This is a genomic window from Elioraea rosea, from assembly GCF_007644105.1.
In the GTDB taxonomy this organism is placed as follows: Bacteria; Pseudomonadota; Alphaproteobacteria; order Acetobacterales; family Acetobacteraceae; genus Elioraea_A; species Elioraea_A rosea.
Genome location: NZ_VFAC01000035.1, coordinates 1 through 42,289, shown reverse-complemented (window position 1 = coordinate 42,289; position 42,289 = coordinate 1). Strand labels below are relative to the sequence as shown.

Sequence of the window (42,289 nt, the reverse complement as noted above, 5' to 3'; positions counted from 1 at the left end):
CGCGGCCCCGCAGGGCCAGGTGGCCGGCCCGCAGGAGCCCGGCGCGCCCCGGCTTCCGCCCATCCCGCGCGGCGCTCCCCCGCCCGCGGCCTCGATCGGCGTCGTCGGCCTGCCGGAGGTGTTCGAGGCCTCGGTCGCCGCGCGCGGCGTACGTCAGACGATCCAGGAGCGCCTGGCGAGGTTGAACGACGAGGCGCAGCGCGAGCAGGGCGCCTGGCGGGAGGCGCAGCAGCAGCTCGCCAACCAGCGTGCGACGCTCACACCCGAACAGCTGCGCGACCGCGAGCGCGAGCTGCAGGAGCGCATCGCCAATGGCCAGCGCGTCCTTCGCGAGCGCAACGCGCAGATCCAGCAGGCGGGCCAGCGCGCCCTGGCAGAGGTCGAGCGCACGGCGCTCTACGTGATCGGCCAGGTGGCTGAGTCGCGGAGCCTCAATCTCGTTCTCAACCGCGGCGCGCTGATCCTCGCCGTGGACGAGCTCGACATCACCGCGGCCGTCGTCGAGCAGCTCAACCGCGCGCTTCCCTCCGTGCAGGTCGAGGCGGAGCCTGGCGCGGCGCCGACACCGGCGGCGCAGCAGCAGCGCCCCGCGGCACCTGCGGCCCAGCAACGGCCGCCGGCGCAGCAACAGCAGCAGCGCCAGCAGCAGCAGCAGCGGAACTGAACGGGAGTCTTTGGCTGGAGCGTCCCGGATGCTCGGCGATCGACGCTTCTTCGCAGGCCGCGGCCCGCTGCCGCTCGCCGACGTCGCGCGCGCGGCCGGCGCCGCGTTGCCCGAGGGGGTGGATGGTACGAGGCTGATCCGCCGTCCGGCGCCGCTCGATGCCGCAGGGCCGGACGAGGTAAGCTTTCTCGAGAACGCCCGCTACGCGCCAGCGCTTGCCACAAGCCGCGCCGGGGTCTGCCTCGTCCGCGCGGCGGATGCGGCGAAGGTGCCGCCCGGCATGGTGGTGCTTGCCTGCGAGCAGCCCTATCTCGGCTGGGCGCGCGTGCTGACGCTCTTCTTTCCATCGGCCGAGCTTGGCCAGGGAAGCATCTCGCCGCGAGCGGTCGTGGATCCCTCCGCCCTGCTCGGCCCTGGCGTCACCGTGCGCGCGGGCGCCGTGATCGGCCCCCGGGCGGCGATCGGCGCGGGAAGCGTGATCGGCGAGAACGCGGCGATCGGCGAGGCGGTCGTGATCGGCCGTGGCTGCGTCATCGGCGCGCTCGCCTCCGTCTCGCACGCCATCCTCGGCGACCGTGTCGAGATCGGACCGGGCGCGCGGATCGGCCATGCGGGGTTCGGTTTCGCCCCCGGACCGGCCGGGTTCGAGACCGTGCCGCAGCTCGGTCGGGTGCTGATCGGGGACGGCGCCGACATCGGCGCGAACACGACGATCGACCGGGGCAGCGGCCAGGACACCATCGTCGGAGCAGGCTGCCGGATCGACAATCTGGTGCAGATCGGGCACAACGTGCGGCTCGGGCGTCGTTGCGTCATCGTTGCGCAGGCCGGCATCTCCGGGTCGACCATCCTTGGCGACGGGGTGATGCTGGGCGGCCAGGCCGGGCTCGTCGGCCATATCACCGTCGGTGCGGGGGCGCGGATCGGCGCCCAGGGCGGCGTGATGGCGGATGTGCCGGCGGGGGCGGACTATATGGGCAGCCCCGCGCAGCCGGCCCGGAAGGCGATGCGTGCCATTGCCGTGCTCAACCGGCTCGCCGAGACCGGGGGGCGCGGCGGCATGGCGTCCGGCAAGGACAAGGGCGGCCCCTGAGCGGGCCAGGACGTGACGGAGCGCGACGGACGATGGACGCGACGGGGACGAAGGAGGAAGCGCGGTCGGAGGCGGGACGGCGCATCGAGGCGCTCGACATCCAGCGCATCATGCATGCGATCCCGCACCGGTACCCCTTCCTGCTGATCGACCGTGTCGAGGACGTGGTGCACGACACCTCTGCGGTCGGGGTGAAGAACGTCTCGATCAACGAGAACTTCTTCCAGGGACATTTTCCGTCCCACCCGGTCATGCCGGGCGTGCTGATCATCGAGAGCATGGCGCAGACCGCGGCCGTGCTCGTCGTCGAGACGCTCGGACCGGATGCGGCGGGCAAGGTCGTCTACTTCATGATGATCGAGGGCGCGAAATTCCGCCGCCCCGTCGTGCCGGGAGACCAGATGCGCATCCACGTGCGCAAGGAGCGCAACCGCGGCAATGTGTGGAAGTTCTCGGCCGAAGCGAAAGTGGACGGCGTGGTCGTTGCCGAGGCGACCTACGCCGCCATGATCATGGACAAGTGAGCATGCCAGAGATCCACCCCTCGGCGATCGTCGACCCCGCTGCGCGCCTCGGCGACGGCGTCCGCATCGGCCCGTACTGCACGGTGGGGCCCGACGTGACCCTCGGAGACGGCACGACGCTGATCAGCCACGTCGTGATCGACGGCCATACGCGGCTTGGCGAGGGGGTGACGGTCTATCCCTTCGCGACGATCGGCCTGCCGCCGCAGCACCTCGCCTATCGCGGCGAGCCGACGCGAACCGAGGTCGGCGCGCGCACCATGATCCGCGAGCATGTGACGATCCATCGCGGCACACCGGTGGGCACAGGCGTGACCACCGTGGGCGCCGACTGCCTGCTGATGTGCGTCACCCACATCGCGCATGACTGCGCGATCGGCGACCGCGTGATCTTTGCCAACAACGCCGTGCTCGGCGGGCATGTGGTGATCGGCGAGGCGGCCGTGATTGGTGGTGCTGCGGCGATCCACCAATGGGTGCGCATCGGCCGCGCGGCGATGGTCGGCGGCGCCTCCGGCGTGGAGGGGGACGTGATCCCCTTCGGTTCGGTCCTCGGCAACCGCGCGCGCCTCGCGGGGCTGAACGTGATCGGGCTCAAGCGGCGCGGCTTCGACAGGGCGCAGATCCACCGCCTGCGCGCCGCCTTCCGCCTGCTGTTCCGTGACGAGACCGGAACGCTCGAGACACGCATGGCCGAGGCGCGCCAGCGTTTCGCCGGCGACGCGCTCGTCGAGGAGGTGCTCGGCTTCATGGCGGCGGAATCGCACCGCCCGCTCTGCCGCGCCGTGGCGCCAGACGATCTCGACCTCGGCGCCGAGGACCCCGTCGAGAGCGCTGCCTGAGGCAGCAGGCGATGCCCGGCACGCTCGGCATCGTTGCCGGAAGCGGGCCGCTGCCCGCGCGCCTTGCCGCGACGGCGCAGGCCGCGGGGCGCCGCGTGTTCATCCTCGGCCTCGAAGGCCATGCCGAACCGGCAACCATCGCGCCCTTTCCGCATGCGATCCACCGGATCGGCGCGGGCGGGCAGATCCTGGCTTCGCTGCGCGAGGCCGGCGTCGAGGACCTCGTCCTGATCGGCCCCGTCCGCCGCCCCTCGCTCCTGACGCTGATGCCGGACGCCGAGGGCGCGAAGATCCTCGGCCGCATCGGCCGTGCCGCCTTCGCTGGCGATGACGGACTGCTTGCCGCCGTGATCCGCGTATTCGAGGAGGAGGGTTTCCGCGTTCGCGGCGCGCACGAGCTGATGGAGGAGCTTGCCGCGCCGGAGGGCGTGCTCGGCAGGCATGTGCCCGACAGCAGCGCGGAGGCGGACATCGTGCGCGGCGTGGCGGTCGCGCGCGCGCTCGGCGCGGTCGATGTCGGCCAGGCCGTCGTCGTGCAGCAGGGCATCGTGCTCGGTGTCGAGGCGGTCGAAGGAACCGATGCGCTGCTCGCCCGCTGCGCGGGGCTTCGGCGCGACGGCCCGCCAGGCGTGCTGGTGAAGCTCGCCAAGCCGGGGCAGGAGGCACGGGCTGACCTGCCGACGATCGGGCCGCGAACGGTGGAGGGTGCTGCCGCGGCAGGCCTCGGCGGGATTGCGCTCGAGGCGGGGCTGACGCTGATGCCCGAGCGCGAGGCGACGGTCGCGGCGGCCGACAGGCTCGGCCTCTTCCTCGTCGCGCGCCGCTTCGGCTGAACCGGAAGGGGATCGTTCCGATGATGTATGCAACGGTCAGGCTCGACGGATCGGTCGTCGTCGCACGCGTCGATCGCGACGCGGGGCTTGCCTGGCCGCTTGCGCTCGACCCCGGCGAAGCCGCCCTCGGTGTCGCGGCCCTTGCGCGCCGTGCCGCGGAAGGGCAGGCCGCGCCAGCCGAGCGCGATGCCGTACCGCTTGCCTCGCTCGCGCTTCTCGCGCCCGTGCCCCGGCCCGCGCGCAACATCTTCTGCGTCGGCAAGAACTACCACGAGCATGCAGAGGAGTTCGCGCGGTCGGGCTTCGACAGCTCCGCCGCCGCGGGCGCGGTTCCGAAGGCGCCGATCATCTTCTCGAAGGTGCCGGAGAGCGTAATCGGCCCGGGCGAGACCATCCGGATCAACGCCTCCGTCTCCATGGCTGTGGACTACGAGGCGGAACTTGCCGTGATCATCGGCCGCGGCGGCAGGGGGATCAGCCGGGACCGCGCGCTCGATCACGTCTGGGGCTACACGATCGTCAACGACGTCACAGCGCGCGACCTGCAGGGCCGCCACAGCCAGTGGCTGATCGGCAAGAGCCAGGACACGTTCTGCCCGATGGGCCCCTTTGCGGTGACGGCCGACTCGCTCGACCTCGCCGACACCGCGATCACCTGCGAGGTGAACGGAGAGCCGCGGCAGGCGAGCAACACGAAGCTGCTGATCTTCGACGTGCCGACGCTGATCGCCACGCTTTCCGCCGGCATCACCCTGATGCCGGGAGACGTGATCGCGACCGGAACGCCGGCCGGCGTGGGCATCGGTTTCGACCCGCCGCGCTACCTGAAGCCGGGCGATGTCGTGCGCGTCACCGTCGGCGGCATCGGCACGCTCGAGAACCCGGTCGGCGCCGCTTGACTGCGCCTCGCAACGGAACTGTCACGACGCGGCCTGTTCTGCGGCACGCGGGCCCGCGCTAGCCTCGCTGCATGTCCGACCTCGGGGAAGTCGATCTCGCCATCGTCGGTGCCGGCATCGTGGGGCTTGCCCACGCGCTTGCCGCCGCGCGGGCGGGACTGCGCGTGGCGGTGCTCGAGCGCGAGGCGCGGGCCAATGGCGCGTCGGTACGCAATTTCGGGTTCGTCACGGTCACGGGCCAAGGGGCGGGGGATACCTGGCGGCGCGCGCGGCGCGCGCGCGACATCTGGGCCGAGGTCGCACCGCGCGCGGGAATTGCCGTGCTGCATCGCGGGCTCATCCTCGCCTGCCGTCGAGCCGAGGCCATGGCGGTTGCGGAAGAGTTCGCCGCCGGACCGATGGGGGCGGGTTGCCGCCTTCTCACGCCCACTGAGCTGGGGAGCTTCGGCGTGTTCGCCGACGGTCTCGCGGGCGGGCTCCACTCGCCGCATGAGCTCCGCGTCGAGCCGCGGGAGGCGCTGCCGAAGCTCGCATCCTGGCTGGAGGCCGAGCATGGCGTGCGGTTCCTGTGGCGGACGCATGTGCGCGCGGTCGACCCGCCCGCGGTGGAGACGAGCGCGGGAAGGCTCCGCGCTTGCCGCGTGGTGGTTGCACCCTGCAACGATTTCCTGTCGCTGTTTCCCGAGACGATCGCCGCCTTCCGGCCGGTTCGCTGCAAGCTGCACATGCTTCGCCTGCCGGATCCGGGCTGGCGGCTGCCGGCCACGGTGATGAGCGATCTCGGCCTGGTGCGCTATCTCGGCTACGCCGATGCGCCGTCGCTTCCCGCCCTTCGCGCGCGCCTCGAGGCGGAGCAGCGTGCGCAGCTCGAGGACGGCATCCACCTCATCGTCGTGCAGTCGGCTGACGGTTCGCTCGTCGTCGGCGACAGCCACCATTACGGCGACACGCCCGACCCGTTCATGCCTGAGGCAGTCGATGCGCGCATCCTCGCGGAAGCGCAGGCGGTTCTCCGCCTCCCGCGGGAGATGCACCCCATCGAGCGCTGGATCGGCGAGTACCCGTCGGCCGACGTGCCGGCCTTCATCGCCGCACCGATGCCGGAGGTTCGCGTCGTGATGGTCACCTCCGGTACGGGCATGAGCACCGCCTTCGCGATCGCCGAGGAAACCCTCGCCGGCCTCGCCGTCCGGACCGCCACGGAGTAGCACCGATGCCAGCCCCGCTCTATGCCGGCCCGATCAAAGCCGTGGTGCTCGACTGGGCCGGCACGGTGGTCGATCACGGCTCGCGCGCGCCGATGGGCGCCTTCGTGCGTGCCTTCGGCGCGTTCGGCGTCACGATCGACATCGTGGCCGCGCGCGCCCCGATGGGCCTGCCGAAATGGGACCACATCTGGGCCGTCGGCACGACGCCGCGCGTGGCGGAGGCCTGGCGCGCACGGCACGGCCGCGACTTCGACAAGAACGATGCCGACGAGATCTTCGCCGTGTTCGAGCCGATGAACACGGCCTCTGTGCGCGACCATGCCGACATGATCCCCGGCGCCGTCGAGGCGATTGCCGCGCTGCGTGCCAGGGGGCTGCGCATCGGCTCGACCACGGGATACACCCGCCCGATCATGGATGTGCTCGCGCCGATCGCCGCGGCGGCCGGCTACGCGCCCGACAACATCGTGTGCGCTGGCGACCTCGCGGCGGGGCGGCCCACGCCGCTGATGATGTATCGGTGCTTCGCCGATCTCGGCGTGTGGCCGGCCGCCGCGGTGGTGAAGGTCGACGATACCGAGCCCGGGATCGCGGAAGGCATCGCCGCGGGGTGCTGGACGGTGGGCGTGTCTCTCTCAGGCAACGGAGCCGGGCTGTCAGCCGAGGAGCTGGCGGCGCTCCCGGCCTCCGAACGCGACGCGCTGCGCGAGCGTGCCGCCGCGCCGCTGCGCGCGGCAGGCGCGCACCTTGTCATCGACAGCATCGCCACCCTGCCCGACGCAGTCGCCACGCTTTCGGCCCGCGCCGAGCGGGGCGAGGCGCCGTGACGACGTAATGGAACTGAAACCGTGTCGTCACGCGCCTGACACGGCTCCCGGAGGAAACTGATGCTGGCCGGTGGCACCGCCGCGCCACGCCATCATTCCGTCTCCGGGGGAACACCGCATGCTTCGCCGCCCGCTCCTTGCCGCGCTCGCAGCGCCGCTTCTTGCCACCCTGCCGATCGCCGTCGCCGACGCGCAGCAGCGCACGCGGCTGACGGTCTACACGGCACTCGAGAACGAGCAGCTTCCCGAGTTCAAGCGCGCGGCAGAGGCGGCGCTGCCTGGGATCGAGATCGTCTGGGTGCGCGACAGCACGGGCATCGTGACGACGCGGCTGCTTGCCGAGAAGGAGAACCCGCGCGCCGACGTGATCTGGGGTCTGTCCGTGTTCAGCCTGCAGCGGCTGGAGCAGGAGAACATGCTGCTGCCCTACACGCCCTCGGGCGCCGAGGCCCTGCGGCCGCAGTTCCGCTCCTCCGCCTCGCCGACGACCTGGATCGGGATGGACGCGTTCGTCTCCGCCGTCTGCTTCAACACGGCCGTCGCGCGCCAGCGCAACCTGCCGACGCCGTCGACCTGGGCCGACCTGCTCGACCCCGCCTATCGCGGGCTGATCGCGATGCCGAACCCGGCCTCGTCCGGAACGGGGCTTCTGACGATCGCGGGCTGGCTCGGAACGATGGGCGAGGAGCAGGCCTGGGCCTTCATGACGAAGCTGCACGAGAACGTGGCCGTCTACACGCACAGCGGCAGCGCGCCCTGCAACAACGCCGCGCGCGGCGAGTACGCCATCGGCCTGTCCTTCGACATGCGGGCGGTGACGCTGAAGAACCAGGGCGCGCCGATCGAGATCATCGTGCCGAGCGATGGCGTCGGCTTCGACCTCGAGGGTGCGGCGATCGTGCGCGGAACGCGAAACGAGGCCGCCGGCAGGCGCTTGATGGACTACGCCGCGAGCGAGGCGGCCATGGCGCTCTACGGCCGCTACTACGCGCTGCTCGGCCACCCCGGCGTGACGCCTTCGGTGCAGGGCTATCCGGCTGCGTTCGCAGAGCGTCTGGCAAAGGTCGATTTCGGCGAGGTCGCGACCAACCGTGACCGCATCCTCGCCGAATGGTCGCGCCGGTTCGACGCGAAGTCCGCACCGCGGAACTGAGGCGTGCCGGATATCGCGGCCGCGCCGCGGAGCGACAGCGCGGCGCGCCAGGTGGAGGCCCCGCCTACGGCCGGGGCCTATCTCGTCGCCGAACGGCTGACCAAGCGCTTCGGCAGCTTCACCGCGCTTGACGACGTCTCGCTCGCGATCGCACGCGGCGAGTTCGTCTGCTTCCTCGGGCCTTCCGGCTGCGGCAAGACCACGCTCCTGCGCGCCATCGCCGGGCTCGATCCGCAGGACGAGGGGCGCATCGTCCAGGACGGGCGCGACGTCTCCGCCCTGTCGCCGAGCCGTCGGGATTTCGGCATCGTCTTCCAGTCCTACGCGCTGTTTCCGAACATGACCGTGCTCGCCAACGTGGGCTACGGGCTGTCGGCGCAGGGCAGGAGGAGATCGGAGGTCGAGACCCGGGCGCGCGCGCTGCTCGACCTCGTCGGCCTCGCAGACCAGTGGTGGAAGTATCCCGCGCAGCTCTCCGGCGGGCAGCAGCAGCGCGTGGCGCTTGCCCGCGCGATTGCTATGAACCCGGGCCTGTTGCTGCTCGACGAGCCGCTCTCGGCGCTCGATGCGCTCGTGCGCGTCCATCTCCGCGCGGAGATCAAGTCGCTGCAGCGCCGCCTCGGCATCACCACCATCATGGTCACGCATGACCAGGAGGAGGCGCTCTCGGTCGCTGACCGGATCGTGGTGATGAACCGCGGGCGGATCGAGCAGGTCGGCACGCCGGACGAGGTCTACCGCACGCCGGCGAGCTTCTTCGTCGCAGGCTTCGTCGGCCACATGAACGCGCTTCCGGGAACGGTGACGGATGCCGGAACCGTCGCTGTCGGCCGCGCGCTGATCGCAGCCGATGCGGCGCGCGACTTTCCCACCGGCGCGGCCGTGCAGGTCTGCATCCGCCCGGAGGACATCCTCGTGCATCCCGGTGCGCAGAACGGCACCTGGCTCGCGACGGCGGTGCGGGGCATCGAGTATCTCGGCTCGATCGCACGGGTCTCGCTCGAGGCGCATGGCCTTCCGCTGGTCGCTGAAATGTCGGATGCCGCGCTGCGCAGCCTCGGCCTCGTGCCCGGCGTCTCGATCACGGTCTCGATCGCGCCGTCCCGCGTGCTGCTGTTCCCGCGCGCCGATGCGACCAAGGCATGACCGCGGCCGCGCGTGCGGCGCAGCGGGTCCGCCCCGTCCGTTCGACGGACGACGTTGTCCTCATCGCGGTCGTCGCGCTCGGTGGGCTCTTCCTCGCCGTCGCCCTTGCCGCGCCGCTCGGGGCGCTTCTCGCCAAGAGCTTCCAGGACGAGGCCGGGCGGTTCGTCGGGCTCGCCAACTACATCCGCTACGTCGAGACCCCCGCGCTTCTCGGCTCGCTCTGGAACAGCCTCTGGGTCGCGGCGCTGACGACAGCGATCGTGCTGCCTCTTGCCTTCGGCTACGCCTACGCGCTGACGCGCAGCGCGATGCCGGGAAAGGCGTTTTTCCGCGCCATCGCGCTTCTGCCCATCCTCGCACCGTCGCTGCTGCCTGCGCTCGCGCTGATCTATCTCTTCGGCAACCAGGGCATGCTGAAGCCGCTCCTGATGGGCGGCACGATCTACGGGCCGGCAGGCATCATCGTGTCGGAGGTGTTCTACTGCTTCCCGCCCGCGGTGCTGATCCTCGCCACCGCGCTTTCCGGCGCCGATGCGCGGCTCTACGAGGCGGCGGAGGCACTGCGCGCCTCGCGCATCCGGGTGATGCGCACGGTCACGCTTCCGGCGGCGCGCTACGGCATGGTCTCTGCAGGGTTCGTGGTGTTCACGCTGGTGATCACCGATTTCGGCATCCCCAAGGTGATCGGCGGCTCGTTCAACGTGCTCGCGACGGATGTGTACAAGCAGGTGGTTGGGCAGCAGAACTTCCAGATGGGTGCGGTGGTCGGCATGGTGCTGCTTGCCCCCGCCGTACTCGCCTATCTCGCCGATGGCTGGGCCCGCAGGCGGCAGACCTCCTCGGTCTCGGCCCGCGCCGTACCCTACGTGGCCAAGCGCAGGCCCAAGCGCGACGGGCCGCTCCTCCTCCACTGCGCCGTGATCGCAGCCCTCATGCTCGGCTTGATCGGCGTCGCCGCCTGGGGAAGCCTGATCACGTTCTGGCCGTGGAACCTCTCGCTGACGCTCGCCAACTACGAGTTCGGCCGGTTCGACAGCGCCGGCTGGGGAAGCTGGTGGAACAGCGTCACCCTCGCTGCCTGGACGGCCGCGATCGGCGCGCCGCTCGTCTTCGTCTTCGCCTACGGGATGGAGAAGGCGAAGACAGTACCGGCGCTTGCCGGCATCGTGCGCTTCGCCGCAACCGTGCCGCTCGCCGTGCCCGGCCTCGTGCTCGGCATCGCCTACATCTTCTACTTCAACGCCCCGGCCAACCCGGCGGGCTTCCTCTACGGCACGACGGGCATCCTCGTGCTGAACTCGATCGTGCATTTCTACACGGTCGGCCATCTCGCCTCCGTCACCGCGCTGAAGCAACTCGACCCGGAGTTCGAGAGCGTCGCGGCGAGCCTCAAGGTGCCGGTGTGGCGAAGCTTCCTCGCCGTGACTGTGCCGATCTCGCTTCCCGTTATCCTCGACGTCGCGATCTATCTCTTCGTCAACGCGATGACGACCGTCTCGGCGGTGGTGTTCCTCTATGCGCCCGACACCAAGCCTGCCTCCGTCGCGCTCGTGCAGATGGACGAGGCGGGCCAGGCGAGCGCTGCCGCGGCGATGGCGATCACCATCCTCGCCACCTCCGCCGCCGTGAAGGCCCTGCATGTCTGGACGGACGGGGTGATTGCGCGGCGCACCCAGGCGTGGAGAAGCAGGTAGGGATCAGCCTCGGTAGAACGCGCTGAGGGCGGGATCGAGCCCGACCGGCGCGCGCGGCGCCTGGCGGGGCAGGGACGGGGAGAGCCGCACCAGCGCCTCGGCAAGCGACACCGCCGCCGCCGTGCCGTCGATCAGCGGCACGGGGGTTTCCGGGGCGAGGAGGCGCGCGACGCCAGCGAGCGGCCCCCCGGCGACGATGACCACCTCCGCGCCGTCCTCGCCGATGGCCTCCGCGACGAGCTGGCGGACCAGTGGCACCGCCTCCTCCGCGACCCGCCCGGGGTCGCCAGAGAAGGAGGGTCCCATGCGGAACCCGGAGCAGCGGCCGCGCAGGCCATGCAGGTCGAGGCACATCTCGAACATCGGCTGCAGGTCGCGCGTGAAGCTCACCACCCCGAAGCGCTTGCCGAGCATGCAGGCGGCGTGGAATGCGGCCTCGGAGATGCCGAGGACGGGGACGCCCGCGAGCATCTTCGCGGCATCGAGCCCGGGGTCGCCGAAGCAGGCGATGATCGCGGCATCGTAATGGCCCGCCCGCGCACCGAGAGCCGCAAGCGTCGCGGTGCCAGCCACCTGCCAGTCTGCCCGCGTGACGATGAGCGGCAGGCCGAACGGGGCGGTCATCGCCTCGACCACCGTCCCGGGCGCGGCGGCGGCGCGCGCCTCTGCCTCGATGCGGGCGGTGACCGCGTCGGTCGTGTTGCTGTTGACGAGGAGCAGGCGCATGCGGGCCCTCAGAACTGGCCGCGCTGCAGCCGGAACACGTCCGGGTTCAGCGGGTCGGCGACATAGGCGAGGCGGAGGCCGAAGGGCCGCGGGCCTGTGCCCGAGGCGGGCGGGCCGGGGAGGATCTGCAGCTGCGCCATCCGCCCCTTCTCATCGAGCCCGCGGAAGACCAGCGTCGAGCCGTCCGCCAGCGCCACGCCGCCCGCCACCGTTCCCGGCCGCCAGGCGAGCGCTGCGAAATGTGCCCGAAGCGCCTCTGCCGCGTTCACCAGCGCCTCGGGCCGCGCCGAGGCATCGGCAGGCGGGCCCCAGAGGATCGTCACCTGGATCAGCCGCTTCGAGCGGTGCCCGAGGATGTAGGACACGCGGGCCGTGCCGGCATCGGGGATCAGGTCGGGCACGTTAAGCGTGAGCACCTGGGTGCGCTCGACCGGTGTCTGTTCGCTCGCGATCCGTTCCGCGGCCTGTGCGAAGTCGCGCCGGATCGCGGCGCGCGTCTCGGCCTCCGTCATGCCGAAGCGTGCGGAGCGGAAGCCTTCGATCGCCGCTGCATTCTCCGGCGCAGGCGCATCCGGGGCCTGGGCGGGCGCGGGGGCTTGCGCTGGCGCGGGTGCAGCGGGCGCCTGGCTGCGCTGCTGTGCGGCGAGCGGCATGGCGAGACAGAGAAGTGGTATGATGAGGATCACGCGTCGCATGGCCCAACGATGCCGCATGCGTGGGCAGGTTGCTACTCCGAAGCGTGACGCGCCCGTGTCGCTCGCGTATCCTCGCGCGGGAGGAGTTGCGCGTGGCGGTCCCGACGATCCTGTCAGAGAAGCGCACGATGCGTTCGGCGAACGGGCCTTATCCGCCCGATTCGCTGATCCCCGAACGCGTGTCGGGCACCGAGATGCTGTGTGGCCTCTCCACCTACGAGGTCGACTTCATTACCGACGAGACCGCCATGGCGCCGGCGGACATGCTGGGCAAGACCGTCGGCCTGTCGCTCGGGCCGGAGGACGGCACGGCCGCATCGGTGCATGGGCATGTCGTGGCGCTCCGGCTCGGTGATTTTCTTGGCGGGCAGTACGGCGCAAGCTACCGGCGCGTCTCGTGCCGGCTCGTACCGTGGTTCTGGTTCCTCGGCCACACGCAGGATTGCCGCGTATTCCAGAACAAGACCGTCCAGGAAATCCTCGAGACGCTGTTCGGCGATGCCGGCTTCAGCGATTTCACCTTCGCCCTGCAGGGCTCGCTCGATCCGCGCGAGTACGTCATCCAGTACAACGAGACGGACTATGCCTTCGCCTGCCGGCTGATGGCGGAGGAGGGGCTCGTGTGGTGGGTCGAGATGGCGCTCGACAAGCACACGCTCATCATCACCAACCACAATGACGGGCTGAAATCGCCGCAGGGCGGGGAGGCGCTGAAGCTGGTGCCGCGGGACCTCGCGAAGGTGCGCGAGGCCTACGAGAGCTGGCAGGTCGAGCATCGCTGGAAGCCCGGCAAGGTGGCGACCGCCGACAGCGAGTTCCGCGCCATCTCGACCGACCTGACGAACGAGAAATCCTCCGTCCTCGGCCTCGATCTCGCCGACAAGTTCGAGGTGTTCGTCTGGCCCGGCCGCTACCGGACGACCGCGCGCGGTGACAGCCCCGCCGCGCGGACCGATGGCGAGCCGGTCGCGCAGCGCATGATCGAGGAGGTCGAGGCCGATTCGCTCCGCGCCCAGTTCGATACCGAGTCGCACCGCCCGATGCTCGGCATCCAGGTCGACCGGCGCGAGACGACCGACGATGGTGAGGCGCCGAAACTCTTCTTCATCGAACGGCTTGAACGGCTGATGACGGATGAGAGCCACCTGAACGCGCGCGCGACGCCGGTGTGCCGCACGCAGGTGACGGTGATCTCTCCCGACACGCCCTACCGCAAGGCGGCCGCGGTGCCGCCGCGCACCGTGCCGAACCTGCTCGTCGGCACCGTCGTCGGCCCGGCCGGTGAGGAGATCCATGTCGACGAATACGGCCGCGTGAAGGTGCAGTTCCACTGGGACAGGCTCGGCCAGGGAGACGAGAACGCCTCGTGCTGGATGCGGCTTTCGCAGGCCTGGGCGGGGCAGGGCTTCGGCATCATGCACTACCCGCGCATCGGAACGGAGGTGATCGTCGGCTTCCTCGATGACGACATCGACCAGCCCGTCGTGCTCGGCACGCTGCACAACAACGAGACTCAGGTGCCGATCCCGCTTCCCGACGAGAAGACCAAGACGGGCATCATGACCCGCTCCTCCCCAGGCGGAGGGGCGTCCGACTTCAACGCGCTCGTGTTCGACGACAAGGCGGGAAGCGAGAAGATCTTCTTCCAGGCGCAGAAGGACTACGAGCGGCTGGTCAAGAACAACGAGAAGGTCACCGTGAAGGTGGACCGCGAGCTGACGGTCGACGGCAAGCAGAAGCACATCACCAAGGGGGACTACGACTTCACAGTCAAGCAGGGCAACCACAAGGTCGAGATCAGCCAGGGGAATTTCGACACCAAGGTCGGCATGGGCAACATGTCGCTGAAGGTGTCGATGGGGAACCTGACGACCAAGGTGGATCTCGGCAAGATCGACACCGAGGCGATGCAGGCTATCGAGTTCAAGGTGGGCTCGAGCTCGGTGAAGATCGACCAGATGGGCGTGACCATCAAGGGCATGATGGTGAAGATCGAAGGCACCGTGATGCTCGAGGCCAAGGGCCTGATGACCAAGATCAACGGTGACGCGATGATGATGCTGAAGGGCGGCATCATCATGATCAATTGAGCCGCCCATGAACGCGCCCCGCCCCCCCGTGAAGCTCGCCTCCGCCGTTCTCGAGACGGTTCTCGAGCGCGCCGATCTCGCGCCGGAGGCAGCGGCCACAGCAGCGGGAGCGCCCGATGCGGCGGCCGCGCTGCTGCGCATCGTCCAGGCAGGCATGATGGCCGATGCCGCACGGTTCATGGCGCATGCGCTGCCGAAGCGAGAGGCGGTGTGGTGGGCCTGCATGTGCGCGCGCGCCACGGCGCCCGAGGCGCCGCCCGCCGATGCCGCGGCCCTCGTCGCGGCAGAGGCGTGGGTGCGCAAGCCGGAAGAGGAGCTCCGGCGGGAGGCGATGGCCAGGGCCGAGGCGGCGGGGTTCCGCAGCCCGGAGGCCTGGGCCGCCGTCGGCGCGTTCTGGTCAGGCGGGAGCATGGCGCCTGCCGGCCAGCCGGTCGTGCCGCCGGCGGAGCATCTCACGGGCGTCGCCGTCGCCGGGGCCGTCTCGCTTGCCGCCGTGCGCCGCGAGCCAGAGAAGGCGGAGGCGACGCTGCAGCGCTTCATCCAGAGCGGGCTCGACATCGCCGCAGGCGGGTCGGGTCGGATCGCCTGACAGGCAGGGGAGAGGAACGATGTTCCCCGCGGCGCGACTGACCGATATGCATGTCTGCCCCATGTTCACCGGGCCGGTGCCGCATGTCGGCGGGCCGATCGTCGGGCCCGGCGCGCTGACGGTTCTGATCATGAACCTGCCCGCGGCGCGGGTGACCGACATGTGCGTCTGCGTCGGCCCCCCGGATGTGATCGTGAAGGGCTCGGCGACGGTGATGATCATGAACCTCCCGGCGGCGCGCCTGCTCGACAACTGCGCCCATGGCGGAATGATCGTCGGCCCGGGCGCGCCGACCGTGCTGATCGGCGGGTGAGGAGGGCAGGGTGGAGCTGATCCTCTCCGTCGTCCGCTGCCCCGATGCCGCCGTTCCGGCCACGAGACGGGTGACGGGCGGCGAGATCACCATCGGCCGCGGCGAGACCGCCGACTGGGTGCTGGCCGATCCGAACCGGCATCTCTCCAAGAACCACTGCACGATCGCCTTCCGCTCGGGTCGGTGGACCGTCACCGATCTCTCCACCAACGGAACGTTCCTCGACCGTTCCGCCGAGCCGATCGGCCGCGGCGGCACGGCCCCCTTGCGCGACGGCAGCCGGCTGACGCTGGGCGAGTACGAGATCGAGGTTCGGATCGAGGAGCGTGCCCAGCCTGGCGCCGGGGCCGGCGCCAACCCCTTCGCGGACGATCCGTTCGCGCCTCCCGCGCAGCCTCCCGCGCCGTTCCAGAATGACCCGTTCGGGCGCGACCCCTTCGCCGTCGAGCCGCCCTCGCGCCCCGTCTCGACCGACCCGTTCGGCGGGCTCGGCGGGCCGCAGGGCGGGGGCGGACCGACCCTCCCAGACGACTATGATCCGCTCGCCGACATCCAGGGCGGCGACAGGCTGTCCGACCCCTCCTGGACCACCTCGGGAAGCAGGCCGGACCATACGCCCGCCGCGTCGGATGCCTTCGTTCCGCCTGTCGTCAAGACCGCCATCCCCGATGACTGGGACCTCGACCTTCCCCAGGCGGCACCGGCGCCGTCCGCACAGCCCGAACCCGCGCCGTCTCACCAGGCGCGGGAGGAGGGCTTCGGGAGCCACGAACCGCCGCCGCCTCCGCCCCGGCCAGCGGTGCCAGAGCCTGCGACGCACGCCCCGCAGCCCGCCGCGGCGCCTGCGGCGCAGGGCGGCGAGGAACTGCTCACCGCCTTCCTAAAGGGAGCGGGGCTGCCCGACCTGGTCCGCCGCAGCACCGTTCCGCCCGAGGAACTGATGCGCGGCCTCGGCGCCGCGTTCCGCGCTTTCGTCGAGGGCCTGCGCGAGGTGCTGATCACGCGCGCCTCGATCAAGAGCGAGTTCCGCATCGAGCAGACGATCATCGCCGCGCGCGGCAACAATCCGCTGAAGTTCAGCCCGAGCGTCGAGGATGCGCTCGCCGCGATGCTCGGCGAGAGCCGCGGCGCCTTCATGGATGCCGAGACGGCGGTGCGCGACAGCCTCGACGACATCAAGCACCACGAACTCGCCACCATGCAGGCCATCCAGGCGGGCCTGCGTGCCGTACTCGCGGAGATCGAGCCGGGCAAGCTGCGCGAGGAGGCAGAGGCGCAGGGCGGGCTCAGCCTCGTTCCGGCGCAGCGCCGTGCCCGCGCCTTCGACCTGTTCGAGCAGCGCTTCGCCGCACTCCTGCGCGATGCCGACAGCAGCACGGATGGGACCTTCGCCCGCGCCTTCGCCCGCGCCTACGAGGCCGCGGGCGGGCGCGGGTGACGCAACAGCAAGGGAGGAACGGTATGGGAGGTTCAGGTGCGGCGAGGCTCGCCCGGCGCGGTCTCCTGCTCGGCGGCGCGGCGGGGCTCGTCATGGCCGGCGGGCAGCCGCCGCCGCCCGTCGTCGACCTCGCGATCACCATCGGCCCCGCGGTCAATCCGGGCATCGACGGCAGGCCGCTTCCGGTCGCCGTCCGCATCTACCTCCTCTCGGCCGCAGGCAAGTTCGAGGGGGCGGACGTGTTCGCGCTGATCGAGCGCGAGCAGGCCACGCTCGGCGCCGAGCTGATCGCGAGGGAGGAGCTCACCTTCACGCCCGGCTCGACGCGCCAGGTGACGCGCGAGGCGGACAGCCGCACCCGCTTCCTCGGCGCCGCCGTTCTGTTCCGCGACATCGACCGCGCGCGGTGGAAGGCGATCGCGCCCGTCGCGTCGACCGGAACGACGCGGCTTCGCCTGAACGCCGACAGGCTCGAAGCAACGCTTACGCAGGCGGGCTGAACCGGTATAGTCTCTGCAACCGCAACGCGCGGGTGCTGGACGCAATCGCCACCAAAACGGGATGACCTGACACCGCAATGTTCTGGCAGAACAAGGTCGTCTGGCACGAGGGCATGTTCCTGCGTGCGCAGCACTTCCAGCAGCAGGATCGCTACCTCGAGGCGCTCGTGCGCGGCACCGCGACTGCGCTCGCCCCCTTCGCGTGGGGCTTCACCGCGCTTGCGATCGACCGTGACCTTCTCGGCACCGGCCGCTTCGCGCTCTCCTCCGCGACCGGCCTGCTCGAGGACGGAACGCCCTTCGCCATCCCCGGCGAGGCTGACCATCCGCCGCCGCTCGACCTCGGCGAGACGGTGCGAAACTGCCTCGTCTATCTCGCCGCCCCCGTCCGCCAGGCAGGCGGGCTCGAGATCGCGGCAGACGGCCCCGAGGCGGCGGCGACGCGCTTCGCCCCCGTCGCCTACGAGGCGTTCGACGCGCACTCGACGAGCCCGACGGCGGCCGAGCTGCAGGTCGGGCGGCTCCGGTTCCGCTACATGCTCGAGACGGAGGACCGCGCGGGCTATCTCGGCCTTGCCGTCGCGCGCATCCAGGAAGTGCTGCCCGACCGCCGCGTGGTGCTCGACGAGCGGTGGATTCCGCCCGCGCTCGTCGCTTCCGCCACGCCACCGCTCGTCGGCCTGCTCAACGAGCTCACAGGCATGCTGCGCCAGCGCGCAGAGGCGATCGCCGCGCGTCTCGGCCAGCCGGGCGCGCGCGGCGTCGCCGAGGTGGCTGACTTCATGCTCCTGCAGGCAATCAACAGGGTCGAGCCCGTGCTCGCGCACTGGGCCGGCGCGGGGCTCGTCCACCCCGAGGCGCTCTACCGAACGCTCGCCTCGCTCGCGGGCGAGCTCGCGACCTTCACCGAGGCGCAGCGCCGCCCGCCGCAGTATCCCGCCTATCGACACGAGGACCTGCAGAGGAGCTACGCCCCCGTCGTCGCCGACCTGCGCAAGTCGCTCTCCGCCGTGGTCGAGACCACCGCCGTGTCGATCCCGCTGCAGGAGCGGCGGCATGGCGTGCGCGTCGGCCCGTTGACGGACCGGAACCTTCTCAAGGCGGCACAGTTCGTTCTGTCGGTGCAGGCCGACATGCCTGGCGAGCAGCTCCGGCGCGTCTTCCCCAACACGGTGAAGATCGGCGCCGTCGAGCATATCCGCGAGCTCGTCAACGTCGCGCTGCCTGGCATCGCCATCCGCCCGCTTCCCGTCGCTCCGCGGCAGATCCCGTTCTATGCCGGCGCCACCTATTTCGAGCTCGACCGTGGCTCGCCGCACTGGGCGCAGATGCAGACCTCTGGCGGCTTCGCGATCCATGTGTCGGGCGACTACCCGAACTTGAAGATGGAACTCTGGGCGATCCGAGGCTGAGGGAGGGGCGCGATGGTGCAGGACAATCCCTTCTCCGAGCCCGAGGACAACGACCGCACGGTGATCCGCCCGAGCCCGGGGGGGCGCCGCCCGGCCGCAGCCGAACCGCCAGCGGAGCCGATTCCGCCGGCGTTCGACGCCGCGCCCCAGCCTCCTGCGGGCAGCGCCGACGGGGCCGAGGCGCCGCCGCGCATCGGCGTGAATCCGCTCGCCGCTGCCGCCGCCCCGCTTCTTGACCTCATCGGCCGCCTGCGCAACACCGCGCGCCCGCCCGACAGCGGCGATCTGCGCGAGCGCACGATCGCGGGCCTCCGCCAGTTCGAGCAGGACGCGCGCGCCACCGGCCTCGCCCCCGAGCAGCTCCGCGCCGCGCACTACGCCCTCTGCGCCACGCTCGACGACGTGGTGCTGAACACGCCCTGGGGGAGCCAGGGGCCGTGGAACACCGCGAGCCTGATCGCGACCTTCCATCGCGAGGTCGGCTCGGGCGACAGGTTCTTCCAGCTTCTCGAGCGCCTGCAGAAGGAGCCGGGCAAGTTCAAGGAGACGCTCGAGCTGATGCATCTTTGCATCAGTCTCGGATTCCAGGGGCGTTACCGGCTTTCGCCACGCGGCCCGGCCGAACTCGAGCGCATCCGCGAGGGGCTTTATGCGGTCATCCAGGGCCAGCGCCCGCCTGCAGAGCGCGAGCTGTCGCCGCGCTGGCGCGGGCTCGCCGTCCCATGGCTTCCGCCCGGCCGCGCCGTACCGCTCTGGGTGATCGGCGCGCTCGCGCTTGCCCTGATGGGCGGGCTCTATGCCTGGTTCGCCTTCTCCCTGAACGGACGGTCCGATGCGGTGTTCGCTGCGCTGAACGCGGTGCCGCCTCTGGCGCAACCCGCGCTTGCCCGCGTCGCGCCGCCTCCGCCCCCGCCGCCGCCTCCGCCACCCGAGGCGGGGCCCGACCAGATCACCCGCATCCGCACCTTCCTCGCTCCCGAGATTCGCGACGGGCTCGTCGCGGTGGTGCAGACGCCGCAGACGATCGTCGTGCGCATTCGCGCCTCCGGCATGTTCGGCTCGGGCAGCGCGACCGTGTCGAACCGCTTCGTGCCGATCCTCGAACGGATCGGTTCCGCGCTGAAGGACGAGCCAGGTGCCGTGATGGTTCTCGGCCATTCCGACAACCAGCCCATCCGCACCGTCCAGTTCCCCTCGAACTGGCACCTCTCGAACGCGCGCGCCGAGGCCGCGCTCGTGCCGCTCGGGCGGGGGATCGGCGACGCCTCGCGTCTCAAGGCAGAGGGCCGTGCCGACGCCGAGCCGATCGCCGACAACAGCACGGCGGAAGGGCGCGAGCAGAACCGACGCATCGAGCTCGTGCTGCCGCGCGAGGAGCTCGTTCGTCGATGAAGGCGCCCGCAGGCATGGCCGCGCTTGCCTCGAACCCCTGGGCACGCGCCGCCGTCGGGCTCGTCGGCATCCTGCTTCTGGCAGGGCTCGTCTGGGTGTTCGGGCCGATTGTCGCCGTCGGCGGCATCGCCCCGCTCGCCTCCGAGATGGCACGGCTCGCCGTCATCGCCGTCCTCGTCCTTGTCTGGGCGGTGTTCGCCTTCCTGTCCTTCCGCGCACGCAAGAAGGCAGAGAAGGCGCTGATCGAGGGTGCGGCCGCGGGCCCGGCCGATACCTCTGCCGCGGCCGCGGCGGAGGAAGTTGCGGCGCTCAAATCGAAGCTGACCGAGGCGCTGACGCTGCTGTCGAAGGCGCGCGGTGGCAAGGCGCTCTACGAGCTTCCCTGGTACGTGATCATCGGCCCGCCAGGCTCGGGGAAAACCACCGCGCTGATGAACGCCGGCCTGACCTTTCCGCTGGCCGAACGCATGGGCTCCGCACGCCTTTCCGGCGTCGGCGGAACGCGGCTCTGCGACTGGTGGTTCACAGACGAGGCCGTGCTGATCGACACGGCCGGGCGCTACACCACACAGGAAAGCGACGCGGCGGTCGACAAGGCAGGCTGGCAGGGTTTCCTCGACCTCCTTCGCAGGAACCGCCCGCGCGCGCCGCTGAACGGCGCGCTTGTCGCGATCAGCCTGTCAGACCTCGCGACGCAGTCGCGCGACGAACGCCTCGCCCATGCGCGCGCCGTGCGGGCACGGCTGAAGGAGCTCGACGAGACGCTCGGCGTGCGGCTGCCGGTGTACGTGCTCTTCACCAAGGCCGACCTGATCGCGGGGTTCACCGAGTATTTCGACGATCTCGACCGTGAGGCGCGCGAGCAGGTCTGGGGCGTCACCTTCCCGCGCGAGCAGAAGGGGGTGGGCGATTTCGCCGCCGCGTTCCGCGAACTCCTTGCCCGGGTGACAGATCGCATCCCCGAACGCGTCCAGGAGGAGCGCGGCCCGGACCGGCGCGCCGCGCTGTTCGGCTTCCCAGCGCAGCTCGCTTCGATGGAAGGACCGGCTGCCGAGTTCCTCGAGGCGGCGTTCCGCGATTCGAGCCTGGAGGCTGCCCCCTTCCTGCGCGGCCTCTACCTCACCTCCGGCACGCAGGAAGGCACGCCGATCGACCGGCTCACCGGCGCGATGGCGCGGCTCTTCAACGTGCCACGCGCCCGGCTTCCCGCGGCGCAGGCCGGGCAGGGAAGGAGCTACTTCCTCTCGCGGCTGCTGCGTGAGGTGGTGTTCGGCGAGAGCGGCCTCGTCAGCGCCAAGCCGGGAGCCGCGACGCGTCGACGTGCGCTGACCATCGGTGCGTGGAGCATTGCCGCGCTCGCCGTGCTGGTGATGGGCGGGCTCTGGTTTTCGGCCTGGCGTGCGAACGAGGCGGAGATCGCGCGGCTCGAGGCAGCCGTCACGCAGCTCGAGCAGACGGCGAAGGCGCTGCCGCTCGACCCCGTTGCGGAGGCGAACCTTCCCTCCGTGCTGCCGCTGCTGAACCAGGCGCGCGCGCTTCCCTATGGCCGCGACAATCGCGCGCAGGGCTCGGGCTTTGGGCTCAGCCAGGCGCCGAAGCTTGCAGCCGCGGCGGATGCGGTCTATCGCCGCGAGCTCGACCGCGTGTTCCTGCCGCGCCTTCTCTGGCGACTCGAGAGCCAGATGCGCGGCGCGTTGCAGCAGCCCGAGTTCCTCTACGAGGCGACGCGCGTCTACCTCATGCTCGGCGGCCAGGGCCCGCTCGACCGCGCGCTGGTGCGCGACTGGATGGCGCTCGACTGGCAGCAGGCGTTCAACCAGCCGCAGCAGACGGCGATGCGCGGCCAGCTCTCCGCCCATCTCGACGCGCTCCTCGAAGGCCCGATGCCTGCCTACGGGCTCGACGGACTTCTGATCGACGAGGCCCGCCGCGTGTTCTCGCGCCTGCCTCTCGCGGGCCGCGCCTATTCCCGCCTGCGCCCGATCGCGGCCGCGGCGAACCTCGAACCCTGGACGCCGGGGGGCGCAGCCGGCCCCGCCGGTGCGCGCGTGTTCACGCGGCCTTCGGGCCAGCCGCTGACGGGCGGCGTGCCGGGCCTCTTCACACGCGATGCGTTCCACAAGGTGGTGCTTCCGAACATCGAGGCCGTCTCGCGCGAGGTGGCGCAGGAAAGCTGGGTGCTCGGCCCGGGCAACGAGGTGCGGCTCGACGAAGCGGCCCAGGTGCGGCTGCAGCAGGACGTGCTGAACCTCTATTACGACGACTATGCGCGGATGTGGGACGGCATGCTTGCCGATCTCGCCATCCTTCCCTTCCGCGGCATGGGCCAGGCGGTCGACACGCTGAACATCCTCTCAGCCCCGCAATCGCCGATGCGTGACCTGCTCGCCTCGGCCGCGCGGGAGCTCACGCTGTCGGTTCCTCCCGAGGGTCCTGCGCAGGCCGCCCCGCCGGGCGGTGCGCCGGCGCCGCAGAGCGCCTCGTCGCGGCTGCAGGCGGTGTTTGGCGCGGCCCAGCCAGGCGCGCCGCCGCCCCCTCCGCCCGGCAGCGCGATCGACGAACGCTACGCCCGGCTTCGGCAGTATGTCGGCACGGGGCCCGGCGCTCCGGTCGACAACACGCTGAGGCTGCTGTCCGACGTCTACCAGCAACTCGCCCGCATGGCGGCAAACCCAGGCCAGCCGATCACACCCGGCGTCGGGCTCGACCCGGTTCAGGCCCTGCAGGGCGAGGCCTCGCGCGTGCCGCCGCCCGTCGACGGCTGGCTTCGTGCTGTCGCCCAGGGCGGCACGGCGGTGCGCGCAGGCGGCACGCAGGCCGCGCTCGCCGGCGCGTTCCAGGCCGGCGTCGCGCCACTCTGCCAGGCGGCGATCGCCAACCGCTTTCCGTTCGTGCGCAGCGCGCAGGCAGAGACGCCAATGGATGATTTCGCGCGGCTCTTCGCGCCGGGCGGGCTGATCGACGGGTTCTTCAACACCAATCTCCGCCCCTTCGTGGATACGACGCAGCGCACCTGGCGGCTCCAGGCGGTGGAAGGCGTGCAGCCGCGCGTCGATGTCGCGAACTTCCAGCGCGCGAGCGTGATTCGCGACGTGTTCTTCGCAGGCGGGCCGCAGCCGACGATCCGCTTCGAGATCCAGCCCGTGGCGATGGACCCCGGCGCGCAGACAGCGCTGCTCGACCTCGACGGGGTGAGCATCAGCTACAGCCACGGGCCTTCGCGCCCCACCCTCGTCACCTGGCCGGGGGCGAACAGGATGACGAACGTGCGCCTCGTCTTCACGCCGCCGCCTTCGGGAGGCGAGGGCGCGATCAACGCGTCCGGCCCCTGGGCGCTCTTCCGCCTGTTCTCTCGCGCGCAGGTCGCGCCCGGGCGGGTGTCGGAGGAATTCACGCTGACCTTCACCCTCGGCGAGAGGCAGGTCAGCTACGTCGTCCGCGCGGGCAGCGTGTTCAATCCGTTCAGCCTGCGCGAGCTGTCGGAATTCCGGTGCCCGACCTTGCAGCCCTGACCCTGCGCGGGCGGATGCGGCAGGGCTTCTTCGGCAAGCTGCCGGGGCACGGGGACTTCGTCCGCGCCGACCTGCCGGAGGAGATCGTCTCCGCCTGGGACCTCTGGGTGCGCGAAGGCCTCGCGGAGAGCAGGACGGTGCTCGGTGAGGCGTGGCTGCCCGCCTTCCTCGAGGCGCCGGTGTGGCGCTTCCGGTTCGCCCCCGGAACGCTCGCGGCAGTGGGCTTCGCTGGCGTGATGGCGCCGAGCGTCGACAAGGCCGGACGCTATTTCCCGCTCATGCTCTGCGCGGTGAGCGACCGCGCGCCGGAGCCCGAGGAAGCGCCCGCGTGGTTCGATGCGCTCGCCGCCGCCGCTGCCGACGCGGTGCATGACGGGTGGGACAGGGGCAGGCTGAACGAAGCGCTCGAGGCGGCGGGCCACCCGCCGGCGGCACCGCGCGCGCATCCCGGCGTGACCTTCGCGACGGAAGGCGCCCCACGCGTCGCGCCCGCGCGGCTCCATTTCCCCAGCCTGCCGGCGCCCCGGATCTTCGCCACGCTGCTCGCAGACGGGTCGGCGCCGTGAGGACCGGACTGCGCCTCGAGAGCTGGGCTGCGACGCATGCCGGAACGGTGCGGACGAGCAACCAGGATACCTGGCTGATGCGACCCGAGATCGGCCTCTGGGCCGTGGCGGACGGCGCGGGCGGCCATGGCGGGGGCGAGATCGCGTCCGCCGCGGTCGCTGCCGCGCTGCAGGGGCTTCCGGCCGGGCTGTCGGCCGGGGAACTGTTGGGTCGCGCGCGGGCGGCGCTGATCGAAACGAATGCCGTGCTGCGTGCGGAGGCCGCCGGCCGCGGCCCGCGCGCCATGCTCGCCTCGACGGTGGTGATGCTTCTCGTACGCGACGGCCATTTCGCCTGCCTCTGGGCGGGCGACAGCCGCTGCTATCTCTGGCGCGGCGGCGCGCTTGCCTGCGTCACGCGCGACCACAGCCTCGTGCAGGAGCTCGTCGATGCCGGCGAGATCTCGCCTGCGGATGCCGAGCACCACCCTCAGTCGAACGTGGTCACGCGCGCCGTGGGCGCGGACGATGCGCTTGCGCTCGACAAGGTGACGGGCCAGGTGATGCCGGGCGATGTGTTCCTGCTGATGAGCGACGGCATCACCAAGGCGCTCGAGCCGGCGGTGCTCGCCGAGACGCTTGCCGCGGCCGAGGGGCAGGCGCTCGCCGATGCGCTCATCGCCCTCGCGATGACGCGCGGCAGCACAGACAACGTCACCGCCCTCGTCGTGCGCTGCCGGTAGGCGCCGCTACATCGTCGTGGCCGTGGCGATGTCGAAGCCGACTTTCATCTGGGAGGCGTCCTTGCCGGTCGTCTCGCTTCCGGTGAAGCTGTACTCCATCCTGGTGAAGTTCAGGCTGAGGCTCTCGTCCGGCGTATCGCCGCTGGAGGAGACCGAATAGCCGGAGACCAGGGTGTTGAAGAACGTGAAGAGGCAGAACGGACGAAGCTCCTTGCCCGTCCTTGTGACCACGATGGTGACGAGCTTTCCGTCACTGCCCACGAGACCTTCCTCGAACAGCTTGGGCGAGGCCCTATCCATCAGTTTCGTGACGACGACGTCCGACACCGATGGCGCGGAGGCCTCGCGGTTCGCCGCGCCGCCAGTGAACGTCGTGATTCCGCGCCCCACACCCAGGCTGATCGACTCCACCTGGATCCAGCCCTCGTAGCCCTTCGACGTCGCGCTTCCATCGATCCCAGCGAACTTCATGAAGATCGGCATGGCTCACCCCCGGCTCGTCGTTCTTGGTGGTGATTGCGGGGCGGCAGGGCTTCGCACGTGAGCATCCTGCTCCACCCAATCCGTAACGTAACCGGAATTGTTGTACGGTTCCAGGTCCTTCGAGGCTGCGAAGGCTATCCGATGAAGTACGAGCACAAGAAAAAGGCCCGGCATTGCTGCCGGGCCTTCGATGTCGAGCCGGAAGGCTCGTGTCACATCGTGGTCGCCTTCGCGATGTCGAAGCCGACCTTCATCTTCGAGGCGTCCTTGCCGGTCGTCTCGCTTCCGGTGAAGCTGTATTCGAACTTCACGAAGTTCAGGCTCAGGCTCTCCGTGGGCGTGTCGCCGCCGGTCGACACCGAGTAGCCCGATACCAGCGTCTCCTCGAACTTGTAGAGGCAGTACTCCTTCAGTTCCTTGCCGGTGCGGACGATCGCGATCTTGACCGTCTTGCCCTCGTCACCGATCAGGCCCGCCTCGAACAGCTTCGCCGAGGCCTTGTCCATCATCTTCGTGACGGTGACCTCGGAGACCGAGGCGGCCGAGGCCTCGCGGTTCGCGGCACCGCCCGTCGGCGTGGAGATGCCGCGGCCTGCGCCGAACTGGAACGATTGGACCTCGATCCACTTCTCGTAGCCCTTGGCCGTTGCCGTGCCATCTATCCCGTCATAGTGCATGTAGATCGGCATGCGACTGTATCCTTCCTGCCGCCGTTGCGTTCACGTCACGAAGGGGCTCGCGCCCCCTCAGCGCGTGTCAGTCGAGACCGTAACGGAACCCCCCGTCAGAATCCAGACCGACATGGGCCTTGGTAATGCTTCCACCCTCCGCGAGCCGCTCGAGGATCTGGCCCGAAAGCGCGGGCAGCATCGTGCGGGAGAGGATGTTCTCGACATTGCGCGCGCCGGATGCGCTCTCCTTGCAGCGTGACGCGATCGCCTCGACGATCGCCTCGTCCCACGTGAAGGTTGCGCGATAGTTCTCCGCCAGGCGCTTGCGTATGCGGCCGAGCTGCAGAAGCACGATCTGGCGCAGGATGCTGTCCGACAGCGGGAAGTAGGGAACCATCGTCACGCGGCCGAGGAAGGCCGGCTTGAACACCTTGAGAAGCTCGGGGCGAACCGCTTCGGCAAGGCCCGCAGGGTCGGGCATCGTGTCGGGGTCGGCGCACAGCTTGGCGATCGTGTCGGTGCCTGCGTTCGATGTCATGATGATGATGGTGTTCTTGAAGTCGATGTCGCGGCCTTCGCCGTCCTTCATCTGGCCCTTGTCGAACACCTGGTAGAACACGTCCTGCACGCCGGGATGCGCCTTCTCCATCTCGTCGAGCAGCACGACGGAGTAGGGCCGGCGGCGCACGGCCTCGGTCAGCACGCCACCCTCGCCATAGCCGACATAGCCGGGCGGCGAGCCCATGAGCAGCGAGACCTTATGCTCCTCCTTGAACTCGCTCATGTTGATGACGGTGAGGTTCTGCTCGCCGCCATAGAGGAGGTCTGCGAGCGTCAGCGCCGTCTCGGTCTTGCCGACACCGGAGGTGCCGACCATCAGGAACACGCCGAGCGGCTTGCGCGGATCGGCGAGCTTGGCGCGGCTCGTGCGCACCGCCTCGGCGATCGCCTGGAGCGCCTGCGGCTGGCCGACGATGCGCTCCTCCATCCTCTCCTTGATCGAGAGGATGGTGCGGATCTCGTCGGACTGCATGCGGCCCGCGGGAATGCCGGTCCAGCTCTCGACGATCTCGGCGACCGCGTTGCCGTCCACCACCGGGTGGATCAGCGGATGCTCGCCCTGGATCGCGCGCAGCGCCTCGTTCTCCGAAGCGAGGTCGCGCTTCAGCGCGTCCTTGTCGCCTTCCTCCTTCGGGTCCTCGATGCTGCCGCGGATCTCGCGCATCCGCCCGACGATCTCCTTCTCCTTCTCCCATCGCTCCTCGAGGGCGGCGAGCTCCTCTGCCGCCTTGGCGCGCGCTTCGAGAAGCTCGCCCTTGCGCGCGCCATGATCGGCGCCGGCCGCCATCTCGCGGTCGAGGATCTCGACCTCGGTGTCGATCAGGGCGATCCGCCTGCGGCGATCCTCGATCGGGGCGGGAATGGCCGCCTGGCTCATCGAGACGCGCGCGCAGGCCGTGTCGATCAGCGACACGCCCTTGTCGGGAAGCTGCCGCGAGGGAATGAACCGCGCCGAGAGCTTCACCGCCTGCTCGACCGCCTCGTCGAGGATCCGCACCTTGTGGTGCTTCTCGAGCGTGGAGACGAGGCCGCGGATCATCGCGATCGCCACGGGCTCGGCCGGCTCCTCGACCTTCACGACCTGGAAGCGTCGGGTGAGGGCCGCATCCTTCTCGAAGTACTTCTTGTACTCGGCCCAGGTGGTGGCGGCGATCGTGCGCATCTCGCCGCGGGCGAGGGCAGGCTTCAGCAGGTTCGCCGCGTCGTTCTGCCCCGCGGCACCGCCCGCGCCGATCAGCGTATGCGCCTCGTCGATGAACACGATGATCGGCTTGGGCGAGGCCTTCACCTCGTCGATGACGTTCTTGAGCCGGTTCTCGAACTCGCCCTTCACGCCTGCGCCTGCTTGCAGGAGGCCGAGATCGAGCGTGCGGACGGTGACGTCCTTCAGCGCCTCTGGAACGTCGCCCTGGGCGATGCGCAGCGCGAAGCCCTCGACGACGGCGGTCTTCCCGACGCCTGCCTCGCCGGTGAGAATCGGGTTGTTCTGCCGCCGCCGCGTCAGGATGTCGATCACCTGGCGGATCTCGAGGTCGCGCCCGAGGATCGGGTCGATCTTGCCGGCCTTGGCATTCGCTGTGAGATCGATCGTGAACTGGTCGAGCGCCGCGGTGGAGCCTGGCCGGGCGGAGGGCCCGCCCGTTCCCGGTGCCGGCGCCGAATCGCCCGGCGCGGGCGTGGCCGTCGCGGCCTCGGCCGTGTCCTTGGTGATCGCGCCGAGGTCGCGCTTCAGCGCCTCGGGCGCGATCTTGGCGAACTGCGCAGAGGTTTCCTTCGCCCCGCGCGACAGCGTGTCATCGGACAGGAGCGCAAGCAGCAGATGGCCGGAGCGGATGCGCCCCGCACCATGCTCGAGGCTCGCGAGAAGCCAGGCCTGCTTCATCAGCTCGACCACATCGGGCGAGACCGAAGGCGCGCGGGCATTGCCTGTCTTGAACCGGTCGAGCACGCGCGTGAGATCGGCGGCAAGCCGCCCGGAGTCGACCTCGTAGTGGCGGAGGATGGCCGCGAGGTCGCTGTCTTGCGCATCGAGAAGCTTGGCGACCCAGTGCTCGATCTCGATGTTGTAGTGGCTGCGCGAGAGGGTAAGCCCGGCGGCTGCCTCGAGCTGCCTGCGGCAGTAGTCATCGAGGCGCCCGACGAGCGCCTTCAGGTCGATCGCCGCCACTCGTTTCCTCCAAGGACCGTTCCGGAAGCCCCTCGCGGGAAGCGGGCGCAGAGTAGGGATTGCTCGCGCCGGTTGTCCAGGGCCACCGTTATCAGGCAATGTGACACGGTTCACACGGCGGCCTGGCACACGCGAACACGAGGGGTGGATGGCGATCGACGGCTTCGACCTTGAGCGCCTGCTTGCGCCGATCGAGGGGGAGAACCCGGCGGGGAACGACCCGCGAGCGGATTATTCCGCTACCTCACCCTACAATCGCCTGCGTGATGCACGCTCCGAGGCGCGTGCGGCAGAGCGGGCGATGGATGCCGCCGCGGAGGAGGCGACGGTTCCGCCGCAGTGGCGCACCATCCGCGAGCTTGCCGACACGCTGCTTGCCGAGCAGGCGAAGGATCTCGAGGTGGCCGCCTGGTACACGGAGGCGCTGCTGCGGAGCCAGGGTTTCGCCGGGCTCGCCGCGGGCTTCCAGCTGATGGGCGGCCTCGTCGAGCGGTTCTGGGAGGGACTCTACCCTCTGCCCGACGAGGACGGGATGCTCACCAAGGTCGCGCCCGTCACAGGCCTGAACGGCGAGGGCGGCGATGGCGCGCTCACCCAGCCGATCCGCAAGGTGCCGCTGTTCCGCATGGGCGATGGGTCGCCGCTCGCCCTCTGGCAGATCGAGCAGGCCGATGCGCTCGAATCCCTCGACGAGGAGCGGCGCGAGGCACGCGTCGCCGCGGGCGCCTTGACGGCCGACGCGGTGGCGAAGGCCGCCGCGGCCGTGCCCGCCGCGCACTGGCTTGGCCTTGCCTCCGCTCTGCGCGAGGCATCCGAGGGCTGGACGGCTCTGGGCGCGGCGCTCGATGAACGCGCAGGCGCCGATGCGCCGCCGACCTCCGCGGTGCGGGAGCTACTGCAGAACGCGCTCGCCGTCGTTACCCGCCTTGCCGGAGACAAGCTCGCAGCGGCCGAGGAGCAGCAGGAGGCAGACGAGGCGGGCGAGGGCGAGGGCGAGGGCGAGGACGCGGGCGCCGGCGGCGGCGGTGGCGGAGGGCGCGCCAGGGCAACAAGGCCGGGCGAGATCGCCTCGCGCGAGGATGCGCTCAAGATGCTCGAGGAGGTCGCGCGCTGGTTTCGCCGCGTCGAGCCGCATTCGCCGCTTTCCTACACGCTCGAGGAGGCGGTGCGCCGGGGCCGCATGTCGCTGCCCGACCTTCTGGCGGAACTGATGCCGGACGAGACGACGCGTTCGGGCTTCCTGTCCTCGCTCGGCATACGCCCGCCGCAAGCCCCGTCGGAAGAAGAATGAGAGACGTACCGGCGGAGCGTGACATGGCTCACGCCGCGCAGCGCGGAGGCGGAAGCGCGCGTTGACCGCGCCGTTGCGCAACACGTATGGTTCACACGCGGTGCGCGCAGGCGCGGGACGCCCCATCCCTGCTGCGCCCCCGGCCGCGCTCCCCCCGACGCGGCGGCCGGTCACCAGGGAATGGAGACAGTCGCATGGCCAGTGTCCACGAGAAGCTCACGCGGGTGCGCAGGCCGCGCGTGCACATCAGTTACGAGGTGGAGACGGAAGGCGCGATGGTGGAGCGCGAGCTCCCCTTCGTCGTCGGCGTTCTCGGCGACTTCTCCGGCGATCCGACGCAGCCTCTGCGCCCGCTCGCCGAGCGCAAGTTCGTCCAGATCGACCGTGACAACTTCAACGATGTCATGGCGCGGATGAATGTCGGCCTCAACCTGAAGGTCGACAACAAGCTCGCCGATGATGGCAGCCAGATGGGCGTGCAGCTCAAGTTCAACAGCATCGACGATTTCGACCCCGGCCGGATCGTCGAGCAGGTGCCGGCGCTGAAGGCACTGCTGGAGACGCGCAACAAGCTGCGCGACCTCATGAGCAAGGTCGACCGGTCCGACGAGCTCGAAGGGCTTCTCGAACAGGTTCTGCAGAACGAGGAGAAGCTGAAGTCGCTGTCGGCCGAGCTTGGCCTCGACAAGAAGGAGGAGTGATCCGATGGCCGAGGCACAGACCCAGGGCGCGGCCGCCGCGGGCGCCGTCACCGAAGAGGCCGGCAGCCTGCTCGATGCCGCGATCGCCGCGACCAAGCAGACCGAGAAGGACCGCGCGCAGGAGCTGATCAAGACGCTGACGGAGGAAGCACTGAAGGGCACCGTCACCTTCAGCAAGAACCTCCAGGTCACGTTCAACGCAGCGATCGCCGCGATCGACCGCAAGCTCTCGGCGCAGCTCGCCGAGATCATGCACGCACCTGCCTTCGCCAAGCTCGAAGGCACATGGCGCGGGCTCAACTATCTCGTGATGAACAGCGAGACGGGCACGGGGCTCAAGATCCGCGTCCTGAACGCGACAAAACGCGAGCTGAACCGCGACCTGACGAAGGCGACCGAGTTCGACCAGAGCCAGCTCTTCAAGAAGATCTACGAGAACGAGTTCGGCACCCCCGGCGGCGAGCCCTATGGCGCGCTGATCGGCGACTACGAGTGGACGAACCACCCAGACGACATCGAGACGCTGAGGCTCGTCAGCAACGTCGCCGCCGCGTCCTTCGCACCGTTCATCTCGGCCGCAGGCGCGGGCCTCTTCGGCATGCAGAGCTGGACCGAGCTCGCCAAGCCGCGCGACCTCGCCAAGATCTTCGACACCGCCGAGTACATGAAGTGGCGCTCCTTCCGTGACACGGAGGATGCGCGTTTCGTCAACCTCGTGATGCCGCGCGTACTCGCGCGCCTTCCCTATGGCGCGAACACCAAGCCGATCGAGGAGTTCGGCTACGAGGAGGCCCCGTTCGACGAGGTGGGTGCCGCCAAGTCGATGGACCATGACCACTATTGCTGGATGAACGCCGCCTACGTGATGGGTGCGCGGCTGACCGATGCGTTCGCGAAATTCGGCTTCTGCACGGCCATCCGCGGCGCGGAGGGCGGCGGCAAGGTGGAGAACCTGCCGACCCACCTGTTCCAGTCCGACGACGGCGACCCGGACGCGAAGTGCCCGACGGAGATCGGCATCACCGACAGGCGCGAGAACGAGCTCTCCAATCTCGGCTTCCTGCCGCTCTGCCACTACAAGAATACCGACTATGCGGTGTTCTTCGGTGCGCAGACGGTGCAGAAACCGAAGAAGTACGACAGGCCCGAGGCGACGGCCAATGCCGCGATCAGCGCGCGCCTGCCCTACATCATGGCGACGAGCCGCTTCGCGCACTTCCTGAAGGTGATGGCACGCGACAAGATCGGCTCGTTCATGGAGGCGACCGATTGCGAGGCCTGGCTGAACCGGTGGATCGGGAACTACGTCAACGGCAACCCGGCAGCGGGGCCTGAGATGAAGGCGCGCTACCCGCTCCGCGAGGCGCGGGTGGAGGTAAAGGAGATCCCGGGCAAGCCGGGCGCATACAACGCGGTGGCCTACATGCGGCCCTGGCTGCAGATGGAGGAGCTCACCACGTCGATGCGCATGGTCGCGCGCATCCCGCAGAAGGCCTGACGGAAGGCCCGACGCGACAGGGAGGCGGTGCCGATGCAAGAGGACGTGCCCGTCGACGGCACGGCTCCCGGCGCCGCCTCCGAGGCCGCCCCGCGCGCTGCCCTGCGCGAGCGTGTGCTCGACGGCGCGATTCTCGGCGCGGCGAACGCCGGAACGGCGGAGGAGCTTGCCGCCTTCGTCGCCGGCGGAACGGACGTTCTCGAAGCCTGGTTCGGTGCCGCCGACCCGCTGCTTGCACCGGATGCCGAAACGATCCGCCTCGCGCTTGACCGCGACATCGCCGCGCTCGATGCGATGATCGGCGCGCAGCTCGATGCCATCCTGCACCACAGGCGCCTGCAGCGCCTCGAGGCATCCTGGCGCGGCCTCGCCTGGCTCGCAGACCAGGCCTCCGGCCTGCCGCGCGTGAAGCTCAAGCTTCTCCAACTACCCTGGAGCGAGCTTGTGCGCGACCTCGAGCGGGCCATCGAGTTCGACCAGAGCCGCATCTTCGAGAAGGTGTACGAGGGCGAGTTCGGCACGCCTGGGGGCGAGCCTTTCGGGCTGCTGATCGGCGACTATGCCGTCCGCCACCAGCGCAGCGCGGAAAGCCCGACCGACGACATCGCCGCGCTCGGCGCGATGGCCGCCGTCGCTGCCGCAGCCTTCGCCCCATTCATCGTGGGCGCCGATCCTGGCATCTTCGGGCTCGAGGATTTCGGCGAGCTCTCCGGCGTACGCGACATCGCCGGCGTGTTCCGCGCGAGCGAGTACGATCGCTTCCGCGGGCTGCAGGCAAAGGAGGATTCACGCTTCCTCGGCCTCGTCATGCCGCGGGTGCTGACGCGGCTTCCCTTCGCCAATGATGGTGCGCGCGCCGACGGCTTCATCTACGCCGAAGCGTCCGGGCGGCGCGGCGCGCGGGGATGGATGAACGCCACCTTCGCCTTTGCCGCCATCGTCGCCCGGGCCTGCTCCGCGCATGGCTGGCCGGCGGACGTGAAGGGTACCGACAAGGACCGGGTCGGCGCGGGCCTCGTCACCGGCCTTCCCATCGACCGTTTCGCCGCGGACCGCGCGGGCGTGGGCCCCCGCTTCGCGGCGGAGGTCGCGCTGACCGACCGGCAGGACCAGGAGCTGTCCGAGCTGGGATTCATTCCGCTCTCTGCCCTGCGCAACACCGTGGAAGCAGCGTTCGGGGCGGTGCGCTCCGTGCAGGCGGCGAAGAGCTATATCGGGACGAATGGCGGCGCGGCGAACGCCAATGCGCGGCTTTCGGCCCAGCTTTCGACCATGCTCTGCGTCAGCCGCTTCGCGCACTACGTGAAGGTGATCGGTCGCGACCGCGTCGGCTCCTATGCGACACCCGAGGATTGCGAGGCTGCGCTGCAGGCCTGGCTCACCCGCTACGTCAACGCCAATGTCCGGGCAGGGCCGGAGATGATGGCGCGCTACCCGCTCGCGGATGCCCGCGTCGCGGTGACGGAACTTCCCGGCAAGCCCGGCGTCTATGGCTGCACCATCCATCTCCAGCCCCAGTTCCAGCTCGATGACGTCGCGGCAACGTTCCGCCTCGTTACCGAGGTTCCGGCGAGGAAGGCCGCATGAACGAGACGATGACCCCAGGCGCGCTGTTCCAGGCAGGGCGGCTCGATGATGCGATCGCGGCCGCCAATGCGGCAGTGCGCGCCGCACCGGCGGACCCCGGGCCGCGGCTCCTGCTCGCCGAGTTCCTTCTCTTCACCGGCAACGCGCAGAGGGCCGACACGCTTCTCGACGCGCTGACGACGCTCGAGCCTGCCGTGGCCGTGCCGGTCGCCGCCTTTCGCCAGCTGCTCCGCGCCGAGCAGGCACGGCGTCAGGTGTGGCTCGAGGGGAGGGTGCCGGAGTTCCTCGGTCCCGCACCCGCGCACGTGATGCGCCTTCTCGAGGCACTCGTCGCCCTCCGCGGCGGCGACGCGGCGGAGGCCGCGCGCCTCGCTCACGAAGCGGAGGCGTCGCGCCCCCCTTCGGCCGGCTCGGCAGACGGCAAGGCGTTCGACGATTTCCGCGACGCAGACGATCTCTGCGCGGGCTTCCTCGAGGTGCTGACGACGACGGGCAAGTATTTCTGGATCCCGACAGACCGGATCATTGAGGCGGAGTTCCACCCCGCGCAGCGCCCGCGTGACCTGTTCTGGCGGCGCGTCACCATGTCGGTGCGCGAGGGGCCCGAGGGTGACGTGTTCGTCCCCGCCCTCTACCTGGCCTCGGGCGAGGCGGCGCAGCCCGATGCCGTCCGCCTCGGCCGGGCGACGGAATGGGAGGGCGGCGAGGGCTCGCCCGTGCGCGGTCTCGGCCAGCGCATGTTCCTCGTCGGCGAGGAGGGCCGCACGGTGATGGAGCTCGCCCATCTCACCTTCGCGGGCGCTTCGTGACCCACGCCGGGCGGAGGCACCGATGCCCCTGAGACCGGGCGAGCGGCCCTCCCGTGTCCAGCTCTCCGTCCTCGACAGGCTTCTCGATGCCGATCCGGAACGGGTGCTCGATCAGCCTCTCGGCGCGGCAGAGACGCTCGCGGCGCTGCGGCGTGCGGCGCGGCGTGACCTCGAGGCGTTGCTGAACGCGCGGCAGCGCTGGCGCTCCTGGCCCGTGCAGCTCACCGAGCTTGCCGTCTCCCCGCTCAACTACGGCGTGCCGGACTTCACCTCCGGCTATTTCGCCTCGGAGGAACGGCGCGAAGGGTTCCGCCGCGCCGTCGAAGCCGCGATCGCCGCCTTCGAGCCGAGGCTGAAGGCGGTGAAGGTCTCGCTCGTCCCGGGCGTGGACGAGACGGATCGCACGCTCCGGCTCCGCGTCGAGGCGCTGATGCTCGCCGACCCCGAGCCCGAGCCGGTGAGCTTCGACACCGCCTTCGACAGCGCCTCGATGGCCTTCGTCGTGCAGGGGGCGGACGCTGTCTGACATCGACGACATCCTTCCCTTCTACAACCGCGAGCTTACCTATATCCGCAAGCTCGCGGCCGAGTTCGCGACCGCGCATCCGAAGATCGCCGGCCGGCTCCGGCTCGCGCCCGATGCTGTGGACGACCCGCATGTCGCGCGCCTGCTCGAGGGGTTTGCCTATCTCTCGGCCCGCGTGCGCCACAAGCTCGAGGACGAGTTCCCCGAGCTGACCGATGCGCTTCTCGGCATCCTCTATCCGCACTATCTCCTCCCGTTCCCGTCCTGCTCGATCGTCCAGTTCGCAGGCCTGCCCTCGGCCACCACGCCCTATCGCGTGCCGGCAGGCTCCGCGCTCGACACCGAGCCTGTCTCCGGCGAGCGCTGCCGCTTCCGCACCTGCTATCCCGTCACGCTGCATCCCATCGCGCTCGACCAGGTGAGGCTGTCGGGGCTGCCGCTGCAGGCGCCGGTGAACCGCGCGGCGCGCGGCGCCGTGGCCTCGCTGCGGATCGCGCTCCGCTGCCTCGCAGCGGATGCGACCTTCGCTCAGCTCGGCCCTGACACGATCCGCTTCTATTTGCGCGGCACGCCCTCGATCTCGCTGCCGCTGCACGAGCTCGTCCTGAACCACACCGTCTCCGTCGCCGTCGCCGACGGTCCGAACGACCCAAGCCCCGTGGTGCTGCCGGCCGATGCGGTGCGCGAGGTCGGCTTCGCGCGCGACGAGGCGCTTCTGCCGTGGCCGGCGCGGAGCTTCGCCGGCTATCGGCTGCTGACCGAGTATTTCGCCTTCCCGGAGAAGTTCCTGTTCTTCGACGTCACGGGCCTCGACGCGAAGGCGCTGATGTCCGGCGGAAACCGGATGGAGATCTTCCTCTATCTCGACCGCGCGATGCCTGAGCTCGAACGCACGGTCAGCGCCGATGCGCTCGCGCTCGGCTGCACTCCGGTGGTGAACCTCTTCCCGCATCGCTGCGACCCGCTGCCGCTCGACGGCACGGCGACGGAGCTTCGCGTCGTGGCCGATGCGCGGCGGCCGCGCGCGCTCGAGGTGTGGTCTGTCGAGAAGGTGCGCGAGAGCAGGCCGAGCGGGCAGCCGCGCCCATGGCTTCCCTTCTACCGCCTCGCGGCCGATGCCGGGCTTCCCGGCGGGGCGGAGCGCGGCGAGGCCGAGGCGCCGCGCTGGCACCCCGTGCGCCGCCCGGCCGCCGCACCGCTCCCCGGCACGGAGCTGTTCCTCGCTTTCGCCGATGCCGGCTTCGACCCCGAGCTGCCGGCAGACGGCACGCTCTCGATCGATGCGATCTGCTTCAACCGCGACCTTCCCGCCAGCCTTCCCTTCGGCGGCGGCCGCCCGCGCCTCACGGCCGTGGAGGGGCTCGGCGGCGTGTCGTCGATGGCCTGCCTGACCGCGCCGACGCCGACGCTCCGGCCCCGCCTCGCCGCGCAGGGCGCATGGAAGCTCGTCTCGCATCTGGCGCTGAACCATCTTTCCGTCACGGGCGGCGAGGCAGGGGCGGCGGCGCTGCGCGAGATCCTCCGCCTCTACGACCTGCGCGAACTCGCCGAGACGCGCGCGGTGATCGAGGGCGTCGTCTCCGTCACCGCGCAGGACGGGGCTGCGCGCGCGCCAGGGCGGCGGCCCGGCGCCTTCGTGCGCGGCCTCGACGTGCGCGTCGATCTCGACCCGCGCGCCTTCGCCGCGGGCGGGTTCCTGTTCGCCTCCGTGCTCGAGCGGTTCCTCGCACTGCACGCCTCCATCAACAGCTTCGTGCGAACCACGGCCGCATTCGCCGGGCGTCCTGGCGTGATCCGAACATGGCCCCCCCGCGCCGGCGAACTCCCCCTTCTGTAGCCGCGCTTCTGGCGCGCGAGCCGCAGCGCTTCCCCTTCCTCGAGGCGATGCGCGTTCTCGAGGCGGCGGAGAGGAAGGTCGCGCGCGATCCGCGGCGCGAGGCGAGGCGGCCACTCGGGGGCGATGCCGACCCGCAGGAGGAGCTCGCGCGGCTTGCCTCGGCACTCACGCTCGCCTTCCCGGCGGCAGAGGTGGCCGGCTTCAGGCCGGAGCGCGAGGGAGAGAAGGCACGGCTCGTGCTCGCCTTCCTTGGCCTCGTCGGACCGGGCGGAATCCTGCCGCGCCACTACAGCGAGCTGGTCCTGCAGGCGCAACGGGGGAAGAACGAAGCGCTGCCCGCGTTCCTCGACATGTTCGTCCACCGCGCCCTGTCTCTCTACCTGCGCGCGGGGACGAAGTACCGCCTCGCGCGCATCGTCGAGGCCACGCCGCCCGGCACGGCCGACGACGCGACAGCGGCGCTGACGGCGATCGTCGGCTTCGGCACGGGCGGGCTCGGCCACCGCCTCGCCATCCCCGACGAGGTGCCGATCCACTACGGCGGGCTGTTCGCCGCCCGCCCGCGCTCCGCCGCGCGGCTCGAGGCGATGGTGGCGGATTTCCTCGGCCGCCCTGTCGAGGTGGTGCAGATGGTCGGCGCCTGGCTCGCGGTTCCGCCTTCGGAGCGAACCCGGCTTCCGGGGCCGGGGCTGCCGAAGGGCGCGCATGCGCGGCTCGGGGCCGAGGCTGCGCTCGGCGTGCGCGCCTGGGACACGCAGGGCCGCTTCGTGCTCCGCCTCGGGCCGATGCCGTACGACGCCTTCGCTGCGCTCATGCCGGGGGGCACGGCGCTTGCGCGTGTCGCCGATCTCGTGCGCGCCTATGTCGGGCCGACGCTCGGCTTCGCGGTCAACCCCGTGCTCGAAGCGGCGGAGGTGCCGCTGCCGCGGCTTGGCGAGGCGGGCCCAAAGGGGCCGCGGCTCGGCTGGAACACCTGGCTGCCGCGCACCAAGCGCGACGGCGAGGTTCCGCCGCGCACCGCACCGGAGGCCGTGTTCGGGGCAGAAACGATCATCAGTGGACGCGAAGCAGTGAGAGGATCCGCATGAGCGGCTGGAGCGGAGGCTACGTCTCCGACATCGACTATCTTCCCGGCTACTTCATCTTCCAGTCGCCGCCGCACCTGACGCTTGCGCTCACCATCGCCGGCTTCGAGGCGGTGCTGCCCGAGGACTTCGCCTATTGCGAGCTCGGCTGCGGGCTCGGTCTCACCGCCGGCGTGATCGCAGCCGCCAACCCGAAGGCGCGAATCGTCGCGGTCGATTTCCTGCCCGGCCAGATCGCGACGGCACGCGCGCTTGCCGCCGAGGCGGGGCTGTCGAACATCGACTATCTCGAGGCCGACTTCGCCGATCTGGCCGACGATCCGCCGCCAGGCCTGCCGATGTTCGATGTCGTGTCGCTGCACGGCGTGTGGTCATGGGTGTCGGACGCCACGCGCGCGGCGATCATCCGGTTCCTCGCACGGCGCGTGAAGCCGGGTGGCATCGTGCATGTCGGCTACAGCGCGATGCCCGCCTGGACGCCGATCATGGGCCTGCGCCGCTTCCTCGCCGACCATGCCGCCGCGCTGCCTGGCCGGTCAGACCACAGGATCCTCTCTGCGATGGAGGCGGCCTCGAAGCTGCGCGCGGCAGGGGCGCGGCACCTCGCGCGCTCGCCCTGGATCGAGCGCATCCTCGACCGCGAGAAGCAGCCGATGCCGGCTGCCTATCTCGCGCACGAGTATCTCAACGAGAACTGGCGGCCGATGTTCGCCGCCGAAGTGGCAGAGGCCTTCGCGCCCGCCAAGCTCGCCTACGCGGCGTCCGCGACGCTGACGGAGAACTACCCCGAGCTCTGCTTCTCGGAGGAGCAGCGCGCGCTGATCGATGCGCAGCCGACGGAGGCGGCGCGCGAGACGGCGCGCGACCTCTGCTTCGACCGCGGCTTCCGCCATGACCTGTTCCTGCGCGGCCGGCGCCACATCAGCGACCATGTGCGCAGCCGGCGGCTCGCCGCGATGACGCTCGCCCTGGTCAAGCCGCCGGGCGACGTGACGTACGAGGTCGAGGTTCCTGGCGGCAAGGCCGAGATGGCCGCGGCGACCTACAAGCCGATCTTCGCAGCCCTTGCCGAGCGGCCGCGCACGGTTGCCGAGCTGCAGCGGACCGGCGCCGCCGCGGGTGGCGCGGCGGTCTCGTCCGTCGAGCTCGTCGGCATGCTCGTCGGCAGCCACCAGGCTCTGCCCGTCGCCAACCCGGCCGCGCCGGCCTCGGAGCAGGCGCGGCGCCATGCGGCGGCGATCACCCGTGCCTGGGGCTTCCCCGGCAGGGGGCTGCAATTCGCCATCCCGAGCCCGCGTCTCGGCGCGGGCATTCCTGCCTACCAGGTGGAGATGCAGGTCTTCGGCGCGCTCGTCTCCGGTTGCGCGCCCGAGACGGCGATGGTGTCGGACTGGATCGCGGGGGAGCTCTCCGCGCGGGGGGAGGCGGTGCTCGTCGAGGGCGTTCCCGCTCCGCCCGATCAGGCGCGGGAGACGATCATGGGTGTCGTCGCGGAAGTGCTCGACAAGCGCCTGCCGCTCTGGCGCTCCCTGGCCGCGCTGTGATGGTTCCGCGCCCGAGGCGCACCGCTGCGAAGGCCCGTGCGGTCGCCGGCCTGGGGCTTCCGTGTTACGCTTGCCGTCGACAACGAGGCGCCATAGGCGCCGCCACCATGGAGAACGCGCCATGACCCTGCACCGCCATGCGCGGGGCCTCGCCGTCGCCGCGACCGTCCTGCTTCTCGGCGCACCCGCCTCCGCACAGAGGAGCGACCCCTCCGCGAACGAGATCATCGACGCGCTGCGCCCGAAGCCCGGCCAGTTCCAGCCAGCGACGCGCGGCATCCGGCCCGTGCCGCAGCAGAATGCCGCGCCGCCGGCCTCGCAGCCCGCAGCGGCCACGCCGTCACCTGGGACGCCGCCGCCACCCGCCGCCGTCTCACCGCCCGCCCAGATGGCCGCGCCGGCCATCGCGCCCGCGGAAGCCCCGGCAATCTCGCTGACGGTTCAGTTCGCCACCGGCTCGGCAGGGCTCACCCCGCAGGCGACTCGGGTGCTCGACGAGCTCGGCAAGGCGCTGATGAGCGAGGATCTCCGGCCCTACCGGTTCCGTATCGAGGGGCATACCGACACGGTCGGCTCCACGGCGCTGAACCAGGCGCTGTCGGAGCGGCGGGCCAGTGCCGTGCGCAGCTACCTCGCGAGCAATTTCGGCGTCGAGACGTCGCGCCTCGTCGCGGTTGGTCTTGGCGAGACCCGGCTTGCGGTGCCGACGGGCGACAACGTCGACGAGCCGCAGAACAGGCGGGTGCAGATCGTCAACATCGGCGGCTGACGTCCGGCCCGGCACAGCCCTATGCGCCGCCGGCCCGCCGACGACGCGACCGTCGTGCTGCGCCGGCCGCCGGCGCCGCCGCCGCGGCGGCGTTCTCCCTGGCCGGCTGTGGCGGGTCTTTGTGGCCTCGCCCTCGTCGCCGGCCTCGCCATCTGGGACTGGCTTGACCGCGCGACGCCAAGCACAAGGCCACCGCTGGCGGGGCTGGAAGGGGTCGCGCCTGTTGCGCCCCGGCATGTCGCGCGCCTCGCCGGGCCGCTCGCCATCCTGGAAAACCGCGCCGAGATGTTGACCGTGTTCAGGCTGGACCTGAACAGATCGATCGTCATCCTTGATTTTCCGACACTTCTCCAACAGGGACGGATGCTGAACCGTGTCGCGGCGCTGGTCGAGAAGGCAGGGCTGCCGCGCGATCGCGTGCTCGATGACGGAACGCTCGCGGGTGAGATCGCGGCGCGGGGAGAATCGCCCGAGAGCTTCTATTTCGGACACAACTACCGCGCGTCAGACCTCGTGCGCTTCTTCACGCTTGCCGCCGCGCAGGGCGTGGCGCTGAACGACGAGGAGAAGCGTCTTGCCGGGATTCTCGACGATCTCGGCATCGCGCCGCGTGGGCCCGCCGGCCTGCCGCGGCTCGCCGAGGAGGCCGCGGTCGTGACCGTGCCCGGCCTCGCCGCAGCGGCCCCCGAGCGTGGCGTTGCCTTCGCCATCGATGCGAGCGTCCGCGAGGCCATCCTCCGCCATGAGCTGAGCCACGGGGAATTCTTCACGAACAAGGCCTACGCCGAGCATGTTGCCAGATGGTGGCAGGAACGGCTCAGCCCCCGCGAGCGCACTGCCTTCCGCCGCTTCCTCGCCGAAGGAGGGTATGACCCTGAGCTCGAGGAGGTGATGATGAACGAGGCGATGGCCTACCTGATGCACACGCCGAACCCTGGCTTCTTCGCGCCCGATGCCGTGGGGCTCGATGCCGCGACGGTCGAGCGTCTCCGCGCCGGGTTCATGCAGGGCCTTCCGGAGACCTGGCTGTTCTCCGTGCCCTGGCCGGACCGCTGAGCCGGCCTCAGCGCTCGGCGATGTCGACCATCAGCACCCGCGCGGCGACCCTTCCGGCCGCACCGCTCCGCAGCGCCTCGGCGAGGGCGGAAAGGTAGGCATCGGACTGCTCGGCTTCCGGGCGGGAGGAGGAGAACAGCGGCCGCTCGCTCGCGAGCGCCACGATCATCTCGGTGCCGTAGGGCGGCCCGATCTCCCACCGCGGACCGCCCGAGGCAGGGTCGCCCAGCGACACGCGAACGCGGGGCCCGAAGGTGCGCGCGGGGTCCGCCGGGGTGGGGTGGAGATGGACGACCTCTCCGTCATGCGTGAAGTAGGACACGCGGAGATAGGCAGCGAAGGCGGGCATGGCGAGGTTGACCGTGAGAAGGTCGCCGAGCACCAGGCGGCGCCGGCCGCCGGGAAGCGAGAGCTCGAGGCCGGAGGGTGGCTGGCCGAAGGCATCGGCATGCGGGCGCAGGAGGTCGAGCGCGGGGCAGTACGGTCCCTCGAAGCCCTGCACGCCCCAGTCGATCGCGTTCGATGGCACGCCGGCCGAGGCGAGCCTGAGCCTGAGAGCCGCCTCGCCCCCGCCGCCTTGCGCATAGCCCGACAGGCGGGCGCGGCTCTCGCCTTCCATCGCACCGGTGACGAAGCTGCACCGAGCGTCCGCGAGGACGTTCGCGATCGCCGACCGCATCGCCCCGGCGGACGGTCCGGCGGCAAGCTGCTGCTCCTGGGCGGGCGGTTGGGCGGGCGCCGGGGCAGGGGGCGGCGAGGAGGGCGCAGCCTGGGGCGCGGGCACGATCGGCGGTGGAACGATCGGCGCAGCGACGGGCGGCGGGGCCGCCGGCGGCGGTTCCGTGCGAGGAGCGGGTGGGGGCGGC

General features: G+C 70.6%; 38 protein-coding genes. 32 read left to right on the top strand and 6 right to left on the bottom strand.

Annotation, left to right across the window (positions count from 1 at the left end):
- The 11 genes from FIF60_RS17400 to FIF60_RS17350 form a co-directional block, all read left to right on the top strand.
- Positions 1 to 664 (top strand): OmpH family outer membrane protein (locus FIF60_RS17400; protein ID WP_204251234.1); only part of this gene is annotated, 664 nt, incomplete at its 5' end.
- Positions 665 to 692: 28 nt separating this feature from the next.
- Positions 693 to 1,757: a UDP-3-O-(3-hydroxymyristoyl)glucosamine N-acyltransferase gene (lpxD, locus tag FIF60_RS17395; protein ID WP_144299557.1), complete on the top strand. Its 1,065-nt coding sequence runs from the start codon at positions 693 to 695 to the stop codon at positions 1,755 to 1,757.
- Positions 1,758 to 1,789: 32 nt separating this feature from the next.
- Positions 1,790 to 2,281 (top strand): 3-hydroxyacyl-ACP dehydratase FabZ, encoded by a 492-nt coding sequence (fabZ, locus tag FIF60_RS17390; RefSeq protein ID WP_144299556.1) that lies wholly within the window; start codon positions 1,790 to 1,792, stop codon positions 2,279 to 2,281.
- A gap of 2 nt (positions 2,282 to 2,283) precedes the next feature.
- Positions 2,284 to 3,123: an acyl-ACP--UDP-N-acetylglucosamine O-acyltransferase gene (gene lpxA, locus FIF60_RS17385; protein WP_144299555.1), complete on the top strand. Its 840-nt coding sequence runs from the start codon at positions 2,284 to 2,286 to the stop codon at positions 3,121 to 3,123.
- A gap of 11 nt (positions 3,124 to 3,134) precedes the next feature.
- Entirely contained in the window at positions 3,135 to 3,956 is an 822-nt protein-coding gene (locus FIF60_RS17380) for an LpxI family protein (RefSeq protein ID WP_144299554.1), read from the top strand.
- Positions 3,957 to 3,976: 20 nt separating this feature from the next.
- Positions 3,977 to 4,855: a fumarylacetoacetate hydrolase family protein gene (locus FIF60_RS17375; RefSeq protein ID WP_144299553.1), complete on the top strand. Its 879-nt coding sequence runs from the start codon at positions 3,977 to 3,979 to the stop codon at positions 4,853 to 4,855.
- 71 nt (positions 4,856 to 4,926) lie between these two features.
- Positions 4,927 to 6,063: a TIGR03364 family FAD-dependent oxidoreductase gene (locus FIF60_RS17370; RefSeq protein ID WP_144299552.1), complete on the top strand. Its 1,137-nt coding sequence runs from the start codon at positions 4,927 to 4,929 to the stop codon at positions 6,061 to 6,063.
- 5 nt (positions 6,064 to 6,068) lie between these two features.
- Positions 6,069 to 6,890, top strand: a complete 822-nt coding sequence (phnX, locus tag FIF60_RS17365; RefSeq protein WP_144299551.1) for a phosphonoacetaldehyde hydrolase — start codon at positions 6,069 to 6,071, stop codon at positions 6,888 to 6,890.
- 118 nt (positions 6,891 to 7,008) lie between these two features.
- Entirely contained in the window at positions 7,009 to 8,043 is a 1,035-nt protein-coding gene (locus FIF60_RS17360) for a putative 2-aminoethylphosphonate ABC transporter substrate-binding protein (RefSeq protein WP_144299550.1), read from the top strand.
- A gap of 3 nt (positions 8,044 to 8,046) precedes the next feature.
- A complete protein-coding gene (locus tag FIF60_RS17355; RefSeq protein WP_239451692.1) occupies positions 8,047 to 9,189 on the top strand; it encodes a putative 2-aminoethylphosphonate ABC transporter ATP-binding protein in 1,143 nt (380 codons plus the stop codon).
- Positions 9,186 to 10,883, top strand: coding sequence for a putative 2-aminoethylphosphonate ABC transporter permease subunit (locus FIF60_RS17350; RefSeq protein WP_144299549.1), 1,698 nt, complete (start codon positions 9,186 to 9,188; stop codon positions 10,881 to 10,883). Before FIF60_RS17355 ends, FIF60_RS17350 begins: the two co-directional genes overlap by 4 nt.
- A gap of 3 nt (positions 10,884 to 10,886) precedes the next feature.
- Here FIF60_RS17350 and FIF60_RS17345 read toward each other — a convergent pair whose 3' ends face one another.
- The gene (locus tag FIF60_RS17345; RefSeq protein ID WP_144299548.1) at positions 10,887 to 11,609 is read right to left on the bottom strand and encodes an aspartate/glutamate racemase family protein; all 723 of its coding nucleotides are present in this window, start codon (positions 11,607 to 11,609) and stop codon (positions 10,887 to 10,889) included.
- Between the two features lie 8 nt (positions 11,610 to 11,617).
- Entirely contained in the window at positions 11,618 to 12,304 is a 687-nt protein-coding gene (locus FIF60_RS17340; RefSeq protein WP_144299547.1) for a hypothetical protein, read from the bottom strand.
- A 92-nt stretch (positions 12,305 to 12,396) separates the two neighbouring features.
- Here FIF60_RS17340 and FIF60_RS17335 point away from each other — a divergent pair, with 92 nt between their 5' ends.
- The 10 genes from FIF60_RS17335 (at position 12,397) to FIF60_RS17290 (ending at position 24,838) form a co-directional block, all read left to right on the top strand.
- Positions 12,397 to 14,394, top strand: a complete 1,998-nt coding sequence (locus FIF60_RS17335) for a type VI secretion system Vgr family protein (protein WP_144299546.1) — start codon at positions 12,397 to 12,399, stop codon at positions 14,392 to 14,394.
- A gap of 7 nt (positions 14,395 to 14,401) precedes the next feature.
- A complete protein-coding gene (locus FIF60_RS17330) occupies positions 14,402 to 14,983 on the top strand; it encodes a DUF6931 family protein (RefSeq protein WP_144299545.1) in 582 nt (193 codons plus the stop codon).
- Positions 14,984 to 15,002: 19 nt separating this feature from the next.
- A complete protein-coding gene (locus FIF60_RS17325; protein WP_144299544.1) occupies positions 15,003 to 15,296 on the top strand; it encodes a PAAR domain-containing protein in 294 nt (97 codons plus the stop codon).
- 10 nt (positions 15,297 to 15,306) lie between these two features.
- Complete coding sequence (gene tagH, locus FIF60_RS17320) at positions 15,307 to 16,734, top strand: type VI secretion system-associated FHA domain protein TagH (RefSeq protein ID WP_144299543.1); 1,428 nt, start codon at positions 15,307 to 15,309, stop codon at positions 16,732 to 16,734.
- A 23-nt stretch (positions 16,735 to 16,757) separates the two neighbouring features.
- Entirely contained in the window at positions 16,758 to 17,234 is a 477-nt protein-coding gene (gene tssJ, locus FIF60_RS17315) for a type VI secretion system lipoprotein TssJ (protein WP_144299542.1), read from the top strand.
- A gap of 77 nt (positions 17,235 to 17,311) precedes the next feature.
- Entirely contained in the window at positions 17,312 to 18,646 is a 1,335-nt protein-coding gene (tssK, locus tag FIF60_RS17310) for a type VI secretion system baseplate subunit TssK (protein WP_144299541.1), read from the top strand.
- A 12-nt stretch (positions 18,647 to 18,658) separates the two neighbouring features.
- Positions 18,659 to 20,038: a type VI secretion system protein TssL, long form gene (gene tssL, locus FIF60_RS17305; protein WP_239451691.1), complete on the top strand. Its 1,380-nt coding sequence runs from the start codon at positions 18,659 to 18,661 to the stop codon at positions 20,036 to 20,038.
- Entirely contained in the window at positions 20,035 to 23,550 is a 3,516-nt protein-coding gene (gene tssM, locus FIF60_RS17300; protein WP_239451690.1) for a type VI secretion system membrane subunit TssM, read from the top strand. Before tssL ends, tssM begins: the two co-directional genes overlap by 4 nt.
- The gene (gene tagF, locus FIF60_RS17295) at positions 23,529 to 24,116 is read left to right on the top strand and encodes a type VI secretion system-associated protein TagF (RefSeq protein ID WP_144299540.1); all 588 of its coding nucleotides are present in this window, start codon (positions 23,529 to 23,531) and stop codon (positions 24,114 to 24,116) included. Before tssM ends, tagF begins: the two co-directional genes overlap by 22 nt.
- Positions 24,113 to 24,838 carry a PP2C family protein-serine/threonine phosphatase gene (locus FIF60_RS17290; protein WP_144299539.1) on the top strand — a complete coding sequence of 242 codons (726 nt, stop codon included), beginning with the start codon at positions 24,113 to 24,115 and terminating at the stop codon, positions 24,836 to 24,838. Before tagF ends, FIF60_RS17290 begins: the two co-directional genes overlap by 4 nt.
- Positions 24,839 to 24,844: 6 nt before the next feature.
- Here FIF60_RS17290 and FIF60_RS17285 read toward each other — a convergent pair whose 3' ends face one another.
- From FIF60_RS17285 to tssH, 3 genes are all read right to left on the bottom strand, one after another.
- Positions 24,845 to 25,321: an Hcp family type VI secretion system effector gene (locus FIF60_RS17285; protein ID WP_144299538.1), complete on the bottom strand. Its 477-nt coding sequence runs from the start codon at positions 25,319 to 25,321 to the stop codon at positions 24,845 to 24,847.
- Between the two features lie 212 nt (positions 25,322 to 25,533).
- A complete protein-coding gene (locus FIF60_RS17280) occupies positions 25,534 to 26,010 on the bottom strand; it encodes an Hcp family type VI secretion system effector (protein ID WP_144299537.1) in 477 nt (158 codons plus the stop codon).
- Between the two features lie 67 nt (positions 26,011 to 26,077).
- Positions 26,078 to 28,720 carry a type VI secretion system ATPase TssH gene (gene tssH, locus FIF60_RS17275; protein WP_144299536.1) on the bottom strand — a complete coding sequence of 881 codons (2,643 nt, stop codon included), beginning with the start codon at positions 28,718 to 28,720 and terminating at the stop codon, positions 26,078 to 26,080.
- Positions 28,721 to 28,868: 148 nt separating this feature from the next.
- Here tssH and tssA point away from each other — a divergent pair, with 148 nt between their 5' ends.
- From tssA to FIF60_RS17220, 11 genes are all read left to right on the top strand, one after another.
- Entirely contained in the window at positions 28,869 to 30,011 is a 1,143-nt protein-coding gene (gene tssA, locus FIF60_RS17270) for a type VI secretion system protein TssA (RefSeq protein WP_144299535.1), read from the top strand.
- A 194-nt stretch (positions 30,012 to 30,205) separates the two neighbouring features.
- On the top strand, positions 30,206 to 30,712 hold the full coding sequence (gene tssB, locus FIF60_RS17265; protein ID WP_144299534.1) for a type VI secretion system contractile sheath small subunit: 507 nt from the start codon (positions 30,206 to 30,208) through the stop codon (positions 30,710 to 30,712).
- Positions 30,713 to 30,716: 4 nt separating this feature from the next.
- Positions 30,717 to 32,210, top strand: a complete 1,494-nt coding sequence (tssC, locus tag FIF60_RS17260; RefSeq protein ID WP_144299533.1) for a type VI secretion system contractile sheath large subunit — start codon at positions 30,717 to 30,719, stop codon at positions 32,208 to 32,210.
- Positions 32,211 to 32,243: 33 nt separating this feature from the next.
- Positions 32,244 to 33,797, top strand: a complete 1,554-nt coding sequence (gene tssC / locus FIF60_RS17255) for a type VI secretion system contractile sheath large subunit (RefSeq protein WP_144299532.1) — start codon at positions 32,244 to 32,246, stop codon at positions 33,795 to 33,797.
- Positions 33,794 to 34,606, top strand: a complete 813-nt coding sequence (locus FIF60_RS17250; RefSeq protein WP_144299531.1) for a type VI secretion system accessory protein TagJ — start codon at positions 33,794 to 33,796, stop codon at positions 34,604 to 34,606. The genes tssC (FIF60_RS17255) and FIF60_RS17250 overlap by 4 nt, the downstream gene beginning before the upstream one ends.
- Positions 34,607 to 34,628: 22 nt before the next feature.
- Positions 34,629 to 35,132 (top strand): type VI secretion system baseplate subunit TssE, encoded by a 504-nt coding sequence (tssE, locus tag FIF60_RS17245; RefSeq protein ID WP_144299530.1) that lies wholly within the window; start codon positions 34,629 to 34,631, stop codon positions 35,130 to 35,132.
- Positions 35,125 to 36,969: a type VI secretion system baseplate subunit TssF gene (gene tssF / locus FIF60_RS17240; RefSeq protein WP_338032104.1), complete on the top strand. Its 1,845-nt coding sequence runs from the start codon at positions 35,125 to 35,127 to the stop codon at positions 36,967 to 36,969. The genes tssE and tssF overlap by 8 nt, the downstream gene beginning before the upstream one ends.
- Complete coding sequence (gene tssG, locus FIF60_RS17235; RefSeq protein ID WP_144299528.1) at positions 36,933 to 38,057, top strand: type VI secretion system baseplate subunit TssG; 1,125 nt, start codon at positions 36,933 to 36,935, stop codon at positions 38,055 to 38,057. The genes tssF and tssG overlap by 37 nt, the downstream gene beginning before the upstream one ends.
- On the top strand, positions 38,054 to 39,598 hold the full coding sequence (locus FIF60_RS17230; RefSeq protein ID WP_144299527.1) for a class I SAM-dependent methyltransferase: 1,545 nt from the start codon (positions 38,054 to 38,056) through the stop codon (positions 39,596 to 39,598). Before tssG ends, FIF60_RS17230 begins: the two co-directional genes overlap by 4 nt.
- Positions 39,599 to 39,719: 121 nt before the next feature.
- Complete coding sequence (locus tag FIF60_RS22295) at positions 39,720 to 40,367, top strand: OmpA family protein (RefSeq protein ID WP_144299526.1); 648 nt, start codon at positions 39,720 to 39,722, stop codon at positions 40,365 to 40,367.
- 21 nt (positions 40,368 to 40,388) lie between these two features.
- Positions 40,389 to 41,423 carry a hypothetical protein gene (locus FIF60_RS17220; RefSeq protein WP_144299525.1) on the top strand — a complete coding sequence of 345 codons (1,035 nt, stop codon included), beginning with the start codon at positions 40,389 to 40,391 and terminating at the stop codon, positions 41,421 to 41,423.
- A gap of 7 nt (positions 41,424 to 41,430) precedes the next feature.
- Here the strand turns inward: FIF60_RS17220 and FIF60_RS17215 are convergent.
- On the bottom strand, positions 41,431 to 42,289 hold an 859-nt coding region (locus FIF60_RS17215), incomplete at its 5' end, for a DUF4384 domain-containing protein (RefSeq protein ID WP_204251233.1).

Excerpts from the sequence above, each read along its gene's own strand:
- FIF60_RS17325 (WP_144299544.1), top strand. The coding sequence starts at position 15,003 with ATGTTCCCCGCGGCGCGACTGACCGATATGCATGTCTGCCCCATGTTC.
- FIF60_RS17370 (WP_144299552.1), top strand. The coding sequence starts at position 4,927 with ATGTCCGACCTCGGGGAAGTCGATCTCGCCATCGTCGGTGCCGGCATC.
- tssE (WP_144299530.1), top strand. The coding sequence starts at position 34,629 with ATGCCCCTGAGACCGGGCGAGCGGCCCTCCCGTGTCCAGCTCTCCGTC.
- tssG (WP_144299528.1), top strand. The coding sequence starts at position 36,933 with ATGGCCCCCCCGCGCCGGCGAACTCCCCCTTCTGTAGCCGCGCTTCTG.
- lpxA (WP_144299555.1), top strand. The coding sequence starts at position 2,284 with ATGCCAGAGATCCACCCCTCGGCGATCGTCGACCCCGCTGCGCGCCTC.
- FIF60_RS17250 (WP_144299531.1), top strand. The coding sequence starts at position 33,794 with ATGAACGAGACGATGACCCCAGGCGCGCTGTTCCAGGCAGGGCGGCTC.
- FIF60_RS17340 (WP_144299547.1), bottom strand. The coding sequence starts at position 12,304 with ATGCGACGCGTGATCCTCATCATACCACTTCTCTGTCTCGCCATGCCG.
- FIF60_RS17360 (WP_144299550.1), top strand. The coding sequence starts at position 7,009 with ATGCTTCGCCGCCCGCTCCTTGCCGCGCTCGCAGCGCCGCTTCTTGCC.
- tssA (WP_144299535.1), top strand. The coding sequence starts at position 28,869 with ATGGCGATCGACGGCTTCGACCTTGAGCGCCTGCTTGCGCCGATCGAG.
- FIF60_RS17330 (WP_144299545.1), top strand. The coding sequence starts at position 14,402 with ATGAACGCGCCCCGCCCCCCCGTGAAGCTCGCCTCCGCCGTTCTCGAG.
- FIF60_RS17350 (WP_144299549.1), top strand. The coding sequence starts at position 9,186 with ATGACCGCGGCCGCGCGTGCGGCGCAGCGGGTCCGCCCCGTCCGTTCG.
- tssB (WP_144299534.1), top strand. The coding sequence starts at position 30,206 with ATGGCCAGTGTCCACGAGAAGCTCACGCGGGTGCGCAGGCCGCGCGTG.
- FIF60_RS17230 (WP_144299527.1), top strand. The coding sequence starts at position 38,054 with ATGAGCGGCTGGAGCGGAGGCTACGTCTCCGACATCGACTATCTTCCC.
- FIF60_RS17380 (WP_144299554.1), top strand. The coding sequence starts at position 3,135 with ATGCCCGGCACGCTCGGCATCGTTGCCGGAAGCGGGCCGCTGCCCGCG.
- FIF60_RS17280 (WP_144299537.1), bottom strand. The coding sequence starts at position 26,010 with ATGCCGATCTACATGCACTATGACGGGATAGATGGCACGGCAACGGCC.
- FIF60_RS17375 (WP_144299553.1), top strand. The coding sequence starts at position 3,977 with ATGATGTATGCAACGGTCAGGCTCGACGGATCGGTCGTCGTCGCACGC.
- lpxD (WP_144299557.1), top strand. The coding sequence starts at position 693 with ATGCTCGGCGATCGACGCTTCTTCGCAGGCCGCGGCCCGCTGCCGCTC.
- fabZ (WP_144299556.1), top strand. The coding sequence starts at position 1,790 with ATGGACGCGACGGGGACGAAGGAGGAAGCGCGGTCGGAGGCGGGACGG.
- tssJ (WP_144299542.1), top strand. The coding sequence starts at position 16,758 with ATGGGAGGTTCAGGTGCGGCGAGGCTCGCCCGGCGCGGTCTCCTGCTC.
- FIF60_RS17285 (WP_144299538.1), bottom strand. The coding sequence starts at position 25,321 with ATGCCGATCTTCATGAAGTTCGCTGGGATCGATGGAAGCGCGACGTCG.
- tssL (WP_239451691.1), top strand. The coding sequence starts at position 18,659 with ATGGTGCAGGACAATCCCTTCTCCGAGCCCGAGGACAACGACCGCACG.
- tssC (WP_144299532.1), top strand. The coding sequence starts at position 32,244 with ATGCAAGAGGACGTGCCCGTCGACGGCACGGCTCCCGGCGCCGCCTCC.
- FIF60_RS17220 (WP_144299525.1), top strand. The coding sequence starts at position 40,389 with ATGCGCCGCCGGCCCGCCGACGACGCGACCGTCGTGCTGCGCCGGCCG.
- tssM (WP_239451690.1), top strand. The coding sequence starts at position 20,035 with ATGAAGGCGCCCGCAGGCATGGCCGCGCTTGCCTCGAACCCCTGGGCA.
- FIF60_RS17345 (WP_144299548.1), bottom strand. The coding sequence starts at position 11,609 with ATGCGCCTGCTCCTCGTCAACAGCAACACGACCGACGCGGTCACCGCC.
- FIF60_RS22295 (WP_144299526.1), top strand. The coding sequence starts at position 39,720 with ATGACCCTGCACCGCCATGCGCGGGGCCTCGCCGTCGCCGCGACCGTC.
- tssC (WP_144299533.1), top strand. The coding sequence starts at position 30,717 with ATGGCCGAGGCACAGACCCAGGGCGCGGCCGCCGCGGGCGCCGTCACC.
- tssK (WP_144299541.1), top strand. The coding sequence starts at position 17,312 with ATGTTCTGGCAGAACAAGGTCGTCTGGCACGAGGGCATGTTCCTGCGT.
- phnX (WP_144299551.1), top strand. The coding sequence starts at position 6,069 with ATGCCAGCCCCGCTCTATGCCGGCCCGATCAAAGCCGTGGTGCTCGAC.